The sequence below is a fragment of the Candidatus Stoquefichus sp. SB1 genome (genome assembly GCF_001244545.1).
GTDB lineage: Bacteria > Bacillota_I > Bacilli_A > Erysipelotrichales > Coprobacillaceae > Stoquefichus.
The window spans coordinates 1-57,671 of sequence record NZ_LN852693.1 but is presented as its reverse complement, the minus strand read 5'-3'; the positions used below and the strand labels follow the sequence as shown (position 1 = coordinate 57,671).

The window sequence follows — 57,671 nt, the reverse complement described above, 5'->3', positions numbered from 1 at the left end:
TAGTTTGATCTTCAAAAGCAGTCTTTAAATTTTGAGAAAGTTCATATAGTACCCTATCTCCTTCTAAATGTCCTAAATTATCATTAATATTTTTAAAATCATCAAGATCAAGAAGAATCAGAACACATGTTTGATTTCTAAGCAAAAGCTCATCAATTTTTTTTAAAAAACCACGGCGATTATAGAGTCCTGTTAATGGGTCATAACTAGCCTCTTTTAAGGATTCAATAATTTCCTGTTTTCTTTCATGAATATCAGTAATAATACCAATCATATTGAGTAAAGTTCCCTCACTATCACGAATAGCCGTTGCTTTTGCTTCGACCCAATGGTATCCCTTATTTCGATATTTAAGACGATATTCACATTGCATTGAATTTTCACCATTTCGCAAAGATTGAAAAGCATTTAATAGGACCGTTTTATCATCTTCATAAATAATATCAGTTGCAAACATTGAAGCTGGAAAATTATCTAAAGGTACTTTATACCCAAAAGTTTTTTCATAATTCTCTGAATAGTAAACCTGATTATTCCTTACGTCCATTTCAAAAATAACATCTTGTGTTTGTTCCATGATAATTTGAAATCTCTTTTCACTAATAGCAAGATTCTCTTGGATTATTTTATCTTCAGTTATATCATGAAAAATACAATGAAAATATTTTCTATTCTGTGAATCCTTTAACAATTGTGCACTAATCCATATCCATTTATATTCACCATTTTTACACACTAATCGATTCTCATACATAAAAGTATGTCCTTTTTTTAACTGTTTATTGATTTCATTGAGAATATCATCACGTTCTACCATACATATGACATCCATAAGATGATTTTGATATAAGTCTAAAAACTCTTCTTGTGAATAGTCAAGGAGTTGAAAGAGTGATTCATCTGCATAGAGCAATGTTAAATGATCATCATATAAGCATTCAAACACACCTCCTAATGACGCTTCCACAATTCCAGCATTGTTTTGTATGTTCATAATCATCCCTTCTTTCAATAGATTAAGTTAATATTATTGTACTAAGCTATTACACAACAGCACTCATATCTCCTATATTTACTTTGCCTCTTTAAGCAAAAAAGACTATCAATATTGACATTTCCTTCATTCATAACATCACTATATTAATAGTTTATCGTTCACTATCCTTAACAATAAATATCTATTTTCACATATTTATGTACGTAATAGCATACCTAAACGGACTTTGTTCAAAGTTAATTAATAGAGAAAATTAACATAAAAAAACTGGTTATTGTGGAATAATCAGCTAGTACTAAATGGTATAGGTTAGCAAATTTTTTTATTTTAAAACAGATAACCTACCAATGATATAGTCATTATACCAAATATTGGGAATTGATACAATTAAATGTTGTGATTTTTTTGTGATAATTCAATTAAAAACATAACAATATATCTTAACAAAACCTTTCATCCTCATTAGAAGTTATCTTCATAATGATTCTTTTCTACATGATAAAATTCCTTTCATAGTATGATTGAAGTGATCACTTCAATCTATCAAGAAAGGAATCATAGTTAATATTTTATCAATGAATCGTATCTAATGTACTATAGGAATCAAAAAAATTTCAAACAACTTTTATAAATTCAAGATGCAGATGGTTTGAGAAATTCTCAAAATTAGATAAAAAAGGTAGAAACAAATGACTTTTCATCACTTTTTCTACCTTCATTTCAAATCTGAATTTCTAGAGAATTAAAGACTATTTGGTCTTCTTCCTAAATGAAAGTCTCAAATTCTTTATTTATTTGCATCTACCATTAATTGACAAACTTTATTTGAAAATTCAACTGGATCTTCAATTGTAAAACCTTCAATCAATAAAGCTTGATCATATAATAATGAAGCATAATCTTTAACTTTATCTTGATCTTTATCAAAAATAGATTGTAAAGCTGTAAAGATCTGATGATTAGGATTAATTTCAAGAATTCTACCTGCTTTAATTTCTTGACCATCTGGCATTTGATTTAAAACTTTTTCCATCTCAAATGAAACACCTTCACTACTTACTAAACAAACAGGATGTGTTTTTAATCTTGAAGAAACTTTAACATCTTGAACTTGTTCTTTTAATGCTTCTTTTAAAGTTTCTAATAAATCTTTGTTATCAGCATTTACTTTTTCAAGTTCTTTCTTTTCTTCTTCACTTTCAATATCTAAATCACCTTGATTAATATTCTTGAATGGTTTTTCCTGATAATCTCTTAACATCTGTAAACAGAATTCATCTACATTATCAGTTAAATATAAAATATCAAATCCTTTATCCTTAACCATTTCTACAGTTGGTAAATGATCAATTTTTTCAATTGTTTCACCACTTGCAAAATAGATTTCTTTTTGGTCTTCTTTCATTGATTCAACATATTCACTTAAAGTGATAAGTTTCTTTTCATTTGCACTATAGAATAATAATAAATCCTGTAATTTATCTTTTAACATTCCATAACTGTTATAAATACCAAATTTTAATTGTAATCCAAAATTCTTAAAGAACTCTTCATATGTTTCTCTTTCATTCTTTAACATTTTTTCAAGTTCACTTTGGATACGTTTTTCAATTTTATCAGCAATTAATTTTAATTGACGATCATGCTGTAACATCTCACGTGAAATATTTAATGATAAATCTTGTGAATCAACTAATCCTTTGACAAATCTAAAATGTTCTGGTACCAATTCACTTGCTTTATCCATAATAAAGACACCACGTGAATATAATTGTAAACCTTTTTCATAATCTTGAGAATAATAATTCATTGGTGGTTTTGAAGGAATAAACAATAATGAATCATAAGAGATTGTTCCTTCTACACTGTTATGCATAACTCTCATTGGATCATTAAAATCATTAAATTTATCTTTATAGAATTCATTATAATCTTCTTCTGTAATCTCTTTTTTTGGTCTCTTCCATAATGGTACCATTGAATTTAATGTTTTATTTTCAATCACTTGTTCATATTCATCGCTATCTTCTTTTTGTTTAGAAGTTGTCATATCCATATTAATTGGATAATGTACATAATCAGAATATTTCTTAATTAATCTTTGAATTTCATATTCATCTAAATACTGATCATAATTTTCATCATCAGTATTCTCCTTTAAGAATAAATTAATTCTTGTTCCATGATTTGGATATTCGCACTCATTAATTGTATAACCATCACTTGTATCAGATTCCCAAATATGAGCAACATCTTCACCATATTTTTTAGAAATCACTTCTACCTTATGAGCAACCATAAATGCTGAATAAAATCCAACACCAAATTGTCCAATAATATCAATATCTTTTTGTCCATCTTCTAAAGCATTCTTAAATTCAAAAGATCCAGAATTAGCAATTGTTCCTAAATGTTCTTCTAATTCTTTTTCATCCATTCCAATTCCCTGATCAATAATTGATAACATACGATGATCTTTGTTAATAACAATTTGAATAGATAAATCATCTCTTGAAATACCATTAATATTTTCTGTTAATGCTTTATAATATAATTTATCAGAAGCATCACTTGCATTAGAAATCAACTCTCTTAAAAAGATTTCTTTATGCGTATAAATAGAATTAATCATTAAATCCAATAATCTTTGTGATTCAGCTTTAAAATGTTTTTTTCTTGCCATACTCTCGTCTCCTTTTAGCACTCAATCACCATATGTGCTAATAGTATATTACACCTTTATCTTAGCACTGTCAAGAAATGAGTGCTAGAATTTTAGAGTTTTTTATTTTCAAAATAAAAAAGCAAAGAAAACAATTCTCTGCTATATATTGTAAAATCATAAAATTGCCAAATAACATGATGTCATTATCCATCAAGATAAAAATTATTTTGTATATTGACTATCCAAGTCATATTCTTTTCTAATAGAATTTAGTCTTTTAAATATTTCTTTTTTATACTCTGGTAAACAACTTCCTTTGGGATATAAATGCTTTAATTTCCAATAAAGTTCTTCGTCATATTGACGAATAGAATTTAAAAAATAAGGTTTTGTTTTGCCTCGTAAATACATTGTTCCAGGAACAACATAATCCAAATCAATTTGTTTTGCTAATTTATAAATAGCTTCCATATTTTCATAAGAATCAGTGATATATGGAATAATAGGCATCATTAAAATACCTACAGTTGCTTTCGTCTTTTGTTTAATAATTTGTAAAACTTTCATTCTTTCCAAACTGGTTGCCCCACGAGGTTCAATAATTTTTTGGATTGTTTCATCAGCACAAGTCACAGTACAAGTGATATTAACAAATGCAACTTGAGAAAGTTCATTTAATAAATCAATATCTCTTAAGATTAAAGTTGATTTTGTAGATATATTAACAGGATTTTGATATTTAATCATTAATTTTAAAACATCTCGCATGAGTTGAAGTTCTTTTTCACATGGCTGATAGCTATCACTAACGCTTCCAAAATTAATAATTTGTTTTTTCCAGCTTGGCTTACTAATTTCTTTTTCTAAAACTTCAACAATATTTTCCTTATAATAAATATGATCATAAAAATGAGCATCCTCTAAATAATCATGTGAATATAATGCATAGCAATATAAACAGCCATGTTCACACCCACGATAAATATTAACATCATGTTCATAAGGCATACCACCACGAACTTTACGTATGGCACTTTTACATTGGATTGGTATATACTTCATCATTTCACATCCTTGAATATATTGTAACATAAATGAGTGATAAAATCGCTATCACATACAAAAATCCACTCATATGTGAGTGGAAAGTAAAACATCTTCAATCATGATTTATCTGGTAAGATGAGATTTAAGATAACACCTACAATTGCTGCTAAGGCTGTTCCAGATAAAGTCGCACTTCCACCTAATGGAAAAACAGCACCACCAAGTCCAATGACCAACATTGCAGAAGCAATAATAAGATTTCTTTGTTTATTAAAATCAACTTGGGCATCAATTAAAATACGCAGTCCATTACTGGCAATAACACCATATAAAAGAATACTCATACCACCCAATACACAAGTCGGTATAGAACTGATTACGGCTGCAATTTTGCCACAAAAAGAAAGCACAATAGCAATGACAGCGGCACCACATGTGACATATACAGAACCGATTTTTGTTAAACCAATGACCCCTGTATTTTCTCCATAAGTTGTATTCGCTGGACCACCTAAGAATGCAGATACAGCAGTTGCGACACCATCACCAATTAAAGTTCTATCCAACCCTGGATCTTTTAAAAAGTTTTTCCCACAAATTTTCCCTAAAACTGTATGATCACCAATATGTTCAGAAATTGTCACAATGGCAACTGGCAAAATAGCAAGTGTTTCAGGTCCAAAATAAAACTGATATTCTCTAAAATGCGTTCCCATGAAATCTGGAACAGAAAATGGAAAAGCAAACTGTGGAATAGAAAACCATGCTGCTTTGGCTATACCACTTAAATCAACAATACCAAAACACAATGATAAAATATAGCCTACAATAATAGCAACTAAGAAAGGAACAATTTTTAAAAATCCTTTGGCTTGACTAGAAATCAAAGCAGCCACCAAAAACGTCACAATTGCAATAATCATATAACTGATTTTACCATTCGTAACAAATCCTGCATTTGTAATTGCATTCCCGGCCAATCCTAAACCAATAACTGCAATCATTGGTCCAATGACAATAGGTGGTAGCAATTTATCAATCCAATCTTTCCCCACAAATTTAATAACAATCGCCACAACAACATAAATCAAACCAACCAAAATCAATCCAGTTTGAGCAGCAGAAATATTGCCATTCATTGCTTTGACCGCCAAAATAACTGCTGTAATATAAGCAAATGATGATCCCAAATAAACAGGAACTTTACGTTTTGTACATAATGTATAAATCAATGTTCCAACTCCAGAAGCAAATAAGGCCACTGAAACAGGAAAACCTGTCAGCATAGGAACAAGAATCGTTGCTCCAAACATTGCAAAAACATGCTGAAAACTTAAAAACAACCACTGAATGCTCTTTGGTTTTTCATTAACATCAACAATTAAAGCCTTTTTTTCATCCATATAACTCTTTCTCCTTTTGACATATTGTGACTATTATATCAAAAGATTATCTATTTGTCTTGTGGATTATTAATCAAATGAGCATTCCCAAAAGGAATGATTTTTTGCTGATGATAGAAAAGACCACCATCATTACCAATCGTATAAATTGGTAAACCTCTTTCTTCAATCACTCTTTGAATACTTGCATCTTGAATAGCACTATGACAATAATGAACCTCTATTTCAAAACCACTGACCAAACCTAAACCTTTTTGATAATGATAGCAAGGATAATCATCATCAGGAGTGATATGATATTGATCAAACTGTACCATCGCACCAGCACTGGCTCCTATTATCAATTGATGATTGCAACGTATCATTTCACTTAATCCAAATTCATTTAAACGCTTTAAATATTGATCTGGCAATCCGCCTGTTAAAAAGAGAATATCGGCAGACATAACCTTCTTTTGTGCAATTTGCTGACTATCCCTAAAATAGTCAACAAATTCAATATCATAAAGACCATAATAATGAAATGGTCTTAATATATAGGGGACATGTTTTCCATTGATTCCATAATGCTGATCATAATCATCTAAAGTTTTGACTTCCTTGTCATCAAATGAAAAAGGGATAACAACGACTTTCATATCCTGCTGTAACAATGGGCGCATGATTTCCTGGGCCCACTCTTCATGAAAATCATAAGAACTTAATAATATATTCATAAAAACCTCCTTATCTCTATCATATAATATTTGAAGTCAAAAACAAAGTTATATTCCAAGTCCAATGAAACGAATCAAATCAACAAAAGAATGTGCTCCTATCGCCGATAATAGATTGATTTTTCTTGACATAAAAGCAAAAGGAAGTCCAAAAATCAAGGAAAGAATAATAATACTCATTATATCCATTGGATAATTATGCATCAATACATGTGGCAAAATCATGATTAAATAAGATAATATTGTTTGGATACGGTTAAAATGAATATTGTGAGTGATTTGTAAACACAAAGCATATAAAAACATTCTAAAAAATACTTCTTCAAAAATTCCTGCTCTTAATGCATCGAATAAAAAATTTAGTTGAAAAGAAATATGCAAAGAATAACTATTCATGGCTAATAATAAATTGATACAAGCAAGTAATCCTCCAATAATGAATATAAAAAACAACGTTTTGTATAATTCATATTTCTTTTTTGAATGATATAATACCATTTTTGAAGGATAATTTGACATCATCACTTGAGCAGATAGATAGGCTAAACAAACAAAGATAGCAAGTAGTGGATGAGATATCATTGTTACGATTCCTAAGATAAGACTTATAATAATATCACTCTTTCTTATTTGATTTTTTAATTTCAAAAGAAAATATAAAGATAATATCCCAATCAAAACAAGCCACAATATCATCATATTTGTTCGACTAGCAAATAAAGAAAATAATATCAAAGCAATATTAAGGACAACCAGTTTTTTTGTATTTGTATCGTTTGTAAAAAACATATATATCCTCCTAAAAATTTAATTTACTTGCGAAATATTATCCCGTATTAATAAATAAAAGACAAATCCAATAACAGTTATTGAAAAGAGTACATACCCTACTGGCTGAATATGTCTGATTTTACAATCTGTATAAACATATTTTAAAATTGTTATTAAGAAAACAAGATATGCACAAAACATGAAAAAGCCTGATAAACCAGCTATAAAATTAACAACATTTGTTTCATAATGATATCCCTTCATCACGATTGCACATAAAAATATAACAATGAATAATCCTAAGAATATAATTATCGGAATCATAACTTTTTTTCTAAAGAGGAATTCTTTAAAAAAGTCAGGTGATTCATATTCTTTCTTCAATTGAACATCATTATCAATCAAATCTTCTACTGATACTAAAAATATCTCTGATAACCTTAATAAGTTATCTGTACTTGGTTTAGATAACCCCTGTTCCCATTTACTGACTGATTGACGACTGACCCCTAATAAATAAGCAACGCTTTCTTGAGATAATTGATTTTGAACTCGTAATTCTCTAATTTTTTCTCCAATTAACATAAACATCCCCCTTTGATACGACAAGCATATCAAACTCTTATCAATTCGTCTACCAACTGTTTCGCAACCGCACCATTTTCTTTGTCAACTTTTAGTAGCAAATAAAAAAAGCACATCATTTTTAATAATGTGCCTTCATCATTATATTAATCTAAATCTTCACCGTTAGATTCAAATGCTTTTTTCACCCAAGCAAATGATTTCTTAGGAATACGTTTTAAATCTCTCATATCTTTGTTTGTTCTATTGACATAAACAAAACCATAACGTTTATCCATATTACACATACTTGCTAAAATATCAATAGGTCCCCATGTAATATATCCTAAACATTTAACACCTTCTTCAAACATCGCATTTTTCATTTCTTGAATATGATCTCTATGATAATTGATACGATAATCATCTTCAATCATTTTTCCTTCTGCTAACATTTGATCAATTTCTTCTTGTGTATAATCTTCACGCCAACCAATACCATTTTCTAAAACAAATACTGGTAAATCAGAACGTACAGCCAAATCATTTAATGTCCATCTAAATCCAATTGGATCAATTTCCCAATTCCATTCATTAGCTTCACAGTGTGGATTTTTTACACAATGTTCATTTACAATTTCATGATATGGTCTTTCATAATCAAATTCACCTTCAGTAATTGTATTAGAACGATAATAACTAAATGCAATATAATCAACTGTATATTTTAATAATTCATCATCGCCTTCTTCAAATGTAGGCATCCATCCTCTATTTTCTAAGTAAGCAACCATATAATCAGGATATTTTCCTTTGGCAAAAACATCACAATGGAAACCATTCATATATTGATAAGCTTGCCATGCAAATAAGTTATTCTTTGGTGTATTTGTATATGGATAAATATTTGTAACTGCATTCATTCCACAGAACTTAGCATCAGGCTGTAATTCTCTTAAAGCTTTAACTGCCTTACAATGAGCAATAAAAACATTATGATTCACTTGATACAAATGTTTTGGAAGACTCACACCTTCAGGAATTTCTTCAGCATTAGAAACTCTTAACATCATACCATGTAAGTTTTGTTCATTGAAACTCATCCAATGTTTCACTCTATCTCCAAATCTTTCAATACATACTCTTGCATATCTTTCAAAACAATCAACAACATGACGAGACGCAAAACCATTATAATTCTTAACCAATTCATATGGCATATCAAAGTGAACTAATGTAATCATTGGTTCAATTCCAGCAGCTAATAATTTATCAATTAAACTATTATAAAAAGCCACCCCTTCTTCATTAACAGGTTCATCTAATGAACCATTAGGAATGATTCTTGACCAACAAATAGAGAAACGATAAAAATTAAATCCCATTTCTTTCATTAACGCAATATCTTCATCATAACGATGATAAGCATCAATTGCAACATTCCAATCAGAAAATTCAGGATTCATAGGTCTTACATCATAAATACAAGTTCCTTTTCCTCCTTCATCTCTAGCACCTTCAGTTTGAAATGATGAAACTGATCCACCCCAATAAAAATCTTTTGGCATTTTCTTTTCCATTCAAAAATATCCTCCTTATTCTTTCTGTTTCCATTGTATTTCAAATAAACAAAAGTGTAAATATCTAAAAACGACTTTATAATATCGTTTCATAATTCATATAAAAATTCATCATTTCATGAAACAAAGTTTCATAAAAAAGAAAACCTGAATGTGATTTCATTCAGGTTCACTCATTATTCAAATTCATTTGTTCTTGCAACTTCTCTTATCCATGAAGCAGATTTCTTTTCTTTACGTTTATAACCATCATCTAAGCAAACTCTTACAAATCCATAACGATTTTTAAATGCATTACACCAAGACCAGTTATCAATTGCTCCCCAATAATGATATCCTAAGCAATTGGCTCCATCTTCAATTGATTTTGCAATCCATTCTAAATGATCTCTTACAAATTCAATACGATAATCATCTTGTATGATACCATCCTCATCCATGAATTTTTCTTCACCTTCAACACCCATTCCATTTTCTGAAATAAAGAATGGTAAATCAGGACATTCTTTTTTGATTTTCATACCAAAATCATAAATACCTTTTGGATAAATTTCCCATCCACGATGAACATTCATCTTTCTTTCAGGCCAAATATATGGTTTAGAAATACATGGCAAACCATTTTCATCAAATTTTGAATCAGGAGCCTGAACTCTTGTAGGCTGGTAGTAATTGAATCCTAACCAGTCAACTTTACCTTGAGCAAGAATTGCTTCATCACCTGGACGTCTATTGATTTCTACTTTCCAGTCATTTTCTACTGTATCAATAACATCTTCAGGTAAATGTCCATGAGCAACAACATCTAACCACCAACGATTATGTAATCCATCTGTCATACGAACAGCTTCTAAATCTTCTGGTGAAGGATTTTCTTTTGTATAAGGTGGCGCAAAACAGTTAATCATTCCAATTTTTGCACCTTCTATTAATTTTCCTTCTTTTTGAAGTTTTCTAAAATTCATCACTGCTAAACAATGTGCTAATGTGATATTGTATTGAACATTAATTGATTGTTTAAAATCTTTTTGATATGGATACCACACGCCATGTAAAAATTGTTGTTCTGGTTCAACAATAGGTTCATTAAAAGTAAACCAGTATTTGACTTTTGTTCCAAATTCTTCCATTGCTTTTTTAACAAAATTAGCATAAGCTTCAACAACTTCTCTATTTTGCCAGCCACCACGTTTAATTAAGTATTCAGGCATATCAAAATGATACATATTCATATAAATATCAATGCCATTATCATTAGCACAATCAATTAATTGATGATACCAGGCTGCCCCTTCAGGATTAATGTTTCCATCTTGATCTAAAAGTCTTGTCCACTGCATTGATGTTCTAAAAGATTTAAAATTCATACTTTTTAATAATTGAATATCTTCTTTATATTTATGATACATATCATTTCCAACATAAGAACCGACATTATTATGAAAAGCATTGATTTCCATATCTGAATACATATCCCAATAAGAACGAAGTCGGCCACCAACATTCCAGCTTCCTTCAGTTTGTGGTCCAGACATTGCTGCACCAAAGAAAAAATCTTTAGGTAATTTAATTGTCATTTTTATTCCTCCTGTTTCTATACTTTCATTATATTGGAAAACATGATGATGGTAAACAGATATCGAACTGTTTCAAATTTTTTTCATAATCATTTCATAAAATCTCACTTTTATGAAACTTTGTTTCATGATATACTAATAATGGTGATAAAAAATGAGTATAATGACACAATTAGAATTTGAACTTGAGTTCTCTGATTCAGAAAAAGAAATTGCTAGATATATTTTAAATCATGGTGATGATGTTTTAAGCATGTCTGTTAAACAACTGGCACAACATACTTATACATCGCCTGCAACAATTGTGAGATTATGCAAAAAAATCGGTCTTGATGGATATAATGATTTTAAAATTAAATATTCTGCTGAACTTCAATATGATTTGCATCATACTGATCGTATTGATGTCAATTTTCCTTTTGACAAGGAAGATTCCTACCCAATTATTTGTCATAAACTTGCAACTTTATCTCAAGAGGTTATTGCTGATACAATTAAATTAATTGATTTTCAACAACTTGAACATATTATTGATTTGATTTATCAATATCCGACTATTGATATTTATGGTTCAGGGAATTCGTTATTAGCAGCTATGAGTTTTCAACACAAGATGATGAGAATTTCTAGAGATGTTAATCTCAGAGTTTTACATGGAGAACAAATATTTATGTCTTACAATACTAATCATGATAGAATAGCAATGATTATTTCTTATTCCGGTGAAACAAATGAAGTGATTCAAATTGCTCAAACACTTAAAGAAAAAAAGACCCCTTTAATTGTTTTGACTTCTATTGGGGATAATCGTTTATCGCATTATGCTGATTATATTTTAAATATTGGCTCACGTGAAAAGATTTTTACAAAAATTGCTCCATTTGCTTCACAAGCTTCAATGGAATACTTAATGAATGTTATTTTCTCAGGTATTTTCCAAAAAGATTATGAAGAAAATATTCAAAATAAAATCAGTTATGACAAAAAGAATGACTCTCGTCATCCTTTATCAAGTCCTGTTACAGATTAAAACAAAGATAATTGCTCTGTTTTTATTTGATGTTTTTTATAAGCATTGATAATATCTTCCATCTTATATAATAAACCATATTTTTGACATTCTTTTTGAAATACATATTGTAAATGCTGACTATTTTTACTACGACACTCATATCTCACACCATAGCGTTTGAGATATTTTTCTTTAAGGCCAGGAAAATGTTCATCTAATTTTTGATAATAATAATCTCTTTGTCGATCTCTTAAAGTGACTCCAAAATATGAATGAATAAACTTTGCTTTATGAATATGAGCGAGTCTCACCATTTCTTTAACATTTTCTTCAGTATCATTGATAAAGGGTAAGATAGGATGCATTAAAATACCTGTGAATATTCCCGCTTCACTCATTTTTTGAATGGCTTCAAAGCGTTTTGAAGATACACTCACATGTGGTTCTATGATTTTTGATAATTCATCATCAAAAGTTGTAATGGTCATTTTTATAATAACATCATTATATTTTTGAATATCCAAAAACAAATCAATATCTCTTATAACCAAATCACTTTTTGTCTCTAATGAAACACCAAAATGATAATCACGAATAAGTTTTAAAGCACCACGAGTCACTTGCATATCTTTTTCAAAACCATTATAGCTATCACTCATAGCACCAATACCAATAACACCTTTTGTTTTTTTCTTCATCAATTCACGATTTAAAATATCTAAAGCATTTTCCTTCACTTTCACTATATCAAATTCATCATTTTGATAACACTCACTACGGCTATCACAATATATACAGCCATGATGACAACCACGATATAAATTCATATTATAATCATTTCCAAACCAATAATGAGGATATTTATTCTTACTTAAAATAGTTTTTGCTGGAATAGATTGCATATATATCTCCTTTTTTTCCTACCTAACAAAATCAGTATAGAGTCAATACTGATACTCTATACTGATATCTTTTTATTCTTATGACTTGTCATCATCTTTATCATCATTTGAAGCAATCTTTCCACCTAAGAAACCAGCTAATAAACTCTTCAAATCAATCCCAATAGATTCATTCATTCCTTCACTAACCTGAGTTGCAGTTGTCACAATATCAGAAACTAATTTGGCACTGTTTCCTTCACCATACATTGTGATTTTATCAACATTTTGAAGTGGTTTAGCGGCTGCTTCAACAGCTTTAGGTAACATATTAAAATACATTTCCATTACAGCTGCTTCACCATATTTCTTCATAGCATCAGCCTTTTTATTCAATGCTTCAGCTTCTGCCATTCCTTTTGCTTCAATCGCTTTGGCTTCTGCTTCACCTTTGGCTTGAATACCAGCAGCTTCCTGTTCCATTTGATATTTCACAGCTTCTGCCTGAGCCTTTTGGGCTTCAGCATCTTTTTGCATTTCAAATAATTGAGCTTCGGCATCTTTTTGACGTTTATATAATTCTGCATCTGCTCTTTGGGCAGCAGCGAATTTTTCAGCTTCAGCTTGTTTTTTAATCTTTGCTTCTAATTCTTGTTCAGTGACTTCTACATCTTTACGTCTTAATTCAATTTCCTTTTCCTGCTTCATGATATTGGCATCAGCAGTTGCAATTTCTATTGATTTACGAGATTGTTCTTCTTGAATCTTATAAGCTGCATCAGCTTCTGCCTGTTTAGCATCAGCAATTTTTTTAAGTTCTGCTTTTTTAATTGCTAATTCATTATTCTTTTCAGCAATAATCGTTTCAGCAGCGATTTTCGCATCATTTGCTTCTTGTGATGCTTTGGCCTGTGCCTGAGCAATATCTCTTTCACTGACAGCACGAGAAATCGCAGCATTTTTTTGAATCTTAACAATGTTATCTACCCCTAAGTTTTCAATAACACCATTACCATCAACAAAATTTTGAACATTAAATGAGACAATATCTAATCCCATCTTCGCTAAATCTGGTTCTGCATTTTCTTTTACCAATTCAGCAAATTTTTGACGATCGGAAACCATTTCTTCTAAGTTCATACGTCCTACAATCTCACGCATATTCCCTTCAAGAACTTCTCTTGCTACATTTGCAATATATTCAACTGGCTTATTCAAGAAGTTTTGAGCAGCAAGATTTAATCTTTCTGAATCATCACTAATCTTAATATTAACAGCTGCATCGACATTAATATTAATATAATCAGCAGTTGGAACCGCATTTGATGTTTTCACATCAATAGGAATTAACTGTAAGTTTAATTCATCCTTTTTTTCTAAAAAAGGAATCTTAATACCAGCTTTTCCAATTAAAACTTTTGGTTCTTTACGTAACCCTGAAATAATATATGCTGTATCAGGTGAAGCCTTCACATATCCCGTAACGATAATGATCAATACAACAATAGCAACAAGCACCCCAATAACAACAGGCATATTTTCTAATAGTATTTCCATAATTTCCCTCCGTATCTATCTTATGTATATATTTTACCACTTAGTCATTCATCTAGGCAACAAATATCGACAAAATCGTATTCCACAAAAAAAAGAGGAAACTTCATTCCTCTTCAATCAATCTATTAAGGTGCGACTGGTGCCTGTGGTGCTGATGGAGCATGAGGAATATCTAAATCATCAAACTCCCCAAAACTAATCCCCACTCTCAAATCTCCGTTTTGATTAACATAGATAATCTGATACCATTTATGGCTTCCTTCTTCTTTTAAATAATCAATATTTCTTTCCATAGCAAAACCAATTCCAGTCAAAATAACACCAATTCCTAAAAGCAACCCAATAACTGGAACAACCAGTTTATGCATACTCATTGATTTTAACATACAATTCCCACCTTTCTTAATGTTTGAAGACAGAACATTTTCACTGTCACTGTCATTTTTTTAGAATTTTCAAAAATAGTTCCTGAAACACGATATGTCAAGGCAATTCCCAAAAGTCCAACAGCCCCAAAAATGGCACTCACTCCAAGTTGTGTCACCCCTAAAGAAATAGATTCAATAAACAAAGGGAATGAACCAAAAATACCTATTAAAAATCCCAAAGACCCAGCAATTCCAAAAGCAACAGTCATTATTGGTATACACCAAACAATAATATATGCTGACAACAATAAGCATAATCCAGCTGCCATAAGTGATCCCCAAAGTGGAAATCCTAAAACCAATAAAACACTTACCCACGCTGAAGTTGTTGTTTTCATTTTTTTAATTTCAACAACTTCTTCTCCTTTCACATTTGCGACTGCTTCTTCAATACTTCCTAATTTTGATATAGCATCTTCTTCACTATATCCATCTTCAATCAAATCAGCAATCATTTCTTCATAATAGTTCATCACTTGTGTGACAGTACTATAAGTTTCATCTTTTAATTCCGCTTCTAATTTTTCAATAAATGCTTGTTTAGTCATTGTTTAACTCCCCTTCTATATAATGATAAATATTTTCTATTTGATCCCAGCCATTTAAAAAATCTTTTAAATGTGTTTTTCCAGTTAATGTGAGTTGATAATATTTTCTTAAGCGACCATTATGTTCTACAGTATAAGTTTCTACATAATCATGATTCTCTAATCTTTTAAGAATTGGATAAAGTGTCGATTCAGATATATCTATACATTGACTGACATCTTTAATAATTTGATAGCCATACGAATCATGGCGAACCAAACTTGCTAAAACACAAAATTCCAGAAAACCTTTTTTAAGTTGTGTATCCATTATATACCTCCTTATGTCTTATACTATACATTACATAGTATAATGTGTCAAGAGGTATATAAAAAAAGATACCTCAATATGAAGTATCTTATTTCATAAAAAATGTCCAATAACCTTGTATAAAAATAAAGATAATAATGCATGGTAAAATATATTTTAAATAAACTTTGATCCATTTTGGAAATTTTAAGCCTGCTCCTGTATTGGCTTCAGCTAAGAAATTCTCAAATCCCCAGCCATATCTTGATGTACAATAAATCAAATAAGCCAACGAACCTAATGGCAAGAAATTATATGTAACAAGAAAATCTTCTAAATCCTGAATATAAGTTCCCGCTCCAAAAGGATTCAAATGACTCAAAACATTAAATCCTAAAGCACATGGCAGTGATAAAATCAATATCAAAATCAAATTCACAATAACAGATTTCTTTCTTGACCAATCAAATAAATCCATTCCAAAAGAAATAATATTTTCAAAAACAGCGACAATTGTTGATAAAGCTGCAAAACTCATAAAAACAAAAAATAAACAGCCCCAAACTTGACCTAGCCACATTTCATTAAAAATACTTGGTAAAGTAATAAAGACAAGCCCAGGTCCACTTTCTGGATTTACACCAAATGCAAAACAAGCTGGAAAAATAATTAAACCAGAACAAATAGCAACAACAGTATCTAAAACACAAACATTTAATGTTTCACCAAATAAACGACGTTCTTTACCAATATAACTTCCAAATATAGCAATAGCACCAATCCCTAAACTCAGTGTAAAGAATGCTTGTCCCATTGCCGCAAAAATCACTTCCAATAACCCATATTGAGATATAGAATCCAAATTAGGAATCAAATAAAAAGCCAACCCTTCACCTCCACCAGGTAAAGTCACAGCTCTTACAATCAAAACAATAATAATAACAAATAAAGATGACATCATGATTTTAGTCATTTTTTCAACACCATTTTGTAATCCTAATGAACAAATACCAAATCCTAAAGCCACAACAACAATCATCCAGAAAACCTGCATAAATGGATCTTGTAAAGATTGATTAAATATATCAGTCACACCTTGAGGTGAAATACCTTGAAACTCACCATTTAACATCTTAAAAAAATAAGCAATCATCCATCCACCAACAGTTGTATAAAACATCATCAGCATATAATTACCAGCTGATTGGAAATAACCAATATATTTCCACTTAGGTTTATCAGGTGTAATGGTTTCAAAAGCTTTCACAGCACTTTTTTGACTTGCTCGTCCAACTGCAAATTCCATTGTCATAATAGGTGCTCCTAAAAGCACAAGAAACAATAAATAAATAAGTACAAATATTGCTCCACCATATTGTCCTACAACATAAGGAAAACGCCAAACATTTCCTAAACCAATAGCACATCCAGCTGAAATTAAAATAAAGCCTAAACGCGATGAGAATTTTTCTCTTTCCATATCTTACTCCCCTTTACATACTTTTTTTAGTTTACAATAGAAATCGAAAAATGTAAAACCATTGATAAAAAGAAAAAGCGATGAGAAAATCTCATCACTTTATTATTAATAGTTTTCGCTCATTCTTTCGAAAAAGGCTTTTGGATATCCACAAGTTGGACATCTTTCTGGTGCCTGCTCACCTTCATAGATAAATCCACATTGACGACATTTCCATCCTTTAGGTGCATCACCCTTGAATGTTTTATCTTCTTTATAATTCTTTAATAATCTTAAATATCTTGCTTCATGTGATTTCTCTACTTTTCCTACATTTTCAAACTTGATTGCTAAATCTTCAAAACCTTCTTCTCTTGCTTCTTTAGCCATTCTTGCATACATGTCTGTCCATTCTTCATTTTCACCTGCAGCAGCAACTTCTAAGTTTTCATCAGTTGCACCAATACCATGGAATTCACTAAACCACATTTTGGCATGTTGTTTTTCCTGATTTGCAGTTTCTTCAAAGATTGCAGCAATTTGTTCTAAACCTTCTTTTCTCGCCATTTCTGCGAAATAAGTATATTTATTTCTTGCTTGAGATTCTCCAGCAAAAGCTTCCATTAAATTCTTTTCTGTTTTTGTTCCTGTATATTTTGATTTTCTTTCCTCTTCTACTTTTTCAAATTGACTTGCTGGAACTTTACAAATTGGACATACTTCTGGAGGTGTATCTCCTTCATGTACATATCCACATACTTTACATACCCATTTTGCCATAATTTTTATTTCCTCCTTCTATTTTTCATCTGCTTTTATTATACTACAAATTTTGGCAAAATCAAGAACTTTTTTAATAATAGTAATTATTACTAGTTATTTATTCCCTATTTATCAGTGTTTTTCCAAAAAAATTTTTTTATTATATTTTTTTATGATATATTTGTGATAGTATTTATATATGCTTTATAAATCTTTTTTTAGGAAGATGAATTGTAATTTGAAAAACATCGTTGTATAATAGCGTTGTTAAAAGCGATATATACAGTAATGACTTTTTAAGCGTTAACTTTATCTAACTTTTAACAAAATAAAAGAAAGCGTCGTATTCAAAAAGAAACGACAGTGGAGGAAAAAAATGAATAAACAAAAAACAAAGAACCTAGCGTTCATGTCGCTTTTTATTGCGATAGAAATTCTTATGGTGATGATTCCTTTTTTAGGTTTCATTCCAGTTGGTCCCTTGCGTGCAACAACTTTGCACATCCCCGTTATTATTGCTGGTATTGTCTTAGGTAAAAATAAAGGGGCTGGTATTGGTTTGGTGTTTGGATTGTCTAGTCTTATCATCAATACAATTCAACCAACTGTAACATCTTTTGTTTTCTCACCTTTTCTAAGTGGTTCAATTATGAGTGCATTTGTCGCTATTATTCCAAGAGTCCTGATTGGATATGTGGCTGGTTTCATTTATGAAAAGTTGAAAATGAAAAATGAGATAATGGCCATGACTTTAGGTTCTTTTTTAGGTGCTATGACAAATACAATCTTAGTGCTCGGTGGTATTTATGTGATTTTTGGTTCTCAATATGCAAGTGCTATTGGGAAAGATTTCTCAGTCCTTTTCCCTTATCTGATTGGTATTATAACAACAAATGGAATTGTGGAAGCTATTGTTGGAACGATTATTGCGGTTATGGTATCCAAAATATTAATCAAAATGAATTAAAGAAAGAGGTTATTCCCTTATGTCAAAAAAAATAATTATCGGTATCACAGGTAGTATTGCGGCTTTTAAATCAGTTCAATTGATCAGTGATTTAATAAAACAAGATTATCAAATTGAAGTCATGATGAGTGAAAGTGCCACTCAGTTTATTACACCGACCTGCATTCAATCACTCACCAAAAGAAAAGTTTATGTTGATACATTTGATGATGAAAATCCAGCGATTATTACTCATGTTGATATTGTCAAAGATGCAGATTTATTTCTTGTTGTTCCTGCAAGTGCACATACTATTGCAAAATTAGCACATGGAATGGCTGATAATATGCTGACAAGTGCTTTTTTAGCTGCTACTTGTCCTAAAATGATTGCTCCTGCAATGAATGTTCATATGTATGAAAATCCAATAACTCAAAAAAATATGCAAATATTAAAAGAACTCGGCATTTTATTTGTTGAACCTATTTCTGGACTTTTGGCTTGTGGAGATATTGGTCAAGGAAAATTAGCTGATGAGCAGGATATCATTGAAATGATTGATTATGCTCTTACTTACAAACCATTACAAGGAAAACGTGTCTTGGTGAGTGCCGGTCCTACACAAGAAAATATCGATCCAGTTCGTTATATTACAAATCATTCGAGTGGAAAAATGGGTTATGCGCTTGCTAAAGCAGCTTTTTGTCTCGGCGCTGAGGTCACTTTAATAAGTGGTCCTACACATTTAAAAAAACCTTTTGGGGTTGAAAAGAAAGATGTTATCAGTGCCCAGCAAATGTATGAGGCAGTAACCTCAATAGCAAAACAGCAGGATTATATTATTATGTCTGCTGCTGTTGGTGATTATGCCTGTCAGCAAATCGCTGATGAAAAAATCAAAAAAAGTGATGATCAGTTGACATTACAATTACATAAAAACAAAGATATTTTATTTGAATTAGGACAAATGAAACAGCCACATCAGATTTTATGTGGTTTTGCGATGGAAACAAGTGATTTAGTTTATCATGCCAAAGATAAACTAATAAGAAAGAATTGCGATATGATTGTAGCAAATCATTTAAAGACAGCTGGTGCTGGATTTCAGGGTGATACAAATGTTGTGACTATTATGACCCAAGATGATATGAAAGATTTTGGTTTAATGTCTAAAGATGAATTGGCTTATGTTATTTTTGATATGTTATTAAAAATGGAGGAAGAAAGATGTTAGCAGTCATTGATATTGGGAATACAAATATTACGATTGGTTTATATGATCAAAACACACTTATTGGGAATTATCGTTTAACAACGAAATTTCAAAGAACATCTGATGAATATGGTTTTATGTTATTATCGTTTTTAAATGCTTCTTCTATTTCAGTTGATGATATTGAAGATATTATTATTAGCAGTGTTGTTCCTAAAATCAATTATTCTTTTACCAATTGTGTTAAGAAATATTTACATAAGAATCCTATTTTTATTGGGCCTGGTGTAAAAACAGGAATTGATATTCGTATTGATAATCCTTCAACATTAGGTGCTGATCGCTTAGTTGATGCAGCCGGTGCCTTCTATACTTATGGCGGACCTTGCTTAGTCATTGATTTTGGAACAGCAACAACTTATGATGTCGTCACTGCTAAAGGTGAGTTTGTTGGTGGTGCAACAGCACCAGGAATCGGTATATGTGCCAATGCTCTTTCTTCACAGGCTGCTAAATTACCTGAAATTGAAATTCAAAAACCTGATAAGATTATTGCTAAAAATACAATCAAAAGTATGCAAGCGGGTGTTGTATTTGGATATATTGGTCAAACTGAGTATATTATAAAAAAAATCAAAGCAGAATATAATGAAAATTTAAAAGTGATTTCAACGGGTGGTTTAGGACGCATTATTGCCAGTGAAACAGATTTAATTGACATTTATGATGTAGATTTGACATTTAAGGGATTAAAAATTATTTACGAGAAAACGAAAAAAAATATGTATATCTAAAAAGAGATTTGATAGTCAATTTTGGCTATCAAACCTCTTTTTTATTGCTTGTTTTCATTATATAACATAAATAAGACTCTAGCAATAATCACTTCTTTAGCAAACAATGTTAAGAATTTTTCAGTATCGATTTTTTCTTCTTCTGGATAAAGCATTCCATGTAATAATCTCCCAATAATTCCTTTTTTGTTCATATCCTTAAATGTTCTTGAAATATCATCTGTTGAATGAAGTGAAATCATCTGATATTGGCTATCTGTATATTTTTCAAAATCTTTCAACAAATCTTTAACGACTAAATCAAATTGATAAACATAAGTTGGATCACGTTCAACAACTTCCAATAACCAATCCATTGCGATATAAAAATAATCATTTTCAGCTAAAGGCAAATCTTTATGAGCTTCCATAAATTTGTAAACTAAATTTCCACCTGTGTCACTTCTAAATGTCTTACGCATATATCTTTCTAAATACAAAATATCTTTATAAAATTCATGAAAAAGTGGTGTTTCAAATTCTATAAAAGTATATTTAACACCTACATAATGCCCCCAATATTTCATTGCTGTTTGATATCCTAAACGCATATTGCGATCTAAAGCTTCTCTTGAAAAATCTAAAAAACCGCCTAAATCAACATATGGCATTGTATATGTGACATGTGGTCGCTGAACATAATGTTTGTGTGTTGGTTCTTTGCTATTCATATCTATCACAATGACTTCATCAGCCCCCATATCAAATGCCAAATCAATTGGAACATTATCATAGTATCCACCATCAATAAAAGATTGATCTTTGATAGTATGAATAGGAAAGACTGGAAAACATGATGCACTGGCAATTAAGTAATCAAATATATGTTCTTTTTCCATTTCTTCCTTTGTAATTAACAAAGGTTTTAAAGATGGATAATAAACTGTACATAATCCAAAATCAATGGGTGAAGATAAAAGCTTATCTTCTTTTAATAAACCTCTTATTAACTCTTTTAATGGTGTAATATCAGCACCTTTTTCTTTAATGAACTTCTTAAAAAACGAAACAACTAAATTGGATTGATTTAACATATTATCAATATCAAAACTAAAATGAGGAGAAAATCCACCTGCAAAAACCTGACTAACATCTAAATTCTGCCATAAGTGTTCCATTGCTTCTTGATCTTGTTGAGCTAACAAACAACCATTTAAAGCTCCAATAGATGTTCCTGTCACGATTTGATAATCAATATTCAATTCTCTTAAAGCTTTCATAAAGCCAGCTTCATAGGCACCTTTAGAACCTCCACCAGCGAGTACAATTGCTCTTTTCATTTTACCCCTCTTTTCTATGACTCTTTTCTATCATATTGGCATAAACCTCTAAATATGAATCAAATTCATCAAATGATGTTAAACGATATTCCCAATTAGGAGAACCAATTTGACCTGGAATATTAAATCGACATGACGCGTCACATCCCATCATATCCCAAAACGGAACGATGACTTGATTTGCATTTAAATCTAGACAATAATGAATAATCTTCTGATATATCTCTTTTTCATCATATTTTTCAAGTAATTCTTTTAATATTTTCGTTTCTGATTGTTCAATTGTATCCAGCCATCCTACTAAAGTATCATTATCATGCGTTCCTGTATAAACAATAACCTTTTCAAAATCAAAATCATATGCATGATGGAACTGAAAAACATACATTCCTTTCAAATGATAATGATCTCTTAACTCATAAACTTCATTTCTTAATTCACCAAGATCTTCAGCTAAAATAGAAAGTTGATCAATATTTTGATACAATGCATCAAATAGTTTATACCCTGGTGCCTCTATCCATTCTCCAATCACTGCTGTTGGTTCACTAGCAGGAATCTTCCAATAAGTATCAAAAGCTCTAAAATGATCAATACGAACTGTATCATACATTTTTTGGGCAGCTTTCATACGTTCAATCCAAAACTTAAAATGATCACTCTCAAGATAGTCCCAATCATATAATGGATTTCCCCATCTTTGTCCAAATTTACTAAAATAATCAGGTGGAACTCCAGCAACAAAAGATGGTGTTCCATCTTCTTCCAATAAGAAATTTTCTTGATGTCTCCAAACATCAGCAGAATCTAATCCAACATAAATAGGCATATCTCCAATAATCATAATGCCCTTTGCATTCGCATAATTCTTTAAAGCATTCCATTGTTTAAAGAAATAATATTGTAAAAATATTTGATAATCAATATCTTTGATAAATGGTAATAAAGAAAATGTCTTTTCCTGATAATAATATTTATATTCATCTTCCCATTCCAACCATGTTTTTTGTTGGTTCTGATCTTTAAAGACTTTAAATAAAGCATAATCCTGAACCCATGGATTTTCAGTTATAAATTGTTGATAATCATCATGAAGTTGGAAACGTGAAAAAGCCAACTTATATAATTGTTCTTTTACAGGTCGTACCTGCTGATATGCAACAAAAGGTAACTGACTGTTAAAATATGTGACTTCTTCTTCCTTTAAAAGACCATCTTTTATAAAATCATCTAAACTTAAATAAATCTCATCTCCCGCATGTGTTGATAACGGCTGATATGGCGAATTTCCATAACCTAAAGGATTCAATGGTAAAATCTGCCATAAATGAATGTAGGCAGCTGCCATTTTATCGACTAATTCATATGCATATTTTCCAAAATCACCAACACCATAACGATTTGGCAAAGCAGAGATTGGAAATAAGAGTCCTGCTTGTCTTTTCATATTTCTCACCTAATATCCTAAATTTTCTTCAACAATAATGACTTTAATCCTATTCACTTGTCCTTGATATCCCAGTTTCACATAACTGCTGCAAATACGCTCAGGACTGCGACAATCCATACAATGACCAGTTTTGACACAAGGTGTTTTTTTATTTAAACGCATAGCATTTGTAGGGGCACTACATTCTCGTATATGCGCGATAGCCTCTTGTTCATTTAAACAGATTTTATTAAGTCCAGCAATGACAATCACTTCTTTTGGACCAAAAATCATTGCCGCTACACGATTTCCTGTCCCATCAATATTATATAAGCAACCATCCATCGTTAACGCATTTGTACTGGTAATAAACAAATCAGCAAAAAAACTTTCTCTAAAACGATTCATCATTTCATCACGAGATAATCCTTCCTCATAACGATCAATAAAATCAACATCACTTTCTCTAATTAAATCAATAACACCTAATTGATTCAAAGTTACACTTCCACCAACAGCAACCTTTTTTTGCTGATTAAAAATACCTTTTAAATAATGTGTTAACTCATCCTTATCTTTCACAAATAAACAAGTCATATTATTGGCTTCAAAAGCTTGAATTAATTCCTTTTCCTTAATCCTTAATAACTTTTCTACATTCTTTTCCATTCTCTTTTCCTCCACACATCTTATCACAATGAGAACAATCATGGCAATGAGACCTTTTCATTACCTTGATTGATAAAACCACACAAACCAGCAATATAATGACCACAATCCAATCCGCAAGACTCATCATAAAAAACTCCCTATCTGATAAATAACAAACGCAACAACATAAGCAACACCTGTCTGGAATAAAACCGTACCAATAGCTTGCCACCATGAACCAAGTTCACGTTTTGTTGCTGCAAAGGCAGCAATACAAGGCATATATAGGACTGTAAACACCAAAAATGCAAAACCACTTAAGGGTGTAAAGATTGTTGCTAGAGCGGTATTTAAAGCAACAGTATTAGACGCTTGAGTTAAAACTGTTAGTGTTGACACAACTGATTCTTTAGCTGTAATTCCAGTCATCAATGCGGTTGAAGCACGCCAATCACTAAATCCTAATGGTTTAAATATTGGAGCAACAAATGAACCAATGGCTGCTAAAATACTTTGACTGCTATCTTCAATCATTTCAAATTGGAAATTAAAACTTTGTAAGAACCAAATAACCATTGAGGCAATAAATATAACAGTAAAAGCTTTACGAATAAAATCTTTGGCTTTATCCCACACATTCAAAAACACATTTTTTAAAGTAGGTATACGATAGGCTGGCAATTCTAATACAAAAGGAACAGGTTCACCTAAGAAAACTGTACTTTTTAACAACAACGCTGAAAGAATAGCGACCAGTATACCAATACAATAGATAGTCATCATGACAAGTGCTGCCTTTGTTGGAAAGAACGCAGCAATAATCATTCCATAAATCGGTAACTTCGCACTACATGACATAAACGGGGTCAATACAATAGTCATCTTTCGATCACGATCACTTGATAATGTACGTGTTGCCATAATAGCAGGAACACTACATCCAAACCCTATCAACATAGGGACAAAAGAGCGACCAGATAAACCAATCTTTCGTAAGGCCTTATCCATAACAAAAGCCACTCTCGCCATATAACCACTATCTTCCAATAATGACAAGAAGAAAAACAAAATCACAATGACTGGCAAAAAAGACAAGACACTTCCCACACCCGCTAATATACCATCACCAATCAAAGCACGTAACCAATAAGCGACATGCTGTCTTTGTAAAAATGCAACAATTCCATGCGATAATGAAGTAATCATCTGATCCATTAAATCTTGTAATGGCGCACCAATAAAATAAAATGTCAAATAGAAAATTAATAACATAATCAATATAAAGATAGGAATCCCTAAATATTTATGTGTAAGTAAACGATCTATTTTCTCAGAACGAACTTGTTCTTTGGTTTCACATTCACTAAAAACACAATAATAACAAACATCTTCAATAAATGAATAACGCATATCAACCAAAGCTGCTTCACGATCAGTTCCTGATTCATCCTCCATACCTTCTAAAATATGTTCAATAATATGGCAATCATTATCACTGACATCCAAGGTCTTAAACATATCCTGATCACCCTCAATGAGTTTTGTCACACAATATCGCAAAGGAAGATGTAAAGCATGAACACGCTGTTCAACAATATGAGAAATAGAATGAATTGCCTTATGAACAGGTCCATGGCATAAATCTAAATGCCTTGCTGGTTTCCCAACCGTTTTTTCAATGGCTGTAATCACATCTTCAATACCTTCATTCTTACTTGCTGAAATCGGAATCACTTCCATACCTAATCGTTCTTTTAATCCATCAATATCAATACAATTTCCACTGGTAATCACCTCATCCATCATATTTAAGACAAGAATCATAGGAATATTTAATTCCATTAATTGCATTGTTAAATATAAATTTCTTTCAATATTTGTTGCATCAACAATATTAATAATTAAATCAGGATGTTCTTCTAATAAAAATTGAATTGAAACAATTTCTTCAGATGTATATGGTGATAACGAATAAATTCCTGGTAAATCTATTAATTCAAATTCATCTTTATGTTTTTTTATAAAACCCTTTTTTTGTTCAACTGTTACACCAGGAAAATTTCCCACATGTTGAGATGATCCTGTTAGAGCATTAAATAAAGTTGTTTTTCCACAATTTTGATTACCAATCAATGCAATCTTTCTATTCATCACTAACCTCCCTGACTTCAATCTTGGAAGCATCATCTTTTCTTAATGTTAACACATAACTACGCAAATACACTTCAATCGGATCCCCCATTGGTGCTATCTTACGAACTTTAATTTTTGTTTTAGGCGTTAAGCCCATTTCTAATAAACGGCGTCTTAATAAACCTTGACCACCGACTGATTCAATCACAACCATCTTTCCAGGCTGAACATCATCTAAAGTCATATCTCCACCCCACTTTCTCTATTATAACGTATTTTCATATGTTTTGAAACCTTCCTTTGTTGATTTAAAGAAAAGAAGTAGAGTCTATTCTACTTCTTAGCCATTGACTTTATTTATATTGATTTATCTTAATACGCGCATTGCATTTAAAATGGCAATTAAAGTGACACCAACATCAGCAAAAACACCCATCCACATATTTGATAATCCAAACATTGTTAATAATAAAACACCTATTTTAATAATTAATGTAAAAGCCACATTTTGTCTAAGAATCTTATTTGTCTTATGTGAAACAACAATAGCATCTTTAATTGTTTCAATATTATCTTGCATCAAAACAACATCAGCAGCTTCAATGGCTGCATCACTGCCAACACCACCCATAGCAATACCAACATCTGCTCTTGCAAGAACTGGGGCATCATTAATTCCATCACCAACAAAAGCAACATAGCCTTGTTTACGATTTAATAATTCTTCTACTTTACCAACTTTATCCTGTGGTAATAATTCACTATATACACTGTCAATTCCTAATTTTTGAGCAACATCTTCAGCTACACGATGATGATCCCCTGTTAACATGACCGTATTTTTAATTCCTACTGATTTTAAAGCTTGAATTCCTTTAACTGTTGTTTCTTTAATCTGATCAGCAACAACAATTGAACCTGCAAATTGTCCATCAATAGCAACATAAACAATTGTTCCAACTGTTTGTGGTTCTTTAACAGCAATTCCTAATTCTTCAAAGAAAGATGCATTCCCCAAAACAACATGTTTTTGACGAATCATAACATCTATACCTTTACCTGCCACTTCTTTAAAATCACGAATTTGGCTTTCATCAATATTTTGAGCATATTTTGCAACAATACTTTTCGCAATCGGATGATTACTATAAAATTCACCATAAGCACCATACATCAACAAATCATCTGAACCATTGACTTCAACAACATCAAACGAACCTTTTGTAAGTGTTCCTGTTTTATCAAAAACAACAGTATCCACATCTTTCAATAATTCTAAATAATTTCCACCTTTAATCAATGCCCCTAACTTACTTGCTTTTCCAAGTCCAGCATAGAGTCCTAATGGAATAGAGATGACGAGTGCACAAGGACAAGAAACAACCAAGAATGTTAAGGCACGATATAACCATTCTGTAAATTGAGCATCTTCAAAAATAAACATTGGAACAATCGCTAATAAAACGGCTAAGCCAACAACTGTTGGTGTATAGATTCTTGCAAATCTTGTAATAAATTTTTCAATAGGTGCTTTTTTACTTGCCGCATTTTCCATTAATTCCAAGATTTTTGAAACAGTTGAATCAACATATGGTTTTGTCACCTTAACTTCTAATATTTCTGTTAAATTGACAACCCCGGCTAAAACTTCATCATTTTGATAAGCATCTCTAGGCACAGATTCCCCTGTTAAACTAGAAGTATCCAACAATGAATGACCATTCACAATAACGCCATCCAAAGGAATTTTTTCACCCACTTTAACAACCAATATATCGCCAACTTTCACTTCTTCTGGTGTCACCTTAATCACTCCATCATTTGTTTTTAAGTTAGCATATTCACTCTTAATATCCATTAAAGAAGAAATCGAACTTCTCGTTTTATTAACAGCATAAGATTGAAAAATCTCACCAATTGAATAGAACAACAACACCGCAACAGCTTCTGCATAATCACCAATCAGAAAAGCTCCTATTGTTGCAATACTCATTAAGAAGTTTTCATCAAAGATTTCCCCTCTTAAAATATTTTTCACTGCTTTAAAAACAACTTCATATCCAATCAGTATATATGCAATAACAAAACCAAAGACTGCATATGACTGACTTTTTAACAATAAACTTATAATATATGCCACAACACCAATAATCAATGCAAGATTATCTTTCCATACAAATAACTGAGGTTTCTCTATGATTCGTTTCTCATCTTTATAAGAAAGAACCACTCCATCTTCAACATGATCAATAACTTGCTGTAAAGCAATCAATAATTCATCTTTATTGACTTGACTATGTGGAACAACTTGCAATGTCTCTGTTGAAAAATTCAAAACTGCATCATCAACTTGTTCCATTTTTTGAATAGCTGACTCCACTTTCATTGCACATGATGCACAATCCAACCCTGCAATATGATAAGCAAGAACGCCTTGTTTATCTAATGAACGATGATCATGGTCGTGTTGATGATCACAATCACAATGGTCATGATCATGGTCACAGTCTTCACCATGATGATGTTCATGATGACTATGGTCATGTCCACAGCCACAAGCATCTTCATGATGTGTATGATGATGAACATGTGATTGGTGTTGACCCTTTTCTTCAATTGTCACTTCTGGTTCTAATTTTTGAATAGCACTTTGTAATTCATCTATATCTATTTCATGAACTGATTCTATCATTAACAATTCATTGGCAAATGACAATGAGCATTCTTGAACATCATCTCTTTTTTGAATCATATTTTCAATCTTTTGTGCGCATGATGCACAATCAAGATTTTTAATAACATACTTCTTTAGCATCTTATTTCCTCCTTATTCTATAACATGCTTATATCCAGCATCGAAAATTTGTTGAACATGTTCATCATCTAATGAATAATACATCATTTTTCCATCTCTTCTAAATTTCACTAAATTCGCTGTCTTTAATATTCTTAACTGATGAGAAATAGCTGATTGTGTCATCTGTAAAGCAGCGGCTAAATCATAAACACACATCTCTGATTCAAAGAGTGCACATATAATTTTAATTCGTGTTGAATCGCCAAAAACTTTAAATAATTCAGCAACATCATATAATATTTCTTCATCAGGCAATGATTTTGTCACCTGATCAACGACATTTTGATTAACAATTGTTGATTTATCCATGTTATTCCTCCTTTTATATGAACAATTATTCATATGACAATATGATTATATAATGAATTGATTGACAAGTCAACTTATTTTGGTAAAATAGATAAAAACGGGGTGAAAATATGAAAAGATTATTAGTCGTAGTAGATTTTCAAAATGATTTTGTTTCTGGTAGTTTAGGTTTTGAGAAAGCTAAAGAATTAGAAGATCATATTGTTAATCTTATTAAGGAGTATCATATGAATGGTGATGAAGTTGTTTATACAATGGATACCCATACTGAAAACTATCTCACAACATATGAAGGAAAACATCTTCCAATAGAACATTGTATAGAACATACAGATGGCTGGGAACTTTATGGCAAAGTTGGGGAATTACTACAAGATTGTTTATGTTTTAAAAAGCCTACCTTCCCTTCATTGGATTTGGCTTACTATTTGGAAGGAAAAGAATATCAAGATATTACCTTTGTTGGGGTTGTTTCTCATATTTGTGTTTTATCTAACGCTATTATGGCCAAAGCTGCTCAACCTGATATACCTATCTGCATTGATTTAAGAGGTTGTGCAAGTGCTGATGAAAAAGTTCATCAGGAAAGTATTGATGTTATGAAGTCATTACAAATTGAAATTATCGAATAAAAAATCAATATATTTTATGAATTCTTATAAACACTTATGATTATTGTTATCATAAGTGTTTATTTATATAAAAAAAGTCTATTCGACATCATAATCGAATAAACTTTTTTCACGTAATTTCACTTTTTGAATATACTCAACATAATCATGTGATTCAATATCCTTACCTAATGTAAAAACATTACTTGGATTTTCCATATTATAAACATATATATAAGCTTGTTCTACAACCTCACCCTGTTCATTATAAATATCACATAATTCCTTGTTATATTCATTTTTAGGATTACCTTCACCAAGATATCCTTCTAACTGATCAATAGAATTCATAGTTTCATCACTTACTTCATGAATTTCACCTAAAATCATATCTTGACCATCTGTTAAATAGGCTGGGTATACTCTCCCAAGGATTGTCATAAGGCTTCCTTTTGCATAGGCATAATAACGAAATGATTTTTCATCTCTTAAATACAAATCATAATTATACATTCCTTTTCTCAATGTTCCATATACAAATATTTTCTGTTTCATTAATGCGTTGCTCCACCAGTAATTTTTAAATCAACTTCAGTATCAACAATGGCCTCAATAGCCACACTTAACGCTTCAACAATTGTCTCTAAACTCATGCTAGGCATGTTCTTTTTATTAATAACTTGTTGAGGTAAAAAAGGAATATGTATAAAACCACTTCTTTTGCCAGGAAATTTTGTTTCAATGATATGACGAACACCATATGTCACATGATTGCAAACAAATGTTCCTGCACTATTTGATACAGATGCTGGTATCTGATGTTCTTGAATACGTGCAACCATTGCTTTAATTGGCAAATTGACAAAATAAGCAGCTGGTCCATCTGCAAAAACAGGTTCATCAATAATTTGTTGTCCAGCATTATCCGGAATACGACAATCATCAATATTAATACCGATTCTTTCAACAGTTATATCTGTTCTTCCGCCAGCTTGACCAATAGACAAAATAACATCTGGATTATGTTGTTCAATCGCCTCTTCTATTACTTTTAATGAAAGATGACATACTGTTGGTATTTCTAATTTAATAATCTGAGCACCAGCAATTGTATCAGGTAATAATTTAACTGATTCTATAGCCGGATTAATCTTTTCTCCATTAAATGGATCAAAACCTGTAACAAGTATTTTCATAATTTCCTCCTAGAATCCTAATACTAACATTAAAATAATATGAATGACTATCATAACAAGAGCCATTGGTAATTGTGCTTTAATAACTGCCCATTTTTGATCTTTGGTTTCTAAGACAGCACATGGCACAATATTAAAGTTTGCAGCCATTGGTGTTAATAGTGTACCACAATATCCAGCAGTCATTCCTAATGCACCAATAACAGCTGGATTTCCACCTTGAGCAATAACAAATGGAAAACCAATACCAATTGTAATAACTGTAAATGCAGCAAAAGCATTTCCCATAATCATTGTAAAAATAACCATTCCTAACACATAGACAATCACACCAATCACAATATTACCAGAAGGAACGACACTTGAAATAATGTTAGAAATAACTTCACCTACACCTGCTTCTTTAAATACACTTCCAAGGGCTCCTAACAATTGTGGTAATAAGCATGATGCTCCTACCTGCATTAGTAAACGAGATGTATCAGAACGTGTTTCTGAAACCTTAGGCTTACAAATGATAAAAGCTAATAAAAGTGCCACTACACAAGCTGTACCCGTCATCACTGCACCATCAAGAGCCTGCATTTTTATTGTCCCATCAACAACTGTACGATATTTCACAAATGATAAAATCAAAGCCATAATTCCAATTGATACTGCTGGAATAAAAATACTATTGCCAACTTTTTCACTTGCACTTTGACGAAATTCTGGAGTCGATTCGACAAATTTTCCCATTTTCACTTGTTTAAAAGCTGTTAAACATCCCATAACAACCAATAATCCACCAACAATTGTAGCAGGAATAATTTTACCAAACATAAAAATAATTCCTAAAAGACACCAAAACAAAGATGTTCCAATGCGTGCTTCTTCATTTTTTGTAGCACGAATAGCCGTATCAAAACTAACCAACCCACATAATACATAAAAGAATTCAGGAAGATATACACTTAAAAATTCAGCCATTATTTATTTCCTCCTTTTTTCATTTTAAAATCAAACCATAAAACTTGGATAAATGTTAAAACCACAGAAATCAAAGCAATATAAATTGCTGATGAAGAAATCATTGATAATGTAATATCTTCAAATCCCAATCCAACTAATGTACCACGAATCAAAACAACACCACTAGAAGCCGGAAAAACATTTTGAGCAAAGAAATTACCATAGTTTTCAACAGCTGCTGCTAAGCCCTTAATTTCTTCATCTTCTGCTTCTGTTATGTGTTCACCTTTTGCTGTTTCAGCAGCCGCTTCACTCATTGGTAAAATTAAAGGTCTTACAAATTGGACATGTCCTCCAATTCTCACATTTAATGCTGATGCAGCTGAACGAATAACACTATAAATACATAAAACTTTTCCAGCAGATGCATTCTTGATTTTTCCAATCAAATAAGCAGCTCTTTCTTTTAAACCATATCTTTCAATAATTGCAATAACTGGGAAAATAATTAAAAATATTGACATAAGACGATTAGTTACAAAAGAATTCCCTAATATCTCTAATATCTTAAAAAAATCCATTCCAGCGACTAAACCAGTCACTATTCCAGATACAATAACAACTGCCAATACATCAAGTTTTAAAGCAAAACCAACGACAATAATTAATATACCTATCAATGTAATATATTCCATTGTTTATCTCCTTTCAAAATAAATATGTAGACGTCCTGTATTATATCGAATTTCCTTTTTTATTTCAACGATAATTGTACTTTTTATCATCTGTAAAATAACAATCATTTTACATTCGTCAAAAAATGCAATGAAAAAGATAAACAAAGTTTATCTCATTGGTGACGATATGCACATTGTCTTGTGATCCTTAACACATTATCTTCTTGAGGAAAATGAATAGGATTTTGATGTGTTTGCTTAAACATTTCAATTAAATCACATGCATCCTGATATATTTCTTTGATTTCCATATTACCATACATTCTAGGAGGCAATACATAAATAGGAACAGGAACATCCTCTTTTTCAACCAATTGTTTTACATAAATATTCAAATGTGGACAACAAACAACAATATCAAATTCTAAAAACTTTTCTTTTGCGATAGAAAAAGGAGAAAATTCAATCATGACATCTTTTTCCATTCCTGAACTTTTTATTTCTTTTTTCATTCTTTCAGCAACATAACTTGAAGAAAACCCGCCACCACAACACAACAATATCTTTATCATAAATACCTCCTATATTTATATTATTCCTTAATATTATATCATTCTTTTGGCAAATGCAAAAATATATTGCTACTTATATAAAAAAAGAGTATAATTTCATTAATTATAAAGGGGGATTTGTATGGAAATCAAAATTGAAAAAGCAAAAACGCTTAAAGAAAAACCTGATCAAAACAATTTAGGTTTTGGTAAATATTTTACAAACCATATGTTCATTATGGATTGGGATGAAGGACAAGGCTGGCATGACGCACGTATTGTTCCATATGGACCTATTCCAATGGATCCAGCAACAATGGTTTTACATTATGCTCAAGAAACATTTGAAGGTTTAAAAGCATATCGTAATCCTAATGGTGACATTCTATTATTTAGACCTGAAATGAATGCTCGTCGTATGATTAATTCTAACAAACGAATTTGTATGGCTGAGTTACCTGAAGATATGTTTGTAGAAGCTGTTGAAGCCCTTGTTAAATTTGAACAAGATTGGATTCCTACTGCACCAGAAACATCTTTATATATTCGTCCATTCACTTTTGCATCTGAGCCAGGAGTTGGTGTTCATCCAGCAAAAAGTTATCAATTCATGATTATTCTATCACCAGTTGGTGCTTATTATCCTGAAGGTGTTAATCCTGTTAAGATTTGGGTAGAAGATGAATATGTAAGAGCTGTGAAAGGTGGAACTGGCTTTACAAAATGTGGTGGTAACTATGCAGCAAGTATTGCGGCACAAGTTAAGGCTGAACAAAATGGTTATACGCAAGTTCTTTGGTTAGATGGTGTCCATCGTAAATATGTTGAAGAAGTTGGAACAATGAATGTTATGTTCTTAATTGATAATACTGTTGTAACAGCTGCATTAGAAGGTTCTGTATTACCTGGAGTGACAAGAGATTCTATTATTCATATTTTAAAAGATTGGGGTTATCAAGTTGAAGAACGTGATTTAAGTATTGATGAACTCATGGAAGCAGGAAGAACAGGAGCTTTAAAAGAAGCATGGGGAACTGGGACAGCTGCTGTTATTTCACCAATTGGAGAATTATATTATAAAGGCGAAAAAATCACTGTTAATGATTTCAAGACTGGTGAATTAACCCAAAAATTGTATGACACACTTACTGGTATTCAATGGGGAAAATTAGAAGATAAGTATCATTGGACTAAGTTAGTTAAATAAGCCGAGGAAAATTCCTTGGTTTTTTTATACAAAAAAAGCTATTGATTTGTTTATCAATAACTTCTGTAATCATCTCTAATTTAAGGATAATGATTATCGTTTTTCTATATCTTCATATTCTTTGACTTCACCAACATATTTTGTAGCTGGTCTAATAATACGATTTGAATAAAGTTTATTTTCTATATTATGAGCAATCCAGCCAACTGTTCTTCCTACAACAAACAACAAAGTATAAAGATCACTTGGAATACCTAACATATCATAGACAAGACCACTATAAAAATCAACATTACTACAAACATGAATGCCTTTTCTACGATAGATTTCCTCAATCGCAATTTGAGCAAATCGGCAATAAAACTGATATTCATCAATGCGTCCTTTTTCAATAGCCAATTCTTTACATTTTTCAGATAAAATCTCACTACGTGGATCACTTAACGTATAAACCGCATGTCCAATTCCATAAATAAGTCCACTATGATCATTAAATTGTTTATCTAAAATACGTTCAATAATGCTTTGAATCTGTTCATCTGTTGCATGTGTTGATATTTCATCAATTACTAATTCCATTTGTTGTTTAACTGCTAAATTTGCACCACCATGACGTGGCCCTTTTAATGAACCAATTGCTCCTGCAACAGCTGAATAAATATCTGTCCCAGTAGAAGAAATCACAACATTAGTAAATGTTGAGTTATTTCCACCACCATGATCAGCATGCAATAACAAAGCAACATCTAAAACTTCAGCTTCTTTTTCGCTAAACATACCATCATCTCTTAATAATGCTAAAATCGTTTCCGCAATACTATAATCCTTATTAACATGATGAATAAAAAGACTCTGTTCTTCAAAATAATGAACTTTTGTTTGATAAGTATAACAAACAATACTAGGAATTTTAGCTAATAAATTAATTCCCTTTTCTAATGTTTCTCTAATTCCAATATTATCAGCATCCTGATCATATCCATATAACATTAAAACTTCCTGCTGCAATTTATTCATCAGATTTTTAGCTGGAAAGCCAAGTATATTCGCTTCTAAATAATGTGGTGGTAATTCATAGTTATCACTTAAAATCTGTTTGAATTCCAAAAATTCTTGTTCATTTGGTAAATATCCAAAAAGAATTAAAAAACAGACTTCTTCAAAAAGATATCTTTTTTCACGTCGAGGAGCTTGAACAATATCTTTCACATTAATTCCACGATAATAAAGACTTCCATAATCATCGACTTTCTCATTATCTACCTTTTTATACCCCACAACATCAGATATTCTTGTTAATCCTACAAGAACTCCTGTTCCGTCTTCGTTTCGTAAACCTTTTTTGACAGAATAAACTTTATACAACTCATTGTCAATCTCATTTTCACGTAGAGATTTTTCAAAAAAACTTTGAATTTTATTTTCCATCCTATCACCCCTTATGTATTCTGTATTATAGCACACTTTTGTATAATTGTATACAATAAATATGTTTTCCTATTACTCTAAAGAAAAGAAACAGTTGGCAATAACTGTTTCTTATTATGATTATGATATTATAAAGATTGAGGAATTTGATAATGAATCTTTAATACATCAAACCACTTCTGTTTTTTATCCATCTCTTCATGTTCACCATAAGCTTTAAAAACTGTTGAATCATCTTGTACAATAAAATAAACTTTATCATCTTTATTAATAATTGACTTCACTTTTACTGTTGATGATATCATCTGTTCATCCATTGTCAAAATATTTTCCTTTGGGAACTCTTGAGATAACTTATCATATTTTTGTGAAGCTGTGTCAGATGAAGTCATGTAATAACTTTCAAACGCAAGTGCATAGACATCCTGATAATCAGGTGTTAGTGTCGTTGTCTGAAAACGTACACCCTCTTCATTTCCTTCATCACCATACTCATTTAATTTCATACAATTGGGATATTCAGTTAATCCTAAGTATTGTTTATAATGATCTCCACTAACAAAAATAACAATGAAACAAATAACAAGCAGAACTCCTACAATAGTTGCAATACTTTTAAGATTATGATGATGATATTTGTTTTTCATATGTTTGTCCTCCCATACATCTTCTCCTTCTAGTATAACGCAATAAATGCAAAACTGCTATAATGAAATCAAAAAAAGCCTTATATCCATCCAAAATGCTGACAAGCATACTCAATACCATCTTCACTACTGGCTTTTGTCACAAATGTTGCTTGTGACTTTAATGCATCACAGGCATTTCCCATCGCAATATTGGTCCATTCTTTTTTAAACATAACCAAATCATTATAGTCATCACCAAAAACAACAACATCTTCTATTTGCCCACCAACTCTTTTTAACATTTTATAAATACCTTCATCTTTAGCATCATGCTGGTATGTTAAATATTCATCCATAAATCGAATATGTCCTAAAGAATCTTTTAAATCTAGTTTATCTTCATCCTCGCAAGAAATCGCAATATATATTTTATAAATCTGCTCTATCTGATCATATTTCAAGGATCTATCCAATATGTATCTCGTTGGTTCTTGGCGATAACCAACCTGTTGAATAAACAATTCGTCTTTCATAAGAACATCTATACTATCATTATAAGCAATCAGCATTCCATATCCTTTTTGTTGGGCCTCAAGACACAAAGCCACTGCACGCTCATGATCTAAAGGACGATTTTCAATCAATTCATCATTGATTGTCAAAGCCGCTCCTCCATTACTGACAATATGATGAATACCTGCCATTTTAGCAAAATCTTTGGTTTTATAATAAGCGCGTCCTGTTGCTATACAAACAAAATGACCATTTTGTTGTAACTTCTGAATTGTTTTTTTAGCACTTGGAACCAATTCACCTGTTTGCTTATTTGTCAATGTTCCATCAATATCAAAGAAAAAATATTTTTTTGACATATTTCCATCTCCCTTTTGATTTCTATTATATCAAATCATTTTATTGCTGCAAAGTAGATTCCTCAGAATCTAAAAAGCTATAAATGAGACTCATATGAATTGGCGAAAGAATAATCCCTATGATTCCAAAAAAATGAAGATGGATCATCATTGACAACAATAAAAGAAATGATGGAATTTGCATTTGTTTATTCATGATTCGAGGTTCTAATAAACTTCTCATAACATTAATCATTAAATAAATCAAAAATAAATATAATGCTTTTAAATAAAATCCTTTAAACACAAAGAAAATACACATTGGAATCAAAACAATTCCAACACCAATAAAAGGTAAACTATCTAAAAAAGCTGTAAGCAATGCATATAGTAAAGGATGTTGCATTTTTAATATTGTCATTCCAATGAATAAAATTATAAAACAAATAATCATCAATATGATTTGACATTTGATATAAATCCATAAACTTTTTAAACATTTATTTTTCAGTAATAAAAGAATGGAAATGAAACGGGTATGACAAATTGATAACATTTTGTCTCTCATAGGTTCATAATCTAATACCAAAAAGAATGTTGAAATAATAAAGAGAAAAAAAGAAAAAATAAATGATGGAATATGTGTGATTATCATTGATAAAGAAGTTATTCCCTGAAAAAAACTTTGTGTTAAAAAGTTCTGAATTGTTGTTAATAGATTTGTTTGATGAAAAAAGGAGAATTGTTTAGTAATCAATACCATGAGTTGATTAAAAAATGGTTCTATCATTGTTTCATAATAAAAAGGTAATTGTTCTAATGTATCTGCAAGGAAAAAGAAAATATAGGTAAAAAGACTTCCCAGCAATATCGTTAATAATAAATAAATCACCAATAACAAGGATATTCCTATAGCACTTCTTTTCACATGAAAATGATTTTCTAAAATATCAATTAAAGGCTTCATCACATAATAACATAATAAAGCCAACAAAAAAGGCAACAAAACACCAAATAAATATTTTAATATTAGACAATACCCTAAAATCAATAAAGCAATAATGAATCCTTTTTTCTTTCCCATGATAATCACCTCTATATTATATGTACAAGAAAATAAAAAAGCCCACTTGGGCTTAATTATTCACATGTTGATGAGGAACTATTGAAGAATCATCAATGGCTTTAAATGTATATCCTTTTTTCTGATAATATTCAATAATCTTAGGTAAAGTATCAACTGTATTTTGTTTTCCATTAGCATCATGCATTAAAATCATGATTTTTTTAGCTGAAGAAGATGTTGCACGTTTATACATTTCAGACTGACTCATTTTCGCATAACCATCACCATTTTCAGCATTCCAATCATAATAGATATAGCCTTTTTCTTCCACCATCTTGGTTAATTTGCTCATAATCCCCTTGGTATATTTTTTAGAAACAGCATTTGAACTTCCACCTGGGAAACGAATATATTTAGGTACAAAACCAATATAGTCTTTGGCTAATTGTCCGACTTTTTCTAAATCCTTGAAGTAGGCATCAACAGAAGCATAGACTTTTGAATAACTATGACTATATGTATGTAAACCTATTGTATGACCTTTATCATGCGCAATTGAAATATATTTACGATAAGCACTATTCATTCCTGTAATAAAGAAAGTTGCTTTGCAATGATAACGATCTAAAATATCAAGAACTTGAGGTGTATAATGTGATGGTCCATCATCAAAAGTCAAGTAAACCACTTTTTCATCTTCACCAGTTTTATCAATAACCTGAATAATAATTGTTTTTTCTGACTGATTTCCTGAAGCATCAGCAGCTAAATATTTCACTTGATAACTTCCTTGCTTTTGAACATCAAACTGCCCCGCTTCAACTGTTAGTGTCGGTTTATCATCTAAATCATCTTTTATAGAAACTAAAGACTTTAAATCAATTGTACTGCCTACAATAACACTTGCATTTCCAGCAATAATAACAGGCGCCTTTTTATCTTCAACAACTTTAACTTTGACTTTTTGTGTTGCTGAATTTTTATACTCATCACTAACAATCACTTCTACTTCCTGTTCACCAATCTGATTAAAATTATATTTTTTAGCAAAGTTGACTGTTGTCTGACTCGCATCTTTAATATTTTTCACAAGTTTTGAAGGATCAATTGTTTGATGAAGTGCAACCGACTGTGTTTGAACTTCAAATTCAGGTGCTGTCGTATCTACAACTTTCACTTTCAGTTTGACTTCTTCATCCTGATATTTATAAATCACCTGATATTCGCCAATTTTTTTCACATTCACTGCAGAACTATCTATTTTTACATCATGAATGTCTCCACCCTTCACATCTTTTAAAAACTTTGAAAAATCAACAACAGAATTGATTTCAATTTCACGATCTGATACAAAATGTAATGAAGAAGCTGTCAAATACATATAAAGCCCGACAATCACTACCCCCGCTAACACTAAACAACCTATATCACGCAAAAGCGTCTTTCTTTTTAAATTCATACCTATCCCTTTCTCATTTATTTTACTTTTTCGACAAATTCTACAATAATCCGATATCCAAAATATGGTATAACAGATAGAGGTGATTAAAATGTATATTTATAATCCAAATGAAGAGACAAGTTTCTCTCAACATATTTTGGACCCAGACCAAACATATCATACTTCCCATCATCAAGAAAAATTATATTCATTTTTTAAAACACTTGATAAACCTAAACATATTAAACAAATTATTGGTATTTATATGGAGTTTTATGTTGAGCCTTATTTATTTGAAAAAAATCCTTATTTTTATTACAAATTATCTCCTAAAATTTTAGAGCAAATTATACATCGTTTAGACATTGGTCATGCTAATCTTTATATTCAAGATTCCCAAAAATTCTTTTTGGTGATGTTTGACATTCATGAAGAAGATCTGACAAAAATTCTTATCCAATTTCATCATTATCTGATAGAACATTCCTTTATTTATCATCAGCATCAATGTACTATTCAAATGAAATGTGGTGTCTATTTTTCCCATATTGGTATTCATCCCTACCATTTTTATACAGCCACCAAAGAACAATTTGAGTCTGCTTTTTATCATGACAATGTTATTATTTCAATGAAGCATTTATCGCTGTGATGATAAACGACGTTCATGATATTGATACAACTTATGAATCAATTTTTTAAACATACCAATAACAAATACTGAACTGATACAAATAGGTATAATCCAAAGTAATTCCCAATGCCCGATCAGTGGATAAATCCCAAAGAAATGAGGCATAAAGAATAAAATCAGATAAAAAAGAGCAGTCAATATAGATGCTATCATAATGCGCATATGATTTAATGGCATACAAACGATAAAGACAACAAGAAAACTTATAAAACCAGCAACTAAGAAATAAAATGTTGAATACATTTTCATATCAAAATGCAGCCATTGTCCTATCAAAGCAATCAATAACATATAAACAATCATTGTCACTGCACAAGGTACAGCCGTTGAAATAACATGACGCAAGAAGCCTTGAGCAGATAATGATGAAGAACGTTCAATTGTGATTAGAAAACTAGGAATACCAATAGCTAAACCACTAATAAGACTTAATTGAAGTGGTGTAAATGGATAACTGATTCGTAGCATGGCAAAAATCAGACATAATACTGTTGAATAAATTGTTTTTGTAAGATATAAAGAACTGACTCTTTCAATATCAGCAATAATGGCTCTTCCTTCATTCACAATTGCTTTCATTGATGCAAAATTAGAATCAAGCAAAACAATATGTGCTGCCTGCTTGGCTGCATCGCTGCCAGCCGCCATTGCAATACCACAATCCGCATCTTTTAATGCAAGTACATCATTGACACCATCGCCAACCATTCCAACGACATGCCCACTTGCCTGAAAAGCCTTAATGATTTGTTGTTTTTGTTCTGGTTTCACACGACCATACACACGATAATGAGCAACTACTTTTTGTAACTCTTCATCATCTGTTGGCAGAGTTGAGGCATCCACATATTTCTCGCCACCTTTTAATCCCGCTAATTGAGTAACTCTTGACACAGTCATTGGGTTATCTCCAGAAAGAATGCATATATTAACAGCGGCATCATCAAAAAAGCGAAGAGTATCTTTGGCTTCTTCTCGTATGCAATCATGAATCACAATCAACGCCATGGCTTTAACACTGCCAATTTGACTTTGTGCTTCATCTAATAAATCTGTTTCACCTAATAAAAGGACACGTAATCCCTGATTAGAATAGTCATTCACTCTATGAAGCAAAGGATCATCTTCTTCTAAAAGATATTCAGGTGCACCTAAAACATAACGTTGTCCATTAGATAGCTGCAAAGCACGCATTTTTCGCTGAGAAGAAAATGGAATTAAAGCCGATATAGACAAATCAATAGGCTCTTTAAAATAGCCTCTTAATGCCTTCTGGGTTGCATTGATATCATCAAAGCCAAAAGCCATAATACCCATAATCTGATGAATAAAATCAGCTGAATAATCATTCAAAGCATCAATTTTTTCAACTTCAAGTTCACCTGTAGTAATTGTTCCCGTTTTATCTAGGCACAAAACATCAACACGTGCTAAAGCTTCAATGGCTTCCATTTCCTGTATCAATGCTTTTCTTTTGGCTAATTTACCTACACCTAAAATAAATGATAAACTCGTCAATAGGACAAGTCCTTCAGGAATCATCCCAATGACACCACCAACAGTCTTAACAATCGCTGTTGCATGATCTTGAGGCGAAGCAGAAAGTTGAGAAACAAAGAGCACCAACCCCACAGGAACAATCACAAAGCTCAATACTTTAATGACTTTCTCAATAGCATCTTTCATTTCTGAGGACGCTTTATTTTTGTGTTTAGCTTTATGAACAAGCTGAGTAGAATAATTATCATTACCCACTCTTAAAACACGCGCATATCCACTTCCGGCAACGACAAAACTTCCAGCCAATAGTTCATCATTTTCTTTCTTTTTTACTGGCTTCGATTCACCAGTCAGCATTGATTCATTGACTTCCATTCCTTGTGATGTCAACATACAGCAATCTGTTCCAATTTGATTACCACTCTCTAAAAAAACAATATCATCAATAACCAAATCTTCAATTGGTATCATCTGTTGTTGATGATCACGTATAACTTTAATCTTTTTAACAGTGACAACTGTCAATTGATCAATAATTTTTTTCACTTTTAGTTCCTGATAAATTCCAATCAAAGAATTCATAATAATAACACCCATAAATGTTAAGTTTGTCCAACGACCAGTTGATAAAATAATCGCTGCTAAAAACACATTTAATAAATTAAAGTATGTTATTGTATGTTCTAAAATAATCTGCTTCTTTGTCTTAGAAATATTATCATGTGATATATTCACTTGACCACGATCAATCCGTTCTTGAACTTGCAAGGAAGTTAAGCCCATTTCATTCATCTTATCCATTATTATCTCACCTACTCACACAATATATCACAGAGTTATGAATATTTTGTGTATATCATTTTCTTTTTTCTTTCATATTGTAACATATATTAAAAATCTTGAATATCTCTTTAAATACAAAAAAACGATATGAAAATTCATATCGTCAATAGTTTTATTGGTGGACCCTGAAGGACTCGAACCTTCGACCGATCGGTTATGAGCCGATAGCTCTAACCAACTGAGCTAAGGGTCCAAATAAAATAAAAAGTGGTATTCACCACTGATTCGCTAAATGGTAGCGGGGAAGGGATTCGAACCCCCGACCCACCGGGTATGAACCGATTGCTCTAGCCAACTGAGCTACCCCGCCATGTAGTGAATCGTTTATAAAAAATAATGGTGGTTCCGGCCGGAATCGAACCAGCGACACGAGGATTTTCAGTCCTCTGCTCTACCGACTGAGCTACGGAACCATAATTGGCGGTCTGGACGGGACTCGAACCCGCGACCTCCGCCGTGACAGGGCGGCATTCTAACCAACTGAACTACCAGACCAATGGTTGCGGGAGAAGGATTTGAACCAACGACCTTCGGGTTATGAGCCCGACGAGCTACCAGACTGCTCCATCCCGCGATATGAAATATATTTTTTTAAAAATGGCGGAGGTTGAGGGATTCGAACCCCCGCGGGACTTTCATCCCCTGTCGGTTTTCAAGACCGATCCCTTCAGCCGGACTTGGGTAAACCTCCGCAATAATGGTGGAGCTTAGCGGGATCGAACCGCTGACCTCCTGCGTGCAAAGCAGGCGCTCTCCCATCTGAGCTAAAGCCCCATTAACTGGTCGGGAAGACAGGATTTGAACCTGCGACCCCCTGGTCCCAAACCAGGTGCACTACCAAGCTGTGCTACTTCCCGAATATTCAATTACAATACTCAATTGGCGCGCTAGGCAGGAATCGAACCCACAACCTCTTGATCCGTAGTCAAGCACTCTATCCAGTTGAGCTACTAGCGCATTTCTTTAACAGCGCCATTCAATATTAACATAAACGCTGTAACTTTGCAACACTTTTTTACATTTTTTTAAAACTTTTTTTAAGAATGGTGCCCAGGGCCGGAGTCGAACCGGCACGGATTTTAAGGTCCGCAGGATTTTAAGTCCTGTGCGTCTACCAATTTCGCCACCTGGGCAACATGATGGAGGTTCCAGCCGGACTCGAACCGACGATGACAGAGTTGCAGTCTGTAGCCTTACCAACTTGGCTATGGAACCAGTTCTTTTCTCTTCTCACGTTGCTCAAATAGTATATAATATTTTGATATTGATTGCAATAGTTTTTTTGCTTTTTTTGGTAATTCTTTTTAATGAATTCAAAAAGAAAAGTTTTAATGAGGGTTTTTCTCATTAAAACTTTTTCATAAAATTTATTGTGCTTTGACTTTTGACCAATAATCACTATAAATTTCTTTTATATTTTGTGGCTGATAAGCAAATACTTCATCATTTTGTGACATTCGAATACCATATGCATTAATACCTTGAAAATCTCCTTCTGATGCTTCTTTAGCGGCAACAGTGTTAGAAGTCAAATAACCAACCTCCAATGTATTATTCAATGCATTCTCATCACTAATCATATAATTTATAAAATTCATAGCCATTTTTAAATCTTCACATTCTCGACTTACAACAAAACCATCAAACCATATGTTTGTTCCTTCATTTGGCATATAAAAGCCCATATCTGGATTTTCCAGCATAACAGCAGCAGCATCCCCAGAATACATAACCGCCATAGCTTTTTCACCACTCTTCATAGCATCAATAGTATCATCACCTGCATATGTTGGGTTCATTGTCTTTCTTTGATCAATTAGCCATTGATAAGCTTCTTTAATTTCTTTTTCATCTGTTGTATTCATAGAATAACCCAAAGCTTTTAATGCTACCATAAAAGAATCTCTTTCAGAATCATACATATAAATATTCCCTTTATACTTTGGATTTCTTAAAACTTCCCATCCAGCATTTAAATCACTTTCAGACACTTGTGTTTTATCATAAACAATTCCAACATTACCATAAAAATATGGAACCCAATATTCATTTGCTTTATCAAAACTCTGATTTAACACTTTACTATCAATACTATCTTTATGAGTAATCATCGACCAATCTATCTTTTGTAAAAGATTTTCTTTGATTAATCTTTCAATCATATATTCAGATGGCACCATAATATCATACTTATTGCCACCTAGTAATTTTGTATACATTGATTCATTGGAATCAAATGTCTCATAAACAACTTTACAGTCATATTCTCTTTGAAACCCATTAATGACATCAGGATCAACATATTCTCCCCAGTTAAAAACACGCAATGTATGCGTATATTGACTTCGTCCACATCCACTCATGAGTGTTGTGACAACAGCCAAACAAAGCATTATTTTAGCGTAACGCTTCATTTACTTTCCCTCCTCTTTTTTTCACAATTAAATATGGGATAAACGTACCTAATAATAATCCTAATAAAATCACAACCAAAACAATTGTTGATAAAGCATAAATACTCGGATTCATACGTTTAGACATATTATAAATCACAATTGAAATATTCTCCACACCATTTCCACTCACAAAATAAGAAATTACAAAATCATCAAATGACATCGTAAAAGCCAATAGTGCTCCTGCCATAATCCCTGATTTAATTTGTGGTAAAATAACCTTAATTAAAGTTTGAAATGGGGTTGCCCCTAAATCCATCGCAGCATCTGTTAAATTATCATCTAACTGCTTCACTTTAGGATATACATTTGTAATCACATAAGGCGTACAAAAAGCAATATGAGCTAATAACATTGTCATATAGCCCTTTTCAATACTAATAAATGAAAAGAAAATCATTAATGAGATAGCTGTAACAATTTCTGGGTTCATAATAGGTAAATTATTCACCTGCAAAATAGCTGTTCTTATTTTTCTTTTTGATTTTGTTAAAGCAATTGCTGTAATAGTCCCTAAAATTGTTGAGATTACAGTTGCTAAAATAGCAATTGTCACAGAGACAACAACGGCATCTAATAACTGTAAATTTCCAAACAATGATTCATACCAGCGGAATGAAAATCCTTTAAAATTAGATAAAGATTTTGCACTATTAAAAGAGAAAAAAGCCATAATCAATAATGGAAAATATAAAAAGGCAAGACATAGACTAATGCATAGAACCTTTACGTATTTTTTTTCTTTTACCATAACGTCGACTTCCTCCTTCTTCATCTTCACTTGAAACATTTGTACGTTTTTCAGCTTTATAAATCAATGCCATCAAAACAATAACAATAGTTGCTAAAACCAATGAAACAGCACTACCAAAATGCCAGTTTCCAACTGTAATAAACTGTTGTTCAATAAAATTACCAATTAATGAATATTGGCCGCCACCTAACATTTTCGGAATAACAAAAGCACTGATAGCTGGCAGGAAAACCATTGTAATACCAGTTAAAACACCACTTAATGATAAACGAAAAGTGACTTTAAAAAATGTTTGAACACGTGAAGCTCCTAAATCCATAGACGCTTCTGTCAATGATTGATCCATATTTGTTAATGATGTATGAATAGGCAAAATCATAAATGGCAAGAAATTATAAACCATCCCTATGACAACCGCAAAATCTGTATACATCATATGAATACGTCCTAGCCCCATAGATTGTAATAAGTTATTAATAATACCATTATTACTTAAAATACTCATCCAGGCATAAGTTCTCATCAAAAGATTAATCCATGTAGGTATCGTAATTAATAAAATTAATAATGTTTGTGTACTTTCTTTACATTTAGCAATCATATACGCAATTGGATAACCAATTAAAAAACAAATCATAGTCGTTAAAATACCTAAAACAAGAGAGCGCATTAAAACAGATAGGAAAATAGGATCCATAAATTTAAAAAAGTTATCTAAGGTAAATTGAAAAGTTGTAATTTCTGTCCCTTTTGATGTAAAAGCATAAAAAGCAATCAACAGCATTGGAACAATTGTTAAAACAAATAGCCAGAAACAATATGGTGAAACGAGTTTTTTATACTGTTTCATTAATATGTCCCCATTTTTTCCATGACATGAATATCTTCAGGCCAAAAATCTAAATTTACCTTTTTACCAACTTCACTCATATCTGTTGTATGCACCTTATACATACGTTCTTGTGTTTCAACCATAATTTCATAATGAACACCTTTAAAGACAATAGAAGAAATAACTCCTTCAATTTTCCCCTGTCCAACTTCTACAATATCCAAATCCTCTGGTCTTAAAACAATATCAACATCCTGTCCTTCATCAAATCCTTTATCAACACATACAAACTGCTGACCATCAAATTCAACTAGAAAATCTTTTACAAATTTTCCTTCCACAATATTAGACTCTCCAATAAATTGTGCAACAAAACGATTTTCTGGTTCATTATAAATATCTGTAGGCGTTCCAATTTGTTGAATAGCTCCATCATTCATAACAACAATTGTATCTGACATTGTCAAAGCTTCCTCTTGATCATGTGTGACATAAACAAAAGTAATCCCTACTTCTTTTTGAATATTTTTTAATTCAATCTGCATAGCTTTTCTTAATTTTAAATCTAGTGCCCCTAATGGTTCATCTAATAAAAGGACTTTTGGTTCATTGACCAAAGCACGTGCAATAGCAACACGTTGCTGTTGTCCACCAGACAATTGTGAAATATTACGTTTTTCAAACCCTTCTAATCCGACTAGATTTAACATACGTAAAACTTTTTGTTCAATAATGGCTTTATCAAGCTTCTTGATTTTTAAGCCAAAAGCAACATTATCAAAAACATTCATATGCGGAAATAATGCATATTTTTGAAATACTGTATTGACTTCTCTTTTATATGGTGGAAGTGCTGAAATATCAATACCATCAAACAAAACCTCTCCTGAACTTGCCTCTTCAAATCCACCAACAATTCTTAATGTTGTTGTCTTTCCACAACCACTAGGACCTAACAAAGTCATAAATTCATTCTCATGAATATTGAGATGAATACCTTTTAAAACAACTTGTCCATCAAATTCTTTTGTTAAATTATTTAATTCAATTAATTTTTTCATATAGTCCTCCCTAAAATAATGGTGGTGTAGATATCCAAATCACTTTTGCTTTGGCATCACCACAATTTTCAAGATAATGTGTTCTTTTTCCACTTAAATAAAAAGTTTCACCTTTATTGACAACATAAGCCTTTTGTCCATAATGAAGTTTGATTTTTCCACTAATCACATAACCAAATTCTTCTCCATCATGTGGTTCCATTTCCATTGACATCTTGGCTTTTGCCAATTCAATTAAAATAGGTTCCATTTCATTTTTTTGTGCATTTGGAACAATATAAGAAATCACATAATCATCTTGTGTATTGACAAAATAATCATCTTTTTTAAAGACAATCTGCTCATCTTGTGTTTCATTAAAAAACTCATGCAATGAGGTGCCCAAAGCTTCAAGTATATCTTCTAAGGTCGCTATTGAAGGCGATGTTAGATTTCTTTCAACCTGTGATAAAAATCCCTTGGTCAATTCACTACGATTGGCTAATTCTTCCAATGTCAGCTGATTGGCTATACGCAATCTTTTGATCTTTCCTCCGATATTCATAATCCCTCTCCTTTGTTTAGTATTACAAAACTTCATGTTTAAATTTACAAAACACAATTATTATACAGAATATCCTAAAAATTGCAACATGTTTTAAACAATTTGTTTAATATATTAAACTTTTTAACTAAAAAAAAGTAACGCAATTCATTTTGTTACTTTTCTAAATGTTCACGACGTCTTGATGACTCTTCAAACATTGCTTTTAAAGCCTGTTCATCATCATCTAATAACGCTTGTTTAATTTTATCAAATTCTTTTTCAAAGCGATACATTGACGCTAATAAATATTCACGATTATTTAAAAACAATTCACTCCATAAATCAGCATTAATATTTGCTATACGTGTTAAGTCTCTAAATGAATCCCCAATATATTTTCCTGTTTCATATTTTTGATCATCACTATTCATCAATGCCACAGCAATCGTATGTGGCAATTGAGAAGTAAAAGAGATAATTTCATCATGTGCATAAGGGCTCATAATCTTGACGCTCTTAAAGCCTAATTGAGAGACAAACTGGCACATAAAATCAATCGCAGATTTATGATTTTTGGCATGTTCAATGACAATATAATTGGCATTTTTAAAAACTTCCAGACTTGCATAAGCATAACCCTTTTTTTCTCTTCCCGCCATTGGGTGACCACTGATATATTCTACATCCGGATCAATACAAGCTAATGCTTTTTCTAAAAAATAAGATTTAATCCCTACAACATCTGTTACAATACTGCCTTTTTTAAAAGTATGTTGGGCAATAAAATCTAATACTTTAGAAGGATAAAGACAGATAATAGTCATATCACTTTGAGCAATAATTTCACTTCCATCTGTATAGCCTTCTATTATACAGCCATCTTTTTTAGCTAAAGCAAGTGTTTCCTCATCACAGTCCACTCCATAAACAAGATGCCCTAACCCTTTTAATGACTGAACATAACTTCCTCCAATAACCCCTAATCCAACAACCGTAATAATCATATAGACACCTACAGTTTCATCAAAAGAACAAAAGCAAGAGCAAAACCACCAAAAATCAGTGCACAAAAACAGAATCTTATAAATAATGCAGATAAAGGTGGTTTTTCTTTAGCAATTGTCCAAAAAGAAAGAACAACAAGAAAACTAGTCAAAATACCATGTGTTAAAATAAGGGCTGAAGGATATTGATAATATTGATTTAAAAATGGTACGCAGAAAAATTGTGTAAAAAGAAAGATAATAGCAAGCATAATTAAACTCTTATAATTAAAAGGAATCCATGTGAAATTAAACTGAGATTTAAATTCGCTTTTATTTTGTATATCTTGATGTGTAAATTCAATTTTACGATCTCTTTCTACACTTCTTTTAAAACTCATCCGTTTTTTCTCCCTTCTGCTAACATTTTTAATTTATAATCTAATAATTTTTGAGTTAAATCTACATAATAAATATGAGGATATTCTAAACGGAAAACTTCATCCCATAGTAAAGCTTTTTGTTGGATGGAGTAGTCACGAATTTCTTTTAATGTATATTCTGGATATACACATTTTCCATTTTCAAAAACAAGTGTTTGTAATGGATGAATTTCATATGTTCCAGCATATAATGTTTTATTTTTCCATGCATCTGATTGATGATAAATCGTTAAGTCCTGATTTTCATCTAAGACTTCGTCATAAAAAGTAATAACATCAGCAATAGCTTTATTGGTTTCTTTTTCAATTAAACGATAAACCTTCTTGTATCCTGGATTCGTAATTTTTTCAGTATTTTCAGATATTTTAATTTTTGGAATAATCTGACCGTCTTTTTCAACAGCCGCTAATTTATAAACGCCTCCAAAGACTGGTGACGATTTAGAAACAATCATGTTTTCTCCAACACCAAATGAATCAATTTGAGCACCTTGTTCTAAAACAGAACGAATGAGGTATTCATCCAAAGAATTAGAAACAGTAATTTTACAATCATGTAATCCAGCAACATCTAACATCATTCTTGCTTTTTTTGTTAAATACGCAATGTCACCACTGTCCAAACGAATTCCAGCTAAACGTTTCCCCATTGGTGCCAAAACTTCTTCTGCAACTTTAATCGCATTGGGGACCCCACTCTTTAACGTATCATATGTATCTACTAATAAGACACATGAATCCGGATAAATCTCGGCATAGGCCTTAAAAGCCTCAAATTCATTATCAAATGATTGAACAAAAGAATGTGCCATTGTGCCTAAGACTGGAATATCAAATGCTTTTCCAGCAGATGTTGTAGCCGTTCCAGCAACACCACCAATATAAGCCGCTCTTGCTCCATAATGAGCTCCATCATAGCCTTGTGAGCGTCTTGCACCAAATTCCATAACAGCACGCCCTTTGGCTTCCTGACATACACGATGAGCCTTTGTTGCAATTAATGATTGATGATTCACTGTCACTAATAAAAATGTTTCAATTAATTGTGCTTCAATTAATTTAGCTTTGACTGTAATTAATGGTTCATAAGGAAAAACTGGTGTTCCTTCTGGTACAGAATAGATTGTTCCACTAAATTGGAAATTTCTTAAATAGTCAAAAAATTCCTCATCAAAAATATGAAGTGTACGTAGATATTCAATATCTCCTTTTGTAAATCGCATATCTTTAATCGCTTCTATCAATTGTTGTAATCCCGCAAAGATAACAAATCCTCCATTATCAGGATTTTTACGATAGAACATATCAAAATAAACAATCTGTTCCCCTTTTCCCATTTTAAAATAATTATAAGACATTGTTAATTCATAAAAGTCCATTATAAGTGTAATATTTCTTTCACTGCTCACATTGACTTTTTCCATTTTGATAACCCCCTTATCATTTTTACTATCATATACCAAATTGTTAAAAAAATAAAGCATTTCTGCTTTATTTAGACGTATTCTTGGCTTTTTCCATAGCTTCTTTCACTGCTTCTTTTAAGGCTTGGGATGTTTTTGTTGCTCCAGAAATTGTATCAACATCATATTTATTTTCTTTTTTCATTGATGTAATCATTTGTTCAACAGCAACCCCACCAATAGATGGTGTTTCATTATGTTCTTTGACAACAATATCTTCAATTTTATCATCTTTAATTGTTGTTTCAACTTGAAATTCGCCACCATATCCAATTGCAGATGTTGTATAAGTTCCATCTTTATAAATTGTTTTTTTTGATTCTTCCTGTTTTTTTTGTTGAGAGCATCCACATAACATAATCACTAAGAATAGAGTTGTTATTTTTTTCATTTATAAAACCTCCTATTGATAGTTTTTGCTTTATTTGAAAACTTATGCAAAAAAACCTCATAAAGAGGTTAAAAATATAAATCATAAGTTTGTCTTTGATAAGGTTGTGGCATTGGTTTCACTTTTTGATAAACAATTGGAATTAGCAATTGTTGTTCTGGATATATTAACATATCTTCGTTTAATTGATTCATCGTTTGAATCCATGGCACTTCACTATTAAATGTTTTGGCTAAACGATAAACATTATCACCTTTATTTACTGAATAAAGAATGATTTCACCAACTTTTGGATATGTTATTCTTTCATTTTCATACATATATGGATTATACATATCATCCCTCCTAAGATATCCTATGTTTGCTTTTATAGGATGTCTAGGCAAAAACAATAGATATAACGAAAAAGATCTAGCGATTAGCCAGATCAGTTATTTTTTAGTTGCTAGTTTATTTAAAGCATCTTTGGCTGCCTGTTGCTCAGCTCTTTTTTTGCTTGTTCCTTTTCCGATTCCTAGACGCATATCATCCATAATGACGGCAATGGTAAATTCTGGGGCATTTGATGGACCAGATGTTTCAAGCAATTCATATGTAACTGTTCGGCGTTGATCTGCTTGAATCAGTTCTTGCAAAGTTGTTTTGTAATCTGTTATATCATCATAATCTAAATCATTAACATGCTGATAAATTGTCTGTTCTAAAATCTTAATGACTTCCTCTTGACCACAATCTAAATAAAGTGCTCCAATGAATGATTCAAAAATATTAGCTAAAACACTTTCTCTTTCACGACCGCCACTTTTTTCTTCACCAACACCTAAGTAAAGCAATTCTCCTAACCCTAATTCACGAGAGAAACGAGCTAATGATTCTTCGCGGACTAATTTACTACGTAAAGTTGTCAGTGTTCCTTCTGGTACATCGGGAAAAAGTTTAAATATAAATTCTGAAACATATAATTGTAAAACCGCATCCCCCATAAACTCTAAACGTTCGTAATCTTTTTTATTATGATGAGATTCATTTGCATAGGAAGCATGAGTGAATGCTTCTTTGTATAAACTTAAATTTTGATAGGGAATCTTTTCTTTAATTAAAAAATCTAATAGTTTCATTTTGTATTAAGTCCTTCTTTCATTTGTGAAACAACATCTAATTTAACCATTTGATAAGCTAAATCCATAGCATTGCAAAAAGCTTTGGCATCACTTGCTCCATGGGCTTTGACAACCGCTTTTTCAAATCCCATCATCAGTGCTCCGCCTACAGATTTATAATCAAACTTATCTTTTAAAGCATAAAGTGATGATTTTGCTAATAAGGCTCCCATTTTGCCTTTAAATGAAGACATCATTCCCTCCTTCACCATTTTCATCAATAGAGAAGCTGCTCCTTCACATGTTTTTAAAGCAATATTACCACTAAAGCCATCAGTGACAATAACATCACAATCACCTTTTAAAATATCTCTTCCTTCAATATTCCCAATAAAATGAATTTTATTTTCTGATTCTAAAAGTTGATAAGCTTTTTGATGAACTTCATCACCTTTTTTCGCTTCCGTTCCAATATTTAATAAAGCGACTTTAGGCTTAGCGATTCCTCGAATATTCTTTGCATAAATATGTCCCATAATCGCAAATTCCTGAAGTTGTTCTGGTGTATTTTCAGCATTAGCACCAACATCTAGCAAAGCAACTCCTTTTTCATTATAAGTTGGTAAAATAGCCATAAGGCAAGACTTTTCAACACCTTCTATACGTTTTAAAAATAACATAGCACTGGTATAGAAAGCCCCTGTTGAGCCACATGAAACAACTCCATCAACAATCCCATCATTAGCTAAAGCAACAGCCTTGACCATACTTGAATCTTTTTTACGGCGAACCGACATAATACCAGCATCCATTGGAACAATATCTCTTGCATCAACAATATGAATTCTTTCATATGTTTTTAATTTTTCTAATTCTTCTGCCTTCCCAGTCACATAAAGTTCCACGTCAGCATGGGTATTGATAAAATCAATACATGCATCAACAACAATTCCACTTCCTAAGTCACCACTCATAGCATCAATTGATAATTTATACATTTTTCTCACTCCTCGTTAGTAGTATATCATATTTAATCAACATATTCATTATTCTCTTTTAAATTCTCCTGAATCCGAGAAATGAACTGCTGATAACCCTTTTGATGATCATAATCATCTATTAATTTGATTGCATCATCTCTTGCAATCGTTAAGATATTGAAATCTTTTAATACGTCAGCAACCAAAAAAGTTGGTAAACCACTTTGTCTATTACCTAAAACTTCACCAGGTCCTCTTAGTTGCAAATCATATGTTGAAATTTCAAAACCATCATGACTCTTTTCTAGATATTTTAAACGTTCAATAGCTTCTTTAGAAGTTGATGAACTCATTAAATAACAATAAGCTTGCTGATCACCACGTCCAATTCTTCCTCTTAATTGATGTAATTGACTCATACCAAAACGTTCAGCATTATAAATGACCATCATATTGGCATTTTTCACATCAACTCCAACTTCAACAACAGTTGTAGAAACAAGAATTTGAAGATCATTTTTTTGAAAAGATTGCATGACAGCTTCTTTTTCATCATCTTTCATTTGTCCATGCAATAACCCAACCTGATATGAGTCTTTAAAGTAACTTTTCATAGCCGTTGCAATTTGTGAAGCACTTTTGGCTTCAATAGCGTCGCTCTCTTCGACTAAAGGACAAATCACATAACATTGTCCCCCACTTTGTAAATAATCCTTCAAAGCCTTTAAAATAGGTTTCATAGAAGATGATTTGATATATTTTGTAATCACAGGAATACGTCCTGTTGGCATTGTTTTTATAGTTGATACATCCATATCTCCATACATTGAAATGGCCAAGGTTCTAGGAATCGGCGTTGCACTCATAATTAAGAAATCAACCTGGTTCCCTTTGTTTTTCAAAGCTTTACGCTGTTCTACTCCAAAACGATGTTGTTCATCAGTAATCACAAAGCCAAGATTAGCATAATTCACTTTTTTTTGAAATAAAGCATGTGTTCCTACAATAATATCAATTTCACCACTCGCAATTTGCTGATATAAACTTTCCTTATTCTTCACTGATAACGAACCAGTTAATAATGCTATTTTAACATCAGTATCCTTAAAAAAAGATGATAATGTCGCATAATGTTGAGCTGCCAATATTTCTGTTGGTGCCATTAATGCGCCTTGATATCCAGCTAGGTAATTGGCATATAAAGCCACACTACTGACAACTGTTTTTCCACTCCCAACATCTCCCTGTAAAAAACGATACATCATTTGTGGACTCTGTAAATCTTCAACAATTTCTTTGATTGCTGTTTGTTGATCTTTGGTTAATTGAAAAGGTAACGCAAGAATAAATGATTGAAATTGTTTTAAATCAAAGATTTTTGCTATTCCAACTTCTTGATGACGTTGTCTTTTAATAAATTGCATTGTTAATTGAAATTTTAGAAATTCTTCATATTTTAAATATCTTAATGCCTGTTTTATATCTTCTTGTGTTTCTGGAAAATGAATATTATATAATGCACTCTCTTTATGAATCAATTGATGTTTCATAATATATTCTTCAGGAACATAGGAATCAATATTACCCTTTAATAATGTTAAAGCTTTTTTAACATATTGAACAAATGATTTTTGAGTCATTCCTTCTTTAATAGAATATATAGGATGAATACCTACTAACTCATTGATTGGTTTGATTTTAATATCACTAGCTGTAATTTTATCATTTTTACATTTACCTATGATTGTAATGACTGCTGACATTTTTAAATGTTGTCGTAAAAAATGACGATTAAAGATTGTGACCTGATATTGTTGAAGATGATGATCTTCAACTGTAAAAGACATTCTTGACATTCTTCCTTTAAAGAAAACTTTGGCTGGTGAAATAATTGTTGCTTCTATAATGATTTTGTCATCTTCTAATGTTGGATATGTTTCTTCAATGATATCATAGCGATATGGATAATGCATAACAATATCTTCTAGACTATTGATATTCATAGATTCTAATATTTGATATCTTTTTTCAGTTGTCTTTAATAATCTTATATCTGTCATTTTTATCACCATTCCATATTTTACATGAAATCATAAAAAAAAGATACCCTAAGGTATCTTAAAACAACGATTTATAATGATTTGCTTGTGCTTATTTTTTCATGCATTGCTTTATCAAGCTTTCATAAGATGCATTCTCATTCATTAAATCACTTATTCTTTCTAATTCATCTTCATTACATTGTTTTAGATAATCTGCTACATCTTTATGATATTTCTTCATGATCATCCGACTTAATAAATTAACTATACCCTTTCTTTTACCGTTTTCTTCAGTTTCATTAATCTCCATCGCACGAAAGAACTCCTTTTCTCTTTCCTCCAGCAACTCTCTAATTAATGTTACATCTGTCTTAAACATTTCATAGCTTCTTTCCATATACCTGATCATCCTTTCATTTAAACTTTAGCATATCGCTTAATTATCTTGCTTAAACTGTTCAACTAAACTTTCATAGGATGCATTACTACTAATTAATGATAAAATTTTCATCAGTCTATTTTCCTGACATTGACTTAACCACTTGTTAGCATCTTTGTTGTATTTTATCATAATCAAATTATTTATTGTTTGAATTATCCCTTCTTTTTTCCCTTCTTGTCTTGTTTCATTAAGCTCCATCGCATGAAAAAACTCTTTCTCTCTTTCCTCCAGCAATTCTCTAATTAACGCACCATCTGCTTTAAACATTTCATAGCTTCTTTCCATATATTGAATCATTCTCTCCTTTTCTTCATATTCAATGTTTTCTACTGTATTGTTTGCCATAAGATGGATCACTGCCTCAAACTCGCTTAGTTTCCTTTGTCTCGCTATTTTGTTTATCGCTTTGAGATTCACATAGTAGATATGTATCACACAGTCTCTCATCTGCTTTCCATCTTCATATCTCAGGGTTCCATGATTGATGAGATGAACATTATCTTCATTGATGAAGATAATCAGATAGAACTCCTTGAGCTTGCCATAATCCTTTTCTCCATCTGCCAGCTGTATCACAATGCTCTTGCATGCATAATACTGAAACCTTTTGCTGAGAAAGGAATTCAATATTGTATTCTGCATCTCC

57 protein-coding genes and 11 tRNA genes (1 of these 68 running past the window's edge) are annotated in these 57,671 nt (G+C 31.6%); 7 read left to right on the top strand and 61 right to left on the bottom strand.

All coding sequences use genetic code 11. The annotated features are described in order from the left end of the window. The 9 genes from BN1865_RS01465 to BN1865_RS01425 all read right to left on the bottom strand — a co-directional run. On the bottom strand, positions 1 to 994 hold the start of the coding sequence (locus BN1865_RS01465) for a diguanylate cyclase domain-containing protein (protein ID WP_050635489.1). The gene continues 3,401 nt to the left of window position 1, outside the view; the window shows 994 of its 4,395 coding nt (coding positions 1–994); its start codon is at positions 992 to 994; its stop codon lies off the left edge, out of view. 790 nt (positions 995 to 1,784) lie between these two features. Continuing rightward, on the bottom strand, positions 1,785 to 3,680 hold the full coding sequence (htpG, locus tag BN1865_RS01460) for a molecular chaperone HtpG (RefSeq protein ID WP_050635488.1): 1,896 nt from the start codon (positions 3,678 to 3,680) through the stop codon (positions 1,785 to 1,787). Between the two features lie 204 nt (positions 3,681 to 3,884). Then, a complete protein-coding gene (locus BN1865_RS01455; protein WP_050635487.1) occupies positions 3,885 to 4,724 on the bottom strand; it encodes an SPL family radical SAM protein in 840 nt (279 codons plus the stop codon). Positions 4,725 to 4,825: 101 nt separating this feature from the next. Continuing rightward, positions 4,826 to 6,112 (bottom strand): uracil-xanthine permease family protein, encoded by a 1,287-nt coding sequence (locus tag BN1865_RS01450; RefSeq protein ID WP_050635486.1) that lies wholly within the window; start codon positions 6,110 to 6,112, stop codon positions 4,826 to 4,828. 50 nt (positions 6,113 to 6,162) lie between these two features. Next, positions 6,163 to 6,828, bottom strand: coding sequence for a Type 1 glutamine amidotransferase-like domain-containing protein (locus tag BN1865_RS01445; RefSeq protein WP_050635485.1), 666 nt, complete (start codon positions 6,826 to 6,828; stop codon positions 6,163 to 6,165). A 48-nt stretch (positions 6,829 to 6,876) separates the two neighbouring features. Beyond that, a complete protein-coding gene (locus BN1865_RS01440) occupies positions 6,877 to 7,617 on the bottom strand; it encodes a CPBP family glutamic-type intramembrane protease (RefSeq protein WP_232780289.1) in 741 nt (246 codons plus the stop codon). An 18-nt stretch (positions 7,618 to 7,635) separates the two neighbouring features. Further along, a complete protein-coding gene (locus BN1865_RS01435) occupies positions 7,636 to 8,184 on the bottom strand; it encodes a helix-turn-helix domain-containing protein (RefSeq protein ID WP_050635484.1) in 549 nt (182 codons plus the stop codon). Between the two features lie 146 nt (positions 8,185 to 8,330). After that, positions 8,331 to 9,743: a glycoside hydrolase family 1 protein gene (locus tag BN1865_RS01430; RefSeq protein ID WP_050635483.1), complete on the bottom strand. Its 1,413-nt coding sequence runs from the start codon at positions 9,741 to 9,743 to the stop codon at positions 8,331 to 8,333. A 176-nt stretch (positions 9,744 to 9,919) separates the two neighbouring features. After that, a complete protein-coding gene (locus BN1865_RS01425; RefSeq protein WP_050635482.1) occupies positions 9,920 to 11,320 on the bottom strand; it encodes a glycoside hydrolase family 1 protein in 1,401 nt (466 codons plus the stop codon). A 154-nt stretch (positions 11,321 to 11,474) separates the two neighbouring features. On the opposite strand from BN1865_RS01425, the gene BN1865_RS01420 reads away from it, so the two are divergent. Continuing rightward, positions 11,475 to 12,350: a MurR/RpiR family transcriptional regulator gene (locus tag BN1865_RS01420; protein WP_050635481.1), complete on the top strand. Its 876-nt coding sequence runs from the start codon at positions 11,475 to 11,477 to the stop codon at positions 12,348 to 12,350. Here BN1865_RS01420 and BN1865_RS01415 read toward each other — a convergent pair. The 7 genes from BN1865_RS01415 to rbr all read right to left on the bottom strand — a co-directional run bounded on the left by BN1865_RS01415 (position 12,347) and on the right by rbr (position 18,274). Beyond that, on the bottom strand, positions 12,347 to 13,234 hold the full coding sequence (locus tag BN1865_RS01415) for an SPL family radical SAM protein (RefSeq protein ID WP_050635480.1): 888 nt from the start codon (positions 13,232 to 13,234) through the stop codon (positions 12,347 to 12,349). The two genes, BN1865_RS01420 and BN1865_RS01415, sit on opposite strands and share 4 nt — an antisense overlap. Positions 13,235 to 13,312: 78 nt before the next feature. Further along, entirely contained in the window at positions 13,313 to 14,770 is a 1,458-nt protein-coding gene (locus BN1865_RS01410) for a flotillin family protein (RefSeq protein ID WP_050635479.1), read from the bottom strand. A gap of 125 nt (positions 14,771 to 14,895) precedes the next feature. After that, a complete protein-coding gene (locus BN1865_RS01405; RefSeq protein ID WP_050635478.1) occupies positions 14,896 to 15,156 on the bottom strand; it encodes a hypothetical protein in 261 nt (86 codons plus the stop codon). Next, positions 15,150 to 15,746, bottom strand: coding sequence for a DUF1700 domain-containing protein (locus tag BN1865_RS01400; RefSeq protein ID WP_050635477.1), 597 nt, complete (start codon positions 15,744 to 15,746; stop codon positions 15,150 to 15,152). Before BN1865_RS01400 ends, BN1865_RS01405 begins: the two co-directional genes overlap by 7 nt. Continuing rightward, positions 15,739 to 16,056: a PadR family transcriptional regulator gene (locus tag BN1865_RS01395; protein ID WP_050635476.1), complete on the bottom strand. Its 318-nt coding sequence runs from the start codon at positions 16,054 to 16,056 to the stop codon at positions 15,739 to 15,741. Before BN1865_RS01395 ends, BN1865_RS01400 begins: the two co-directional genes overlap by 8 nt. Before the next feature lie 88 nt (positions 16,057 to 16,144). Next, positions 16,145 to 17,515, bottom strand: coding sequence for a sodium-dependent transporter (locus tag BN1865_RS01390; protein WP_050635475.1), 1,371 nt, complete (start codon positions 17,513 to 17,515; stop codon positions 16,145 to 16,147). Positions 17,516 to 17,620: 105 nt separating this feature from the next. Next, a complete protein-coding gene (rbr, locus tag BN1865_RS01385; protein ID WP_082189872.1) occupies positions 17,621 to 18,274 on the bottom strand; it encodes a rubrerythrin in 654 nt (217 codons plus the stop codon). A 358-nt stretch (positions 18,275 to 18,632) separates the two neighbouring features. On the opposite strand from rbr, the gene BN1865_RS01380 reads away from it, so the two are divergent. From BN1865_RS01380 to BN1865_RS01370, 3 genes are read left to right on the top strand one after another with little or no spacing between them, the layout of a single operon-like run. Continuing rightward, on the top strand, positions 18,633 to 19,223 hold the full coding sequence (locus BN1865_RS01380) for an ECF transporter S component (protein ID WP_050635474.1): 591 nt from the start codon (positions 18,633 to 18,635) through the stop codon (positions 19,221 to 19,223). Positions 19,224 to 19,242: 19 nt separating this feature from the next. Continuing rightward, positions 19,243 to 20,436, top strand: coding sequence for a bifunctional phosphopantothenoylcysteine decarboxylase/phosphopantothenate--cysteine ligase CoaBC (gene coaBC, locus BN1865_RS01375; RefSeq protein ID WP_050635473.1), 1,194 nt, complete (start codon positions 19,243 to 19,245; stop codon positions 20,434 to 20,436). Continuing rightward, the gene (locus BN1865_RS01370; protein ID WP_050635472.1) at positions 20,430 to 21,209 is read left to right on the top strand and encodes a type III pantothenate kinase; all 780 of its coding nucleotides are present in this window, start codon (positions 20,430 to 20,432) and stop codon (positions 21,207 to 21,209) included. The genes coaBC and BN1865_RS01370 overlap by 7 nt, the downstream gene beginning before the upstream one ends. A 41-nt stretch (positions 21,210 to 21,250) precedes the next feature. On the opposite strand, the gene BN1865_RS01365 is transcribed toward BN1865_RS01370, so the two are convergent. The 8 genes from BN1865_RS01365 to BN1865_RS01335 form a co-directional block, all read right to left on the bottom strand. Continuing rightward, complete coding sequence (locus BN1865_RS01365) at positions 21,251 to 22,528, bottom strand: patatin-like phospholipase family protein (RefSeq protein WP_050635471.1); 1,278 nt, start codon at positions 22,526 to 22,528, stop codon at positions 21,251 to 21,253. Position 22,529: 1 nt separating this feature from the next. After that, positions 22,530 to 23,975: a 4-alpha-glucanotransferase gene (gene malQ, locus BN1865_RS01360; protein WP_050635470.1), complete on the bottom strand. Its 1,446-nt coding sequence runs from the start codon at positions 23,973 to 23,975 to the stop codon at positions 22,530 to 22,532. Between the two features lie 9 nt (positions 23,976 to 23,984). After that, entirely contained in the window at positions 23,985 to 24,626 is a 642-nt protein-coding gene (locus BN1865_RS01355) for a lactate utilization protein (protein WP_050635469.1), read from the bottom strand. Further along, on the bottom strand, positions 24,592 to 24,756 hold the full coding sequence (locus BN1865_RS18260; RefSeq protein WP_157844068.1) for a hypothetical protein: 165 nt from the start codon (positions 24,754 to 24,756) through the stop codon (positions 24,592 to 24,594). Before BN1865_RS18260 ends, BN1865_RS01355 begins: the two co-directional genes overlap by 35 nt. After that, the gene (feoB, locus tag BN1865_RS01350) at positions 24,753 to 26,759 is read right to left on the bottom strand and encodes a ferrous iron transport protein B (protein WP_050635468.1); all 2,007 of its coding nucleotides are present in this window, start codon (positions 26,757 to 26,759) and stop codon (positions 24,753 to 24,755) included. The genes BN1865_RS18260 and feoB overlap by 4 nt, the downstream gene beginning before the upstream one ends. Next, a complete protein-coding gene (locus BN1865_RS01345; RefSeq protein ID WP_050635467.1) occupies positions 26,752 to 26,985 on the bottom strand; it encodes a FeoA family protein in 234 nt (77 codons plus the stop codon). The genes feoB and BN1865_RS01345 overlap by 8 nt, the downstream gene beginning before the upstream one ends. A gap of 123 nt (positions 26,986 to 27,108) precedes the next feature. Next, entirely contained in the window at positions 27,109 to 29,556 is a 2,448-nt protein-coding gene (locus BN1865_RS01340) for a heavy metal translocating P-type ATPase (protein WP_050635466.1), read from the bottom strand. A 12-nt stretch (positions 29,557 to 29,568) separates the two neighbouring features. Next, positions 29,569 to 29,907 (bottom strand): ArsR/SmtB family transcription factor, encoded by a 339-nt coding sequence (locus tag BN1865_RS01335; protein WP_050635465.1) that lies wholly within the window; start codon positions 29,905 to 29,907, stop codon positions 29,569 to 29,571. Positions 29,908 to 30,017: 110 nt separating this feature from the next. On the opposite strand from BN1865_RS01335, the gene BN1865_RS01330 reads away from it, so the two are divergent. Then, positions 30,018 to 30,539: a cysteine hydrolase family protein gene (locus tag BN1865_RS01330; protein ID WP_050635464.1), complete on the top strand. Its 522-nt coding sequence runs from the start codon at positions 30,018 to 30,020 to the stop codon at positions 30,537 to 30,539. Positions 30,540 to 30,617: 78 nt separating this feature from the next. Here the strand turns inward: BN1865_RS01330 and BN1865_RS01325 are convergent, their stop codons facing one another. From BN1865_RS01325 to BN1865_RS01305, 5 genes are all read right to left on the bottom strand, one after another. Continuing rightward, a complete protein-coding gene (locus tag BN1865_RS01325; RefSeq protein WP_050635463.1) occupies positions 30,618 to 31,073 on the bottom strand; it encodes a gamma-glutamylcyclotransferase family protein in 456 nt (151 codons plus the stop codon). Beyond that, complete coding sequence (gene pcp, locus BN1865_RS01320) at positions 31,073 to 31,714, bottom strand: pyroglutamyl-peptidase I (protein WP_050635462.1); 642 nt, start codon at positions 31,712 to 31,714, stop codon at positions 31,073 to 31,075. The genes BN1865_RS01325 and pcp overlap by 1 nt, the downstream gene beginning before the upstream one ends. 9 nt (positions 31,715 to 31,723) lie before the next feature. Further along, positions 31,724 to 32,683 carry a DUF979 domain-containing protein gene (locus tag BN1865_RS01315; protein ID WP_050635461.1) on the bottom strand — a complete coding sequence of 320 codons (960 nt, stop codon included), beginning with the start codon at positions 32,681 to 32,683 and terminating at the stop codon, positions 31,724 to 31,726. Beyond that, positions 32,683 to 33,360: a DUF969 domain-containing protein gene (locus BN1865_RS01310; RefSeq protein ID WP_050635460.1), complete on the bottom strand. Its 678-nt coding sequence runs from the start codon at positions 33,358 to 33,360 to the stop codon at positions 32,683 to 32,685. Before BN1865_RS01310 ends, BN1865_RS01315 begins: the two co-directional genes overlap by 1 nt. Positions 33,361 to 33,515: 155 nt before the next feature. Next, complete coding sequence (locus BN1865_RS01305; RefSeq protein ID WP_050635459.1) at positions 33,516 to 33,914, bottom strand: PTS sugar transporter subunit IIB; 399 nt, start codon at positions 33,912 to 33,914, stop codon at positions 33,516 to 33,518. 121 nt (positions 33,915 to 34,035) lie between these two features. Here BN1865_RS01305 and BN1865_RS01300 point away from each other — a divergent pair, with 121 nt between their 5' ends. Next, a complete protein-coding gene (locus BN1865_RS01300) occupies positions 34,036 to 35,100 on the top strand; it encodes a branched-chain amino acid aminotransferase (RefSeq protein WP_050635458.1) in 1,065 nt (354 codons plus the stop codon). Between the two features lie 93 nt (positions 35,101 to 35,193). Here the strand turns inward: BN1865_RS01300 and BN1865_RS01295 are convergent, their stop codons facing one another. The 5 genes from BN1865_RS01295 to BN1865_RS01275 all read right to left on the bottom strand — a co-directional run bounded on the left by BN1865_RS01295 (position 35,194) and on the right by BN1865_RS01275 (position 40,533). Further along, entirely contained in the window at positions 35,194 to 36,528 is a 1,335-nt protein-coding gene (locus tag BN1865_RS01295) for a citrate synthase (protein ID WP_050635457.1), read from the bottom strand. A gap of 128 nt (positions 36,529 to 36,656) precedes the next feature. Then, complete coding sequence (locus BN1865_RS01290) at positions 36,657 to 37,175, bottom strand: hypothetical protein (RefSeq protein WP_050635456.1); 519 nt, start codon at positions 37,173 to 37,175, stop codon at positions 36,657 to 36,659. An 80-nt stretch (positions 37,176 to 37,255) separates the two neighbouring features. After that, the gene (locus BN1865_RS01285) at positions 37,256 to 38,029 is read right to left on the bottom strand and encodes an HAD-IIB family hydrolase (RefSeq protein ID WP_050635455.1); all 774 of its coding nucleotides are present in this window, start codon (positions 38,027 to 38,029) and stop codon (positions 37,256 to 37,258) included. Between the two features lie 40 nt (positions 38,030 to 38,069). Next, positions 38,070 to 39,092 carry an AI-2E family transporter gene (locus BN1865_RS01280; RefSeq protein WP_050635454.1) on the bottom strand — a complete coding sequence of 341 codons (1,023 nt, stop codon included), beginning with the start codon at positions 39,090 to 39,092 and terminating at the stop codon, positions 38,070 to 38,072. A gap of 52 nt (positions 39,093 to 39,144) precedes the next feature. Next, complete coding sequence (locus tag BN1865_RS01275; RefSeq protein WP_050635453.1) at positions 39,145 to 40,533, bottom strand: polysaccharide deacetylase family protein; 1,389 nt, start codon at positions 40,531 to 40,533, stop codon at positions 39,145 to 39,147. 91 nt (positions 40,534 to 40,624) lie between these two features. Here BN1865_RS01275 and BN1865_RS01270 point away from each other — a divergent pair, with 91 nt between their 5' ends. Beyond that, positions 40,625 to 41,167 carry a hypothetical protein gene (locus BN1865_RS01270; RefSeq protein ID WP_050635452.1) on the top strand — a complete coding sequence of 181 codons (543 nt, stop codon included), beginning with the start codon at positions 40,625 to 40,627 and terminating at the stop codon, positions 41,165 to 41,167. On the opposite strand, the gene BN1865_RS01265 is transcribed toward BN1865_RS01270, so the two are convergent. The 27 genes from BN1865_RS01265 to BN1865_RS18665 all read right to left on the bottom strand — a co-directional run bounded on the left by BN1865_RS01265 (position 41,156) and on the right by BN1865_RS18665 (position 57,370). Further along, positions 41,156 to 43,510 (bottom strand): HAD-IC family P-type ATPase, encoded by a 2,355-nt coding sequence (locus BN1865_RS01265; RefSeq protein WP_050635451.1) that lies wholly within the window; start codon positions 43,508 to 43,510, stop codon positions 41,156 to 41,158. The two genes, BN1865_RS01270 and BN1865_RS01265, sit on opposite strands and share 12 nt — an antisense overlap. 158 nt (positions 43,511 to 43,668) lie before the next feature. Beyond that, positions 43,669 to 43,745: transfer RNA gene (locus BN1865_RS01260), tRNA-Ile, on the bottom strand. 40 nt (positions 43,746 to 43,785) lie between these two features. Next, positions 43,786 to 43,862 (bottom strand) — tRNA-Met (locus BN1865_RS01255). A 27-nt stretch (positions 43,863 to 43,889) separates the two neighbouring features. Then, positions 43,890 to 43,965, bottom strand: a tRNA-Phe gene (locus BN1865_RS01250). A gap of 5 nt (positions 43,966 to 43,970) precedes the next feature. Next, positions 43,971 to 44,047: transfer RNA gene (locus tag BN1865_RS01245), tRNA-Asp, on the bottom strand. Positions 44,048 to 44,049: 2 nt separating this feature from the next. Further along, positions 44,050 to 44,126, bottom strand: a tRNA-Met gene (locus tag BN1865_RS01240). Positions 44,127 to 44,150: 24 nt separating this feature from the next. Next, a tRNA-Ser gene (locus BN1865_RS01235) sits at positions 44,151 to 44,243 on the bottom strand. A 7-nt stretch (positions 44,244 to 44,250) separates the two neighbouring features. After that, positions 44,251 to 44,326: transfer RNA gene (locus BN1865_RS01230), tRNA-Ala, on the bottom strand. Positions 44,327 to 44,332: 6 nt separating this feature from the next. After that, a tRNA-Pro gene (locus tag BN1865_RS01225) sits at positions 44,333 to 44,409 on the bottom strand. A gap of 23 nt (positions 44,410 to 44,432) precedes the next feature. Next, positions 44,433 to 44,509 (bottom strand) — tRNA-Arg (locus tag BN1865_RS01220). Positions 44,510 to 44,596: 87 nt separating this feature from the next. Continuing rightward, positions 44,597 to 44,685 (bottom strand) — tRNA-Leu (locus BN1865_RS01215). 7 nt (positions 44,686 to 44,692) lie between these two features. After that, positions 44,693 to 44,767 (bottom strand) — tRNA-Cys (locus BN1865_RS01210). A 152-nt stretch (positions 44,768 to 44,919) separates the two neighbouring features. Next, entirely contained in the window at positions 44,920 to 45,966 is a 1,047-nt protein-coding gene (locus BN1865_RS18675; protein WP_050635450.1) for an ABC transporter substrate-binding protein, read from the bottom strand. Next, entirely contained in the window at positions 45,950 to 46,759 is an 810-nt protein-coding gene (locus BN1865_RS18670) for an ABC transporter permease (RefSeq protein WP_050635449.1), read from the bottom strand. Before BN1865_RS18670 ends, BN1865_RS18675 begins: the two co-directional genes overlap by 17 nt. Further along, positions 46,719 to 47,612 carry an ABC transporter permease gene (locus BN1865_RS01195; RefSeq protein WP_050635448.1) on the bottom strand — a complete coding sequence of 298 codons (894 nt, stop codon included), beginning with the start codon at positions 47,610 to 47,612 and terminating at the stop codon, positions 46,719 to 46,721. The genes BN1865_RS18670 and BN1865_RS01195 overlap by 41 nt, the downstream gene beginning before the upstream one ends. After that, entirely contained in the window at positions 47,612 to 48,655 is a 1,044-nt protein-coding gene (gene potA / locus BN1865_RS01190) for a spermidine/putrescine ABC transporter ATP-binding protein (protein WP_050635447.1), read from the bottom strand. Before potA ends, BN1865_RS01195 begins: the two co-directional genes overlap by 1 nt. 10 nt (positions 48,656 to 48,665) lie before the next feature. Further along, positions 48,666 to 49,199, bottom strand: a complete 534-nt coding sequence (locus tag BN1865_RS01185) for a helix-turn-helix domain-containing protein (RefSeq protein WP_050635446.1) — start codon at positions 49,197 to 49,199, stop codon at positions 48,666 to 48,668. Positions 49,200 to 49,354: 155 nt separating this feature from the next. Next, positions 49,355 to 50,185: a prephenate dehydrogenase gene (locus BN1865_RS01180; protein ID WP_050635445.1), complete on the bottom strand. Its 831-nt coding sequence runs from the start codon at positions 50,183 to 50,185 to the stop codon at positions 49,355 to 49,357. Between the two features lie 8 nt (positions 50,186 to 50,193). Then, positions 50,194 to 50,565 (bottom strand): hypothetical protein, encoded by a 372-nt coding sequence (locus tag BN1865_RS01175; protein ID WP_050635444.1) that lies wholly within the window; start codon positions 50,563 to 50,565, stop codon positions 50,194 to 50,196. Then, complete coding sequence (locus BN1865_RS01170) at positions 50,562 to 52,031, bottom strand: nicotinate phosphoribosyltransferase (RefSeq protein ID WP_050635443.1); 1,470 nt, start codon at positions 52,029 to 52,031, stop codon at positions 50,562 to 50,564. The genes BN1865_RS01175 and BN1865_RS01170 overlap by 4 nt, the downstream gene beginning before the upstream one ends. A gap of 67 nt (positions 52,032 to 52,098) precedes the next feature. After that, complete coding sequence (locus tag BN1865_RS01165) at positions 52,099 to 52,461, bottom strand: FMN-binding protein (RefSeq protein WP_050635442.1); 363 nt, start codon at positions 52,459 to 52,461, stop codon at positions 52,099 to 52,101. A 68-nt stretch (positions 52,462 to 52,529) separates the two neighbouring features. Then, the gene (locus BN1865_RS01160; protein WP_050635441.1) at positions 52,530 to 52,796 is read right to left on the bottom strand and encodes a LysM peptidoglycan-binding domain-containing protein; all 267 of its coding nucleotides are present in this window, start codon (positions 52,794 to 52,796) and stop codon (positions 52,530 to 52,532) included. 96 nt (positions 52,797 to 52,892) lie between these two features. After that, positions 52,893 to 53,579 (bottom strand): ribonuclease III, encoded by a 687-nt coding sequence (gene rnc, locus BN1865_RS01155; protein ID WP_050635440.1) that lies wholly within the window; start codon positions 53,577 to 53,579, stop codon positions 52,893 to 52,895. Continuing rightward, entirely contained in the window at positions 53,576 to 54,559 is a 984-nt protein-coding gene (gene plsX / locus BN1865_RS01150) for a phosphate acyltransferase PlsX (RefSeq protein WP_050635439.1), read from the bottom strand. The genes rnc and plsX overlap by 4 nt, the downstream gene beginning before the upstream one ends. 32 nt (positions 54,560 to 54,591) lie before the next feature. Continuing rightward, the gene (recG, locus tag BN1865_RS01145; protein ID WP_050635438.1) at positions 54,592 to 56,601 is read right to left on the bottom strand and encodes an ATP-dependent DNA helicase RecG; all 2,010 of its coding nucleotides are present in this window, start codon (positions 56,599 to 56,601) and stop codon (positions 54,592 to 54,594) included. A 91-nt stretch (positions 56,602 to 56,692) separates the two neighbouring features. Then, positions 56,693 to 56,980, bottom strand: a complete 288-nt coding sequence (locus tag BN1865_RS01140; protein WP_050635437.1) for a hypothetical protein — start codon at positions 56,978 to 56,980, stop codon at positions 56,693 to 56,695. A 39-nt stretch (positions 56,981 to 57,019) separates the two neighbouring features. After that, a complete protein-coding gene (locus BN1865_RS18665; protein ID WP_232780288.1) occupies positions 57,020 to 57,370 on the bottom strand; it encodes a hypothetical protein in 351 nt (116 codons plus the stop codon). Positions 57,371 to 57,671 lie beyond the last annotated feature (301 nt).

Excerpts from the sequence above, each read along its gene's own strand:
- BN1865_RS01275 (WP_050635453.1), bottom strand. The coding sequence starts at position 40,533 with ATGAATTTAAAAAGAAAGACGCTTTTGCGTGATATAGGTTGTTTAGTG.
- BN1865_RS01410 (WP_050635479.1), bottom strand. The coding sequence starts at position 14,770 with ATGGAAATACTATTAGAAAATATGCCTGTTGTTATTGGGGTGCTTGTT.
- BN1865_RS18260 (WP_157844068.1), bottom strand. The coding sequence starts at position 24,756 with ATGATGAGTCTTGCGGATTGGATTGTGGTCATTATATTGCTGGTTTGT.
- malQ (WP_050635470.1), bottom strand. The coding sequence starts at position 23,975 with ATGAAAAGACAAGCAGGACTCTTATTTCCAATCTCTGCTTTGCCAAAT.
- BN1865_RS01305 (WP_050635459.1), bottom strand. The coding sequence starts at position 33,914 with ATGATAAAGATATTGTTGTGTTGTGGTGGCGGGTTTTCTTCAAGTTAT.
- BN1865_RS01430 (WP_050635483.1), bottom strand. The coding sequence starts at position 9,743 with ATGGAAAAGAAAATGCCAAAAGATTTTTATTGGGGTGGATCAGTTTCA.
- BN1865_RS01355 (WP_050635469.1), bottom strand. The coding sequence starts at position 24,626 with ATGGAAAAGAATGTAGAAAAGTTATTAAGGATTAAGGAAAAGGAATTA.
- BN1865_RS01420 (WP_050635481.1), top strand. The coding sequence starts at position 11,475 with ATGAGTATAATGACACAATTAGAATTTGAACTTGAGTTCTCTGATTCA.
- BN1865_RS01160 (WP_050635441.1), bottom strand. The coding sequence starts at position 52,796 with ATGTATAATCCATATATGTATGAAAATGAAAGAATAACATATCCAAAA.
- BN1865_RS01340 (WP_050635466.1), bottom strand. The coding sequence starts at position 29,556 with ATGCTAAAGAAGTATGTTATTAAAAATCTTGATTGTGCATCATGCGCA.
- BN1865_RS01180 (WP_050635445.1), bottom strand. The coding sequence starts at position 50,185 with ATGATTATTACGGTTGTTGGATTAGGGGTTATTGGAGGAAGTTATGTT.
- BN1865_RS01270 (WP_050635452.1), top strand. The coding sequence starts at position 40,625 with ATGTATATTTATAATCCAAATGAAGAGACAAGTTTCTCTCAACATATT.
- BN1865_RS01185 (WP_050635446.1), bottom strand. The coding sequence starts at position 49,199 with ATGAATATCGGAGGAAAGATCAAAAGATTGCGTATAGCCAATCAGCTG.
- BN1865_RS01300 (WP_050635458.1), top strand. The coding sequence starts at position 34,036 with ATGGAAATCAAAATTGAAAAAGCAAAAACGCTTAAAGAAAAACCTGAT.
- BN1865_RS01455 (WP_050635487.1), bottom strand. The coding sequence starts at position 4,724 with ATGAAGTATATACCAATCCAATGTAAAAGTGCCATACGTAAAGTTCGT.
- BN1865_RS01425 (WP_050635482.1), bottom strand. The coding sequence starts at position 11,320 with ATGACAATTAAATTACCTAAAGATTTTTTCTTTGGTGCAGCAATGTCT.
- BN1865_RS01435 (WP_050635484.1), bottom strand. The coding sequence starts at position 8,184 with ATGTTAATTGGAGAAAAAATTAGAGAATTACGAGTTCAAAATCAATTA.
- BN1865_RS01170 (WP_050635443.1), bottom strand. The coding sequence starts at position 52,031 with ATGGAAAAAGTCAATGTGAGCAGTGAAAGAAATATTACACTTATAATG.
- BN1865_RS01440 (WP_232780289.1), bottom strand. The coding sequence starts at position 7,617 with ATGTTTTTTACAAACGATACAAATACAAAAAAACTGGTTGTCCTTAAT.
- BN1865_RS01310 (WP_050635460.1), bottom strand. The coding sequence starts at position 33,360 with ATGGAATATATTACATTGATAGGTATATTAATTATTGTCGTTGGTTTT.
- BN1865_RS18665 (WP_232780288.1), bottom strand. The coding sequence starts at position 57,370 with ATGGCAAACAATACAGTAGAAAACATTGAATATGAAGAAAAGGAGAGA.
- BN1865_RS01165 (WP_050635442.1), bottom strand. The coding sequence starts at position 52,461 with ATGAAAAAAATAACAACTCTATTCTTAGTGATTATGTTATGTGGATGC.
- potA (WP_050635447.1), bottom strand. The coding sequence starts at position 48,655 with ATGAAAAAATTAATTGAATTAAATAATTTAACAAAAGAATTTGATGGA.
- BN1865_RS01405 (WP_050635478.1), bottom strand. The coding sequence starts at position 15,156 with ATGTTAAAATCAATGAGTATGCATAAACTGGTTGTTCCAGTTATTGGG.
- BN1865_RS01330 (WP_050635464.1), top strand. The coding sequence starts at position 30,018 with ATGAAAAGATTATTAGTCGTAGTAGATTTTCAAAATGATTTTGTTTCT.
- BN1865_RS01295 (WP_050635457.1), bottom strand. The coding sequence starts at position 36,528 with ATGGAAAATAAAATTCAAAGTTTTTTTGAAAAATCTCTACGTGAAAAT.
- rnc (WP_050635440.1), bottom strand. The coding sequence starts at position 53,579 with ATGAAACTATTAGATTTTTTAATTAAAGAAAAGATTCCCTATCAAAAT.
- coaBC (WP_050635473.1), top strand. The coding sequence starts at position 19,243 with ATGTCAAAAAAAATAATTATCGGTATCACAGGTAGTATTGCGGCTTTT.
- BN1865_RS01280 (WP_050635454.1), bottom strand. The coding sequence starts at position 39,092 with ATGGGAAAGAAAAAAGGATTCATTATTGCTTTATTGATTTTAGGGTAT.
- BN1865_RS01450 (WP_050635486.1), bottom strand. The coding sequence starts at position 6,112 with ATGGATGAAAAAAAGGCTTTAATTGTTGATGTTAATGAAAAACCAAAG.
- BN1865_RS18675 (WP_050635450.1), bottom strand. The coding sequence starts at position 45,966 with ATGAAGCGTTACGCTAAAATAATGCTTTGTTTGGCTGTTGTCACAACA.
- BN1865_RS01445 (WP_050635485.1), bottom strand. The coding sequence starts at position 6,828 with ATGAATATATTATTAAGTTCTTATGATTTTCATGAAGAGTGGGCCCAG.
- recG (WP_050635438.1), bottom strand. The coding sequence starts at position 56,601 with ATGACAGATATAAGATTATTAAAGACAACTGAAAAAAGATATCAAATA.
- BN1865_RS01380 (WP_050635474.1), top strand. The coding sequence starts at position 18,633 with ATGAATAAACAAAAAACAAAGAACCTAGCGTTCATGTCGCTTTTTATT.
- BN1865_RS01325 (WP_050635463.1), bottom strand. The coding sequence starts at position 31,073 with ATGAAACAGAAAATATTTGTATATGGAACATTGAGAAAAGGAATGTAT.
- rbr (WP_082189872.1), bottom strand. The coding sequence starts at position 18,274 with ATGGCAAAATGGGTATGTAAAGTATGTGGATATGTACATGAAGGAGAT.
- BN1865_RS18670 (WP_050635449.1), bottom strand. The coding sequence starts at position 46,759 with ATGGTAAAAGAAAAAAAATACGTAAAGGTTCTATGCATTAGTCTATGT.
- BN1865_RS01365 (WP_050635471.1), bottom strand. The coding sequence starts at position 22,528 with ATGAAAAGAGCAATTGTACTCGCTGGTGGAGGTTCTAAAGGTGCCTAT.
- plsX (WP_050635439.1), bottom strand. The coding sequence starts at position 54,559 with ATGTATAAATTATCAATTGATGCTATGAGTGGTGACTTAGGAAGTGGA.
- BN1865_RS01400 (WP_050635477.1), bottom strand. The coding sequence starts at position 15,746 with ATGACTAAACAAGCATTTATTGAAAAATTAGAAGCGGAATTAAAAGAT.
- BN1865_RS01390 (WP_050635475.1), bottom strand. The coding sequence starts at position 17,515 with ATGGAAAGAGAAAAATTCTCATCGCGTTTAGGCTTTATTTTAATTTCA.
- BN1865_RS01345 (WP_050635467.1), bottom strand. The coding sequence starts at position 26,985 with ATGACTTTAGATGATGTTCAGCCTGGAAAGATGGTTGTGATTGAATCA.
- BN1865_RS01140 (WP_050635437.1), bottom strand. The coding sequence starts at position 56,980 with ATGGAAAGAAGCTATGAAATGTTTAAGACAGATGTAACATTAATTAGA.
- BN1865_RS01335 (WP_050635465.1), bottom strand. The coding sequence starts at position 29,907 with ATGGATAAATCAACAATTGTTAATCAAAATGTCGTTGATCAGGTGACA.
- BN1865_RS01415 (WP_050635480.1), bottom strand. The coding sequence starts at position 13,234 with ATGCAATCTATTCCAGCAAAAACTATTTTAAGTAAGAATAAATATCCT.
- htpG (WP_050635488.1), bottom strand. The coding sequence starts at position 3,680 with ATGGCAAGAAAAAAACATTTTAAAGCTGAATCACAAAGATTATTGGAT.
- BN1865_RS01265 (WP_050635451.1), bottom strand. The coding sequence starts at position 43,510 with ATGGATAAGATGAATGAAATGGGCTTAACTTCCTTGCAAGTTCAAGAA.
- BN1865_RS01195 (WP_050635448.1), bottom strand. The coding sequence starts at position 47,612 with ATGAAACAGTATAAAAAACTCGTTTCACCATATTGTTTCTGGCTATTT.
- BN1865_RS01370 (WP_050635472.1), top strand. The coding sequence starts at position 20,430 with ATGTTAGCAGTCATTGATATTGGGAATACAAATATTACGATTGGTTTA.
- feoB (WP_050635468.1), bottom strand. The coding sequence starts at position 26,759 with ATGAATAGAAAGATTGCATTGATTGGTAATCAAAATTGTGGAAAAACA.
- BN1865_RS01290 (WP_050635456.1), bottom strand. The coding sequence starts at position 37,175 with ATGAAAAACAAATATCATCATCATAATCTTAAAAGTATTGCAACTATT.
- BN1865_RS01285 (WP_050635455.1), bottom strand. The coding sequence starts at position 38,029 with ATGTCAAAAAAATATTTTTTCTTTGATATTGATGGAACATTGACAAAT.
- pcp (WP_050635462.1), bottom strand. The coding sequence starts at position 31,714 with ATGAAAATACTTGTTACAGGTTTTGATCCATTTAATGGAGAAAAGATT.
- BN1865_RS01175 (WP_050635444.1), bottom strand. The coding sequence starts at position 50,565 with ATGAGTTTTAAAAGAAGTGTAGAAAGAGATCGTAAAATTGAATTTACA.
- BN1865_RS01395 (WP_050635476.1), bottom strand. The coding sequence starts at position 16,056 with ATGGATACACAACTTAAAAAAGGTTTTCTGGAATTTTGTGTTTTAGCA.
- BN1865_RS01315 (WP_050635461.1), bottom strand. The coding sequence starts at position 32,683 with ATGGCTGAATTTTTAAGTGTATATCTTCCTGAATTCTTTTATGTATTA.